Raw genomic sequence first — 56,667 nt, 5'->3', positions numbered from 1 at the left:
CGCAGCGCAGCTCATCTGCGCCTCGATGTCGAGTGCATCGAGGCTAAGGATGATCGACGCGCGATGTTCGCGGATGCGCGCCCCCATCGTTGCGATCTCGCGCTCATTATAATCGCCGGCATTGACCACGACGTGATTGTAAGCATCCGAAAGCGTGACAAAATCGCCTTCGGGGTCGATCACCACCTGCTGGACAAGCCCTGCGCTTTCCTCCAGCAGCCGGCGTAACAGGTGCGACTTTCCGGATCCCGAATTGCCCTGGACAAGCAGGCGCGTCGCAAGCAATTCCTGCACATTGACGTGCACCGGCCGCCCGGCGCCATCGGTTCCGATTTCGATGCTGCTGTTCACGCCGCCGCCCTACCGGCGCGCCCGCGGCTTGACAACCGACGGGTGGCGGCCTTCGGTTCGGATCGCTCCGCAAACGCGAGGACGACGAAGGCGATGGATTTTGACGACCAGCTCAGGCGCTATTTCGGGACAAGGGACCTCGCCGCCATCCATCCCGAAGCCCTCACCGCCGGGACCGAGCGGATGCGGGTGGACCTTGGTCTCGAGACAAACAGCGGCCGCCGCTTTGCGCTCTGGTCGCTGCTCTACATGCTCGGCGCCGCGCCGGATCTCGACATCGCATTCAAGGATGCGAGTGAACGCGATGCGGCGCGCGCGTTCATGGACATGATCGACCGCAGCGGGGAGGGGTAGGGCCTTGGCTCGCAGGGACAGCTGCGCGCCATGATCAGCGCGCGGCGCGCTAACCGGCTGGCGCGGCCGCGCTGCGGGCCCTGCTGGCTTGCCTGGCGCCGCGCACCGCTTCACCAACGAGGATCAACGTGGGCGCGCCGGCTGCAAGCGAGCGGACGGCGAGACCGAGGAGGTCGAGCCGGGTCACGACCTGCTGTTCGTTGGGGCAGCTGACGTTGCACGCGGCGATCACGGGCGTCGAGTGAGGCAAGCCTGCTGCGATCAGCTGCCGGGCGATTTCGGGCGCGGCATCGCGTCCCATGTAGAAAGCCAAGGTTGAGCTGTCAGCTGCGAGCGCATCCCAATCGAGGCCCAGTGCCGCGCCGCGGCGGCTGTGCGCGGTTACAAAGCGCACGCCTGGTGCAACCCCTCGCAGCGATAGCGATACCCCCGCCGACGCGGCCGCGGCGCTCGCAGCGGTGATGCCTGGACAAATGCGGACGCTGTGCCCCGCCGCGCTGAGCGCGCCGATCTCTTCGGCCGCGCGTCCGAAGATTGACGGATCGCCGCCTTTCAGCCGGACAACGCGCCGTCCTGCGCCCGCTGCAGCCACGAGCAGCGCGTCGATCGACTGCTGGTCCTTCGAGTGGCGCCCTGATCTTTTGCCAACACTCACTCGCTCGGCGTGCGGCGGAATCAAGGCGAGCACATCGGGGCTCACGAGCGCATCGTAGAAGACGATGTCGGCCGCTCCAATCAGCCGGACCGCCTTCATCGTCAGCAATTCGGGGTCGCCAGGGCCCGCGCCGACGAGCCATACCATGGCTGGAGCGAAATCATCATGCAGCATGGCTCTTCTCCTCGGCAATGATGCGCGCGAGCGCGGGACGGCACGAGCCGCAGTTGGTGCCGGCGCGCAGCGCCGCCCCGATTGCCGCGACGTCGGTGAGGCTTTGATCGCGGATCGCGGCGACGATTGTCGTCATCCCGACATCGAAGCAGACGCAGACGACCGGGCCCCGGTCAGCCTGCGCACCCGGCGCGCGCCCGGCGAGCAGCGTGGGCGCGACGGTGGGGGCGGCGAGCTGCGCGATCAGCCAGTCGCGTGGCGGGAGCTCGCCGCTCTGCGTGACGAACAAGGCGCCAGCAAGGCGCCCGTTCGCCACGATCGCGATGCGCCGCGTTCCGCGCGCAGCGTCCTGCGCCTCGATCCGTTCGCCGCGCGGCAGCAGCGCCTCGATACGCTGGAGGGCCTCATCGCCTGCGAGCTCCCAAAGGACCCCGGCGGGAACCGCCACACGCGTCGCCCAGAGACACGCCGGTCGATCAGCAAGCTCCTCGGCAAGGAGCAGAAAGCCGCACCATAACGGCTCGACCAGGGCGATGGACGCCGGCGTGCGCTTGAATCCCGGCTGGCCCGAGACCGGATCGACGAGCGGGCGGGGCAGCAGCCCGGTTCGTCCGCCGCTCGCGGTGCGATCGGTCCAGTGGATCGGTACGAAGAGTTCGCCGGCGCGCTGGCCTTCGCAATAGGCGACGCGGTAGAGGCTCTCACCCTGCGGGGTGTCGACCCGCGCCAGCGCCCCGTTGCTAAGCCCGTGCCGAGCTCCATCGGACGGGTGCATCTCGACCAGCGGCTCTTCGCGGTGGCGGGCCAGTTTTGGAGCGAGCCCCGTGCGCGTCATGCTGTGCCACTGGTCGCGGTAGCGCCCCGTGTTGAGCGTGAGCGGCCATTTGGCGAGGGGATCCGCAAGCGGCTTTTGCGCGACCGAAATGAGCCGCGCGCGGCCATCTTCGGTCGAAAAGCGTCCGTCTGCAAAGGGGCGGTCGCCGCCCCAGCGGAAAGGAAGCATCGCGTCATAGGCGGCGTTTCCGCCCTGCGCGGCGCCGGGCAGCGCAAAACGGCGCGCGCCCTCATTCTCATAGGTCGAAAGACGGCAATGCTCGCGCCAGATGTCGGCGGGCCGGTCGTAGGCGAAGGCGGTCTTCCAACCCATGCGCCGCGCGACTTCCTTGACGATCCACCAGTCGGGCCGCGCCTCGCCGGGGAGAGGAAAGAGCGCGCGCTGGCGGCTGATCGTGCGGTCCGAGTTGGTCACGGTTCCGTCTTTCTCACCCCACGCGGCGGCAGGAAGGCGGACGTGCGCAAAGGCGGTGGTGTCCGTCTTCTCGACTACATCGCTGACGACGACGAAGGGGCAGCCTCCGAGCGCTTCGCGCACGCGGTTGGCATCGGGCATCGAGACGGCGGGGTTGGTCGCCATGACCCAGAGCGCCTTGATCCGGCCCTCGCCAACTGCACGGAACATGTCGACGGCCTTGAGGCCCGGCTTCTCGGCCATGGTCGGCGCCGCCCAGAAGCGCTGGACGCTGGCACGGCTTTCTGCTGCGAAATCCCGGTGCGCAGCGAGCGTCGAGGCGAGCCCGCCGACCTCGCGCCCGCCCATCGCGTTTGGCTGGCCGGTGATCGAGAAAGGGGCGGCGCCAGGCTTGCCGATCCGGCCCGTCGCGAGGTGGAGGTTTGTGATCGCATTGACCTGGTCGGTGCCCGCGGTCGATTGGTTGATCCCCTGGCTGAACAGCGTGACGGTGCGCGGCGTCGCGGCAAAAAGCTCATAGAAATGCCTGAGATCGGCGGCGGCGACGTCGCAGATGCGCGCCGCCGACCACAGGTCATTTCCCTCTCCAAGCCGGTCCCAAAAGTCCGCCGGTACCGCAACATGCGCGCCGAGATAGGCCTCGTCGACGATGCCCGTCTCCCGGCAATATTGGAGAAGTCCGTTCATCAAGGCGACATCGCTGCCGGGACGGATCGCGAGGTGGAGGTCGGCTTCTTCGGCGGTTTCGGTGCGGCGCGGGTCGATGACGACAAGCTTCGCGCCCGCCTCGCAGCGTGCACGGATGCGCTGGTAGACGATCGGGTGACACCAGGCGGTGTTCGATCCCACCAGGACGAACAGATCGGCTGCATCCAGATCTTCGTAGGTCGCCGGGACGACGTCCTCCCCGAAGGCACGCATGTGGCCCGCGACCGCGCTCGACATGCACAGGCGCGAGTTGGTGTCGATGTTTGCGCTGCCGATGAAACCCTTCATCAGCTTGTTCGCGACATAATAATCCTCGGTCAGAAGCTGACCCGAGACGTAGAAAGCGACGCTGCCCGGCCCGTGGCGAGCAATGGTTTCCTTGAAGCGCCTGGCAACAAGATCGAGCGCCTTGTCCCAGCTCACACGGCGGCCTGCGATCATCGGATAAAGGAGGCGGCCTTGAAGCCCGACCGTTTCCCCCAGATGCGTGCCCTTGGAGCAGAGGCGCCCGCGGTTCGCAGGATGGTCGGGATCGCCGAGGATTTCGACGCTGCGCGCGCCGGTGACCGCCGCGCGGATGCCGCAGCCGACACCGCAATAGGCGCAGGTGGTGCGGATCGCCTTTGCCATCAAGCAGCCGCCCTCAGCGTGCTCGCGCGGCAAAGGAGGACGCGGCCGCCATCGATCTTGACGGGGACGGTCGGTGTGCACCCCTTGTCCTCGCCCAGCGCTTCTCCCGTCGCGAGGCTGATCCGCCAGTTGTGGAGCGGGCAGGCAACCGCCCCGCCGTGGACGATGCCCTGGCTGAGGCGCCCGTGCTTGTGCGGGCAGCGGTCGCGAAGCGCGAATATCTTGCCCTCCGCAGTGCGGAAGAGCGCGATATCATCGCCGCCTTCGACCTTTACGGTGCGGCTGCCGCGCACGGGGATCTGATCGACCCAGCCGATATCGAGCCATTCTGCGGTGGTCATGCCAATTCCTCCTGCGGTGTGAAGCGCGCCATCGGCGCATGATGTTCGGCCTCGGCGCCCTCAGCACGCTGCGCCCAGGGGTCGTCCTGCGAAAAGCTTTGCGAGACGAGGAAGCGGGCGCGCAGCGCTTCACGGCCGGCGTCGTCCTCGACAAGGCGCGCCTTGACATAATCAAGCCCGACACGCTCGATCCACGGCGCGGTGCGCTCGAGATAACGGGCTTCCTCGCGGTAGAGCTGGATGAAGGCGGCACAATAATCCATCGCTTCCTGTTCGCTCGCAACCTTGCACAGCAGGTCGGTCGCGCGCACATGGATGCCGCCGTTGCCGCCGACATGGAGCTCGTAGCCGCTGTCGACGCAGACAATCCCAAAATCCTTGATCGTCGCCTCGGCGCAGTTGCGGGGACAGCCCGAGACCGCGATCTTGAACTTGTGGGGCATCCAGCTGCCCCAGCTCATCCGCTCGATCTTGACGCCGAGCCCGGTTGAATCCTGTGTTCCAAAGCGGCACCATTCGGATCCTACACAGGTCTTCACCGTCCGCAGCGCCTTGCCATAGGCATGGCCCGAGACCATTCCGGCGGCATTGAGATCCGCCCAAACCGCGGGCAGATCCTCTTTCTTGATCCCGAAAATGTCGAGCCGTTGGCCGCCAGTCACCTTGACCATCGGGGCGCTGAATTTCTCGACCACATCGGCGATTGCGCGCAGCTCGGCGGGGCTCGTGATCCCGCCCCACATGCGCGGGACAACCGAGTAGGTGCCGTCCTTCTGGATATTGGCATGGAGGCGTTCGTTGACGAAGCGGCTCTGCTGGTCGTCCTGATACGCGCCGGGGAGCGCGCAGAGCAGATAATAGTTGAGTGCGGGACGGCAGGAGGCGCAGCCGTCGGGCGTCGCCCAGTGCAGCTTTTGCATGACCTCGGGGATCGAGCGCATGCCTTGCGCGATGATCTCGCGGCGGACATCGTCGTGGCCGAAGCTTGTGCATTTGCACAATGTTTTCGGGCCCGAGCGGACCTCATCGCCCAAGGTCAGCGCGAGCAGGGTTTCGACCAAACCGGTGCACGATCCGCAGCTTGCCGATGCCTTGCAACTGCTCCGCACCGCGTCGAGGCTATGTGCTCCCTTGGCAATGGACGAAACCACCTGACCCTTTGTCACGCCGTTGCAGCCGCAAATTTCCGCGTCATCGGAAAGCGCCGCAACGGCCGCCTTAGGGTCCGCCCGCCCACCTCCGAAGGCGAAGGCCTGGCCGAAGATCAATATGTCGCGAAGCGCCGAGACATCTTCCTGGGTCTTGAGAAGGTCGAAATACCAGTTCCCGTCGGCGGTGTCGCCGTAAAGCACGGCGCCCACGACGCGATCGTCGCGAAGGACCACGCGCTTGTAGATCCCGCGGCTGGCATCGCGCAGGACGATATCCTCGCAATCGTCGCCGCCTGAGAAATCGCCCGCTGAAAAGACGTCGATCCCCGAAACTTTCAGCTTGGTCGACGTCACCGAGCCGCGATAGCCTGTGGGCTTGTCGACAAGGCCGTCGGCAAGGCTCCGGCACATGTCCCAGAGCGGCGCAACGAGGCCGTAGACCTGACCGTCATGTTCGACGCATTCGCCCACCGCCAGAACCGCTGGATCGCTTGTCACCATATGGTCGTCAACCTGAATGCCGCGTCCCACGGCAAGGCCTGCGTCACGGGCGAGCTGGGTCGAAGGGCGGATGCCGACGGCCATCACGACGAGGTCGGCCGGGATCAGCGTTCCGTCCTTGAGCTTCACGCCTTCGACCTTCATCTCCCCGACGATCTCGGCGGTGTCGGCCCCGGTCAGGATCGTCTGGCCGCGCGCCTCCAGGGCCTGCTTGAGGAGCCACCCTGCCGCCTCGTCAAGCTGCCGCTCCATCAGCGTGGGCATCAGGTGAAGGACGGTGACCTTCATGCCCCGCAACGAGAGCCCGTGCGCCGCTTCGAGTCCAAGCAGCCCGCCCCCGATGACCACCGCCGCGCCGCCGCCCCTGTTCTTGCCGGCGTCGGCGGCTGCGAGCATTGCGTTGACATCGTCCATGTCGCGGAAGGCGATGACGCCGGGAAGATCCTTGCCTGGCACCGGAATGATGAAGGGGTTCGAGCCGGTCGCGATGAGCAGCCTGTCGTATCGTTCCACAAGCCCGCTGCGCGTCGTCACCGTCTTCGCCGAACGGTCGATCGCGACCACCGGATCGCCTGTAACGAGCGCGATGCCGTTCGACGCATACCAGTCGGCGTCGTTGATGATGATGTCGCCGAACTCCTTCTCCCCTGCGAGGACCGGGGAGAGCATGATGCGGTTATAATTGACCCGCGGCTCCGCGCCGAAAATCGTGATACGGAAGCGGGAAGGGTCGCGGGCGAGCAGCTCCTCGACCGCACGGCATCCCGCCATGCCGTTGCCGATCACCACGAGATGATCGCGCGTGTCGCTCTCGGCCGTGATTGGGCGATATTTCATCAGATTATCCAGTCCAGTTGGAGCCAAAATTTGTTCGTATCGGTGGCAAAGCCATCGGCGCGGTACCGTGCGAAGCGAAGCGAAGCGGTGGATCTGCCGAGCATCGCGCTCGCGAGCAGGTCTATCTCCTCGCCGTAGGAACGGTTCATCCGATCGCTGCGATAGTCGTGATAGATCGCCTGGAGCGTGACGGCCTTGAGGGGACCGATCGCTTCCCAGTTCCAGCCCGCGCTCGCGTAGAGGTCGCGCACACCATCGGGCGGCGTCACCAGAAATTTGTCCGCCCACCCCTGGAATTTGAAACCCGTTGCAAGCGGGGTCTGGAAACTGGTGAGCGCGGCGCCATCACCCGCGCCCATCACTTCATATCCGGCGCCCATCCGCGGCCCACCAAGGTCGACGCCGACGTCGATCAGATAATAATCAGCCGCGTATCGATTGGGATTTCGGTGCCAGTCCGACTGGCGCGCATAGGAAAATTGATAGGCGATTTTCGCCCGCCCAAGCTTTTGCCTTCCCTCGAGCCGGGCGCCATAGCTCTGGCTCGATAGTCGGAAATCCTGCACCGCCGGCTCGTCCTGATCCACAAGATAAGCAAAAGCAGTGAGCTTTCCGAGCGGCGTCGCGGCGCCAAGCGTGCCAAAGAGATTGTCGCCCGACACCGCCTGTTGCCGCGCACCGACGCCGTCGATGCCCCAGATCGTGCGGACGCTCCACGCATAGGCGATATGCGCCGTCACGCCTTGCACCGGCTCGATGTCGGCGCGCACGGCGTCAAAGCTCTGGCCGCTTTGGCGAAAGCCGACCGAACCGACGAAACGCTCATCATCGAATGCGAGCCTCTGGCGCCCTGCCGTGATTGCAAAGCGCTGCGCTGCATAGCGAAGCTGCGCGCGGCTAAGGGCGATGTTTTCAGGATCGGCAATCAGCGGGGACGCAGCGCTCTCCCCCAGGCCGCTGAAATAATCATCGATGATCGCGAGAATGGCCTGGCCCTCGATCAGCGCCGACCAGCGATCCGCGCTTGCCGCGGCCCCGGCCCGGACGCGCAGCGTCAGCGCGTCGGCTCCGCCGGAGAGACCCTGTTGATCGACGCTTTCATAGCGCAGACGAGTCTCGCCGAGCGGGGAAAGCTCGATGTCCTGTGCGCAGAGCGTGGCCGGCATCAGCGCCGGAAGAAGAAGGAGCGCGCGCGCCATGTCAGATCCGCACGCCCTCGGCCGCACTCCAGGTGGTGCGCCACTGCCTCTTGACGAACATCAGCGCGGCGAGGGCCCCCAAAGCGAGCCCCGCAAAGATGTAGAAACCAGGCGCAAAGCTGCCTGTCCATTGCTTGGCGAAACCGAGCGAGGAGGCAAGGTAGAAGCCGCCGACGCCTCCCGCCATGCCGACAAGCCCGGTCATCACGCCAATTTCCTCGGAAAAGCGCTGGGGAACGAGCTGGAAGACCGCGCCATTACCGGTGCCAAGTGCAAGCATCGCGATAACGAACAGTGCGAGCGCGGCGGGGAGGCTTTCCCCTTGGGGCACGCCCGCGAGCGCGAGCGCTGCCACCACATAGACAATCATGAGCGCACGCACGCCGCCGATCCGGTCGGCCAGCGCGCCGCCCAAGGGCCGCACGAGCGATCCTGCAAAGACGCAGCCCGCAGTGCAATAGCCCGCAATCACCGGGGTCAGGTGGAACTGGTCGGTAAAATAGATGGTCAGGGAGGCGGCGAGCCCGACGAATCCCCCGAACGTCACCGAATAAAAGCCCATCAGCCACCAGGCGTCGGCGGTCTTGAGCGGCTCGAAATAGTCGATCAGCTTCTTGGGCGCGGGGGTATTGGGTGCGTCCTTTGCCAGGAAGAGATAGGCGATGAAGACGATCGTGAGCGGGATGCAGGCAAGGCCGAGAACGGAATTCCAGCCGAACAGCGTTGCAAGACCGGGCGCAAAAAGCGCGGCGAGCACGGTTCCTGAATTGCCCATGCCGGCAAGCCCCATCGCTTTGCCCTGATGCTCGGGCGGGTACCATCGGCTTGCAAGAGGTAGCGCGATCGCAAAGCTCGCCCCTGCGAAGCCCAGGACAACGCCGAGCGCGAGCGTTCCTGCAAAGCTCGATACGCCCGTCAACCACGCGGCCATGAGCCCGGCGATGACGATTAGCTGGCTGATTGCGCCCGAGAGCTTGGGGCCGATGCGATCGACGAGCAGGCCGTTGCTGACGCGCAAAATCGCGCCCGCGAGCGTCGGGACGGCGACCATCAGCCCCTTTTGGGCTGGTGTAAGCCCCAGGTCCTCGGAGATTGCAGGCGCAAGCGGCCCGAGGATGACCCACACCATGAAGGCGAGGTCAAAATAGAGAAAGGCCGCGACCAATGTCGGCCAATGCCCGCTCGACCAGAAGCTCGATTCTTCCTTCGTCATCGTCCGTCCCTTTTGCGACGGGCAATAAAAAAGCCGCCAGGACGGCGGCCACATGCGGGCGCATCCTGACGGCTTCATTGCCTCTTGGAGTGCGGGAAAAGGCTCCCCGCCTGCCGCGCGGGCCAGCCCCCTCGTTGGAGCGGCGCCGCTGTGATCTCGGCCCGGCAGCCTTGCCGGGTGCCGTCAAATTGCCTGATTCGCCTTGCGCGCGCAAGCGGATATTTTGCAGTGCAACATTTTTGCTTCACGCCGCCCGGCAAAGCGCTCGGCCGCTAGGGAAGACCGGCAAGATATCCTGCAATATCCTCAGGGTCGAAGGCGCGGCGATCGAAGAAGCGATCGGCGCCGAGGAGCAGGCGGCCTTGCGTCGAGCCGGCGCCGATCGGGGCGTCGAGGCCGCCTTCGAGCTTTGAACTGGCGCCTGGCAGCGGCGCGCCCGAGCCCGCGAGTGCTGTCCGGTAGATGTCGGGACGAAAGACCTCTGCCGCGGTCGCGGCGTCGGCGGGCGAGAAGGCGACATTGTCCCAGCGCACCATTTGCGAATAGAGCCACGCCGCCTGGCTGCGCCAGGGGAAATTCGCAGCCTCGCGATATTGGAACATGAAATCGGGGTAGGCGACCGGCGCGCCGCCAGGAACGACGCGGATGCGGTCGGTGATGGCTCGTTCGATGGCGTCGGGCGGGGCGTCGAGATAGGCGGGGCGCGCGAGGATGGCGGCACTCTCGGCCGCGCTCGCTGGTTCGACGAAATGCGCGGCCGCCGCGTGGAGCGCGCGCAGCAGCGCCTCGACCGCATCGCGGCGCGCTTCGATCACGTCGCTGCGGACGGCGAGTACTTTTTCGACCCCGCGGCGCCAGATCTGCGCCGTTGCAAGCGCGATATGCCCGACGCCGCGATCGACCGCGATGGCGTTCCACGGCTCCCCGACGCAAATGCCGTCGACCTCGCCTGCAGCGAGCGCATCGGCGGCAAAGGGAGGGCTGGTCACGGCGATTTCGACGTCGTCGTCGGGCCGGATGCCGACCCCGGCAAGCCAGTAGCGAAGCATATAATTATGGCTCGAATAGCGATGGACGACGCCGAAGCGCAAAGGACGGCCCGCCGCCTTGCGGGCCGCTGCCGCCTCGCGCAGGGCCGCGCCGAGCGCTTCGGGATCGCCGAGACCATCGCCGAGCCCGACCTCCGCGGCAAGCGCGGTCGAAAAGGTCACCGCATTGCCGTTCAAGCCAAGCACGAAGGGGACCGCAAGCGGGACCGCGGGCCGGTCGCGGCCGAGCGCGGTGGCGATCGCAAGCGGCGCTATCATGTGCGCAGCGTCGGTATGGCCGTAGAGCAATCGGTCGCGAACCGTCGCCCAGGTCATGTCACGAATGAACTCGATCTCGACGCCTTCGCGCGCGGCAAAGCCCAGTTCATGGGCGAGGATCGGCAGCGCGGCGTCGACCAGCGGCAGAAAGCCGATGCGGAAGCGTTCGGCGCTCACTCCATATCTCCCAAAAGCGCGTCGCTGGTCACGATCGCCTCGGCGATTTCCGCGATCCGGCGGTTGGTCCGCATCGCCTGTCCGCGCAGCAGTGCATAGGCGGCAGGTTCGTCGATTCCCCGCCGTTTCATCAGAATTGCCTTGGCCCGGTCGATTGTCCCGCGCTCGGCGAGGGCGTTCTTCGCTTCGTCGAGCTCTCGCTGGAGCCGTGAAAAGGCCTGAAAGCGCCGCACCGCGAGATCGACGACCGGTTTGATCCGCTGTTTCGAGAGCCCATCCACGACATAGGCCGAGACGCCGGCGTCGATTGCGGCGCCTGTCGCTTCGGCATCGCTCTGATCGACGAACATTGCGATCGGGCGCGCGAGCGCACGTGACATGGCGAAGAAATCCTCAAGAAGATCCCGGCTCGGGTTTTCGAGGTTGATCAGGACGACTTCGGGGCGCGCGGCTTCGACCTGCGCGACGATCGGCCCCTCGGGGTCGATGAGAATGAGATCATCGAGGCCTGCTTCGCGCAGGCCGTCCGAAATGATCGCAGCGCGCGTTGTGCTGGTGTCGATGATCGCGATCCGCATGCCCCGCGCCATACGTTGCGCCGGCAGGCTTCGCCAGCCCCTTGCAGCGGAACCCAAAGAAGGGGCGATTTGCGGTCGATCTTGGGATAGAGGAGCGCCAGCGGGCAATCGGTCCGCATTCGATGCGAGGTGCAGGTGGAAGAGGGCAAACCCCGAAAGCTTGAGCGCGACTCGATCGCGCTGCCCGTGCAGCGCGTCGGCCTCAGCGAGCCCGGTGACGCGGCGCTGAACCGGGTGGTGCCGATCGAGGCGCCGGTGTCGATCGAGGTTTCGGGGATTGGATATGCCGTCATGATGGCGACACCGACCGATCTTCCGGATTTCGGGCTCGGCTTTGCCATGAGCGAGGGGCTCGTCGATGGCCCCGATCAGGTGGAAGGCATCGACGTGCATGCCATCGAGGGCGGGTGGGCGCTGCGTATTTGGCTGCCGCGCGAGCGTAGCGCGCGAGCGCTTGAGCGGGCGCGAAGGCGAGTGAGCGAGAGCAGCTGCGGCCTTTGCGGCATTGAAAATATTGAGGAGGTTCTGCGCCCGCTGCCGCCGGTCACGGCGCGCGTCGCGGTTGGCCGCGAAGCGCTCGCTGCCGCTCTGACAGCGCTTGGCGAGCATCAGCCGCTCGCCCGTGCGACGGGGGCGGTGCACGCGGCCGCCTTCTGCACGCCGGACGGTGCGATCCAGCTCGCGCGCGAGGACGTCGGGCGGCATAATGCGCTCGACAAGCTGATCGGGGCCCTTGCGCGCGCGGCTATCTCCCCCGCGAACGGCTTCATTCTACTCTCGGCGCGCTGCAGCTATGAGCTTGTCGAAAAGACGGTCCGCGCCGGCTGTCCGATGCTTGTCACCATCTCGGCGCCCACGAGTCTCGCAGCCGAGCGTGCAGCCGCTGCCGGGCTGACGCTGGTGACGCTCGCCCGGCCTGATTCGGCCCTGTTGGTAAGCGGGACGCTCGCCGGAGACTAAGTGCCCGGTATCTGGCTGAAAAAGGGGCTGAGCTAGGTCGCGGCGATGACCCGAACAGGGATCGACTTGGCGGCCGGCGTGCCGCTCACCGGGTCACAATGATCGAGCGGGAGGAGCGGATTGAGTTCAGGATAATAGCCCGCCACCGCGCCGCGCGACATCGGGTAGTCGATGACCGTCAAGCCTTCGACCCGCCGCACAATCGCGTCGTCACTGATCGTCTCGAGCGCAACGCGGGCGCCCGCCGCAAGCCCGCGGGCTTCCCGATCCGCCGCATTCATGAACAATATCATCCGGTCGCCCTTCACGCCCCGGTAGCGGTCGTTGTAGCTGTAGATGGTGGTGTTGAACTGATCGTGCGAGCGGACGGTTGCAAGCCGCAACATGGCCGGGTCTGCGATCTTGGCGTCGACCTCCAAGCCCGGAAGGACCATGAAATTTGCCTTTCCATTGGGGGTTGTCCACACCCGGCGTCGCGGTGGGATATCAAGGTGGAAGCCGCGCGGCACCTCGATCCGCTGCGCAAAGCCCTCATAGATCGCGGGATAGATCATTGCGATCTTGTCGCGAATGCGGCCATAATCGTCGATGTAGTCTTGCCAGTCGACCTTGCTTTCAGGAAGCGTTGCCATTGCCATTCGGCAGACGATCTCGACCTCGGGGAGCAGGTGCGGACTCGCAGGTTCGAGCACACCGCGCGAGGCGCTGACGTTCGACATCGAATCCTCGATCGTCACGAACTGCTCGCCCGCGGCGGTTTCGATGCGCTCGGAGCGCGCGATAACCGGGAGGATCAGCGCCTCCCTGCCGTGGACGAGATGGCCGCGGTTTAGCTTGGTCGCGATTCCGACGGTCAGGTCAAGCTTACGCATTGCGCCATAGGCGCGCTCGGTATCGGGGACGGCACGGACGAAATTGCCCCCGAGCCCGATGAACACTTTCGCGGTCCCCGCAAGCATCGCCTCGACGGCATCGATCGTGTGGTGGCCGTGCGCACGCGGCGGCTCGAAGCCGAAGATATCGCGCACCCGGTCGAGATAGGCCCCGCTCGGCTTTTCGTCGATACCGACCGTGCGATCGCCCTGAACGTTCGAGTGCCCTCGGATCGGGGAGATGCCCGCACCGGGGCGCCCGAAATTGCCCTTGAGCAGGAGGATATTTGCAACCTGCTGCACCAGCCGCGACCCGAGTTGATGCTGGGTCAGTCCCATTCCGTAGCAGATGATGGTGGCGCTTGAGCGCATGTAGATTTCGGCGCAGCGGCGGATCTGCTCTTCCGAAATTCCTGACACGGCGACAATCTCGGCCCAATTCTGTGCCTCGATATCCTGCTTCAGCTCCGCAAAGCCTTCGGTGTGATCGCGCAGGAAATCATGGTCGAATACGGTCTCACCCGCCGCCTCGCGCTCGAACATGACCTTCATCATGCCCTTGAGGAGCGCGAGGTCGCCGCCGACGCGGATATGAACAAACTCGCTCGCAATCTGCGTCGACCCGAAGGTCGCCATTTGCACCGCGTCCTGCGGTTCGGTGAAGCGGATCAGCGCGCGTTCGGGCATTGGATTCACCGCGACGATCGGAACGCCGCGCTTGCGCGCCTCGACAAGCAGGCTCATCATCCGGGGCGCGTTGGTGCCGGGGTTCTGCCCCATGATGAAGATCGCCTCGGCGTGTTCGAAATCCTCGAGTATCACCGTGCCCTTGCCGACGCCGATCGCAGGTGGCAGCCCACGGCTCGTGGGTTCGTGGCACATGTTCGAGCAATCGGGGAAATTGTTGGTGCCATATTCGCGCACGAAGATCGAATAAAGGAAGGCTGCCTCGTTCGGCGTACGCCCCGAGGTGTAGAATTCTGCCTGGTTCGGGTCGGAGAGCCCCCGCAGATGGCGGCCGATCGTCGCAAAGGCTTCATCCCAGCTCACCGGCAGATAATGGTCGCTCTTGGCGTCGTAGCGCATCGGTTCGGTCAGGCGGCCCTGCATTTCGAGCCAATAATCGGACTGCGCCATCAACTCGCTGACTGTGTGCCGCGCGAAGAAATCGCGCGTCACGCGAAACTTCGTCGCCTCATGTGCGAGCGCCTTGGCGCCATTTTCGCAGAATTCGAGCTTTTTGGTGCAGTCGGCGTCGGGAAAGGCGCAGCTTGGACATTTGAAACCGCCCGGCTGATTCATCGCCATCAGGGCGCGCGAGCCTTTGGTGACGACGCTTTGTTCGAGGAGCACCTTCGCGGTTGCGGCGGCAGCGCCCCAGCCGCCTGCGGGCCGTGTGTAGTTTCGGTATTTCAGCTTGCCGTCGGCCATCGTCCGCGCTCCTGTCGAGGCCGTCTCGCGCGGTCTCTACAACCGCGTCTATCGCCAATGAGGGGGGCGCTCAAGCGCGCAGCCTAGTCCCTCTCGTGGTTCCGCGCGGATTTGCGCGCGCGGCCGAGCGCTGTGATGATCCCGTGCATCATCCGGATATCATTATGCGACCAGCCCGTTTTCGTAAGCGCCGTACGCAGCGTGCGCAGCGTCGCCGTGGTCCGCTCAGGCGGGAAGAAATAGCCAGCAGCATCGAGGTCGCGGACAAGATGGTCGATAAGATCTTCAAGCTCGCCGTGCGGGGCCGGGGGATCGAGCGCTGCCTCGGGAGGGCTCGCGAGGGCCTGGCCTTTTGACCATTCATAGGCGAGCAGAATGACTGCCTGCGCGAGATTGAGCGAACCAAATTCCGGATTGATCGGTACGGTGACGATCTCGTGTGCGAGGGCGACGTCATCGCTTTCCAGACCCGAGCGTTCCGGTCCGAAAACAAAGGCCGACCGACTGGCGCGCGCATGAACCTGCCGGGCTGCCGCCTCAGGGGGAAGAACCGGCTTGGTGACCCCGCGCTTGCGCACCGTGGTCGCATAGATGTGGCCGCAATCGGCGACCGCCTCGGCGAGGCTCGCGAACAGCCTGGCGTCGGCGAGCACGCGGTCCGCTCCCGAGGCGGCGGGCCCCGCGTGGGGATTGGGCCAGCCATCGCGCGGCGCGACGAGGCGCAAGTCAGTCAGCCCGAAATTGAGCATCGCGCGCGCCGCCTTGCCGATATTTTCACCGAGCTGCGGACGGACGAGGACGATGACGGGGGGAGGGGCCTTGCTCACGAGCCGTTCTTGTGCGCCGCTTCGTTGATCGTTGCGGCGAACTCTTCAAAGTCCTTGGCCTCGGTGAAGTCGCGGTAGACGCTGGCGAAGCGGATGTAGGCGACGTTGTCGAAGCCCTTGAGCGCCTCCATCACCATCGCGCCTATCTGCGCCGCCTGCACCTCATTCTCGCCCGAGGTTTCGAGCTGGCGCTGGATGCCTGAGACGAGCCGTTCGATGCGTGCCCCATCGATCGGGCGTTTGCGGCATGCGATCTGGACACTGCGCATCAGCTTTTCGCGGTCGAAAGGTTCGCGGGTGCCCCCGGCCTTGAGCACTGCAACTTCACGCAATTGGATACGCTCGAATGTCGTGAAACGCGCGCCGCAATCCTCGCATTGGCGGCGGCGGCGGATCGCGGCGCCGTCCTCGGTCGGACGGCTGTCCTTCACCTGACTATCTTCATGGCCGCAATAGGGACAGCGCATGGATTAGCGCTTCACCCTGCCAAAGAGGGCGATTGCGGCCCCGGCGAAAAGGCCGACCGGCCAGCTCACGGCCGGAAGTAACCCACCCGCGATTGCCCCGATGACGGCGCCGGTCAGCACGGGGCGCGTCGAGGGATGGTCGGCTCCCTGCCTGCCCATCGCCTTGACCTCTTCGAGCGTTCGCTCGGCGAGCGTGGGTTCCTCGGGATGCTGCCGTGCCACCGGTTCAGTCCTGATAGATGGGGAAGCGCTCGCAGAGCGAGCGGACACGCCCGCGAACATTGGCCTCGACATCGGCGTCGCCATGCTCGCCCTTGTCGCGCAGGGCTTCGAGCACGTCGGCGACCATGTCGCCGATTTCCTCAAACTCCGCGATACCGAAACCGCGCGTCGTACCGGCAGGCGAGCCGACGCGGATGCCGCTGGTCTTGATCGGCGGCAGCGGGTCGAAAGGAATGCCGTTCTTGTTGCAGGTGATCGCGCTGCGCTCGAGCGCCTCGTCGGCGTCGCGGCCCGTGACGCCGAGCGGACGCAGATCGATGAGCGCGAGGTGGGTGTCGGTTCCTCCAGCGACGAGATCGGCGCCGCGTGCCTTCAGCCGGTTCGCAAGCGCCTGTGCATTGGCGATCGTCGCCTTTGCATAGCTCTTGAACTCGGGGCGCAGCGCTTCGCCGAATGCCACCGCCTTTGCCGCGATGACGTGCATCAGAGGACCGCCCTGGAGACCCGGGAATACCGCCGAGTTGATGCGCTTGGCGATCGCCTCGTCATTGGTCAGGATCATGCCGCCGCGCGGACCGCGCAGCGTCTTGTGGGTGGTCGTCGTGACGACATGGGCATGCTGCATCGGCGAGGGGTGCGCGCCGCCCGCGACGAGCCCTGCGAAATGCGCCATATCGACCATTAGTAACGCGCCGACATCGTCGGCAATGGCGCGGAAGCGCGCGAAATCAAGCGTCCTGGGATAGGCTGAACCGCCCGCGATGATGAGGGCAGGGCGATGCTCCTTCGCGAGCCGCTCTACCTGCTCGAAATCGACGAGATGGTCATCAGCGCGCACGCCATATTGGACCGCATTGAACCATTTGCCCGACATGGCGGGCGGCGCGCCGTGCGTCAGATGGCCGCCGGCATCGAGGCTCATTCCGAGGATCGTCGCCCCGGGCTTCGTCAGCGCGAGCATCACGGCGCCATTTGCCTGCGCACCCGAATGCGGCTGGACATTTGCGAAGTTGCAGTCGAACAATTTCCTGGCGCGATCGATCGCCAGCGTTTCAACCTCGTCCGAGGGCGCGCAGCCCTGGTAGTAGCGGCGGCCAGGATATCCCTCGGCATATTTGTTGGTGAACACCGACCCTTGCGCCTCGAGCACCGCCTTCGAGACGATATTTTCGCTCGCGATGAGCTCGATCTGATATTGTTCGCGGTCGAGCTCGTGTTTCATCGCTGCGGCGACTGCGGGGTCGACGCTGGCGACGCCATCGGTGAAATAGCCGGCCGATTTAATGGGCTTGTCGAGCGTTTCGGTGGTCATCGGCTGTTCTCCAGGACGGGCGGGTGGGAAAGTTTGTCGACGCGGCGCGAATGGCGCTCGCCCGCGAAATCGGTCGCGAGGAAAGCCGCGATGCACGCCTTCGCCATATCGATACCGGTCAGCCGCGCGCCGAGCGCGACGACATTGGCATCATTATGCTCGCGCGCAAGCTTGGCCGAGAGCGGCTCGGACACAAGGGCGCAGCGGCATGCCGGGTTGCGATTGACCGATATCGCGATGCCGATGCCCGAACCGCACAGCGCAATTCCGCGCTCCGCGCTGCCGTTTGCGACCGCGTCGGCAAGACGGTAGCCATAATCGGGATAGTCGACGCTCTCGGGGCCGTTGGTGCCGAGATCGGCAACCTCGTGCCCCTCGCCGCGCAGCCAATCGGCGAGCAGTGCCTTAAGCTCATAAGCGGCATGATCGGAGGCGATGGCGATGCGCATGGCGCGTCTCCTGCGGCGAAAGGGAATCGATGAGCGCGCTTTAGTGGAAGGATGAAAGATTGGCCATAAGCCAGGTGGCAAATTTCTGACCCGACAGTTAAAGCGGCGCCATGTCCGATACCGTCATGTCCTTGCTGATGCTCACCGGCGTCGTCCTGACCGGCGGCGCAGCCTATGTCCTTCGCATGGGGGACAAGCGCCGCGCGCTGCTCATGTTCGTCGCAGCGCTCGTGATGTTCGCCAACCTCGCCATCTGGCTGGTGCCGGCGAACTAGAGCCTGGGCGCCCCCGCCTTTGCAGGGGGGGCGACCACGGCCTCAGCGGATCGGCGAATCCGGCGCGAGCCGCATATCCAGATAGTTATCGAGCGACTTCATCAATTGCTCAAGTTCGTGCTCAAAGAAGTGGTTGGCACGCGGGATCTCGTCATGGTGGATGGTGATGCCCTTTTGCGTGCGGAGTTTGTCGACGAGCTTCTGCACTGCGGCGGGCGGCACGATCTCGTCCGAGCCGCCTGCGACGATGATGCCCGACGAGGGGCAGGGCGCAAGAAAGCTGAAGTCGTACATGTTCGCGGGCGGCGCGACCGACAGAAATCCTCGAATCTCGGGGCGGCGCATCAAGAGCTGCATGCCGATCCACGCGCCGAAGCTGAAGCCCGCGACCCAGGTTGTCTGTGCCTCGGGGTGGATCGACTGTACCCAGTCGAGCGCCGAGGCAGCGTCACTGAGTTCGCCGATCCCGTTATCAAAGGTGCCCTGACTGCGCCCGACGCCACGGAAATTGAAGCGCAAAACCGCAAAGCCGCGCGCCACGAAGCTTTTGTACATCGCCTGCGTAATGCGATCGTTCATCGTGCCGCCGCCCTGCGGATGAGGGTGCAGGATCAGTGCGACCGGCGCGCGCGGGCGCGGCGGGGGAGAGAATCGGCCTTCGATGCGGCCTTCTGGACCGGGAAAAATGACGTCGGGCATGGGCGCACCTTCTAAGTTTCTTGGGGCTTGCCAAAGTTCCCGGTGACGGGTTGGCGGAGCGGGAGCGGCGCCTATATAGAAAAAGGGTGGCAAGTTGCAACTTTTGCGAATCACTCGCAACAAGCGGTGGTTCTTGTCTCCTCATGCCCGAACCGGATCCGAGTCCCCCTTGTCACCGCTGATCGCCCGCAGAGGAGCTGCGCCACTCGACACGGGCAGGAATAGGGGGCAGAGGCTTGCGCGATGATCTATTTTGACTATCAAGCCACCACGCCGCTCGCGCCCGAAGCGCGCGAAGCAATGCTGCGCTGGTTGGGCGACGAAGGCGACAGCTTCGCGAACCCCTCGAGCACGCACAAGGCCGGGCGCGCCGCCGCGGCGGCGGTCGAGGTGGCCCGCGATCAGGTTGCAGCGCTGCTGCCGGCGGGAGGGCGCGTCTTCTTCACCTCGGGCGCAACCGAGGCGCTCAACTGGGCGCTGTTTCGCGGCGCAGAGGCGAAGCCGGGCGGGGTCGCGGGGCTCAGCATCGAACATGCCGCCTCGCTCCAATGCCTCGAGCGGCTCGATGCGGCAATCCTGCCCGTCGACAGTGCCGGCCTCGCTTTGCCGCCCAACGCGGCCTCGATCCCCGAGAACGGCATCGTCGCGGTCATGCTCGTCAACAACGAGGTCGGTACGATTCAGCCGGTGGCCGACTTCGCCGCCTCGGCACATGCGAGGAACAGCCTCCTACTTTGTGACGCAGTGCAGGGCTATGGCCGCGTGGCGATCCCCGATTCGGCTGATCTTATCGCGCTATCCGCGCACAAGATTCACGGGCCCAAGGGTATTGGCGCGCTCTGGGTCCGCGACGGCGTTGAGCTTGAACCCTTGATGGTCGGCGGCGCGCAGGAGCTGGGGATGCGCTCGGGCACCGTCTCGCCCGCGCTTTGTGCTGGTTTTGGCGCTGCGGCGGCACTTGCCGCCGAGCGGTTCGATGCCGATGCCGCGCATGTCGAGCGGCTGTGGTCGCTTGCACTGGACATGCTGCCTGAGTGGACAATCAATGGCGCGGCGAGCCCGCGCTATCACGGCAATCTCAATGTGCGACGCGAAGGGGTGAACGGCCTGCGCCTCATGTCCGACGCGCGAAACATTGCCTTTTCGCTTGGCAGCGCCTGCGGCAGCGGGTCGGGCAAGGTCAGCCATGTGCTGCGCGCGATGGGAGTGAGCGAAGCCGACGCGCGCGCCTCGATTCGGCTTGGCTGGGGACGCTATACGAGCGAGGACGAGCTTCGCGGCGGGCTCGCCGCGATCAAGGCGGCCGCGCGGCTGCAGGGGGTCCATTGATGCGCGTTACCTTTATCCACGCCGATGGCAAGGGGCGCACCGAGGCCGAAGCGAGCCCCGGCGAGGCTCTGCTCGACGTGGCGCAGGCGCATATGATGCCGCTTGAGGGAACATGCGAGGGGCAGATGGCCTGCTCAACCTGCCATGTCATTGTGGCGAAGGAAGATTTCGGGCGCCTGCCGCCCGCAACCGAGGAAGAAGAGGATATGCTCGACCTCGCGGCAGGGGTACGGCGCACCAGCCGGCTATCGTGCCAGATCGTCCTGACCGAGGATCTCGACGGGCTGACGGTGCACATCCCGGCCGAAAGCCGCAATATGCAGGGCCCGCGCTGACAGGATCAGGTGGCGCGTCCCTGCTGGAAGCCATTGTGTGTCATCGGATGTCAGCAAAAGACAATCTTGCCGATCGCGCTCCTGGTAAATCTATCACGAGGATGAATGGCTGACTGCCCGGGGCGCCCAAGCGGGTTGCATGACGGAATGGATGTTTCCTCTTGTCGCTCCGCCGCAAGGTCAAACTCGCTTGGCAGCGGCGCGGCAAGGCGCTTGAGCTTTCCGGGCGCGCCGCGCCGATTGAGCGGACTGTCGGCGCGCTGGCGCGAACGGCGAGCGCGCCAGCTTGCAATTCCTGCCTGGCCTCGCCATATGCGGCGCGGGAGTCGGGCGGACGCAGTCTTCGCCAACCCGGTCAGGTCCGGAAGGAAGCAGCCGCAGCGAATTCGCTGCGGGTCGTTCCGGCTCCCACCCATTTCCCCCTTCGACAAGATGGCGCGCCGCCCCTAAGACGGGGCCATGGAAGATTCCGCCGACGACGACACGCCGATGCTGGGTATGGACCTGCCGGAGACGCCTGCGCCCGCGGCGTCGAGCGGTCCTTACCGGGTCCTCGCGCGCAAATATCGCCCGCAGACCTTCGCCGAGCTGATCGGACAGGATGCGATGGTGAAAACGCTGGGCAACGCGATCGCGCGCGACCGGCTGGCACATGCCTTCTTGATGACCGGGGTGCGCGGGGTCGGCAAGACCTCGACCGCGCGGCTGATCGCCAAGGCATTGAACTGCATCGGTCCCGACGGTCTGGGCGGGCCGACAATCGACCCTTGCGGGGTGTGCGAGCCGTGCCGCGCGATCACCGAGGGGCGCCATATCGATGTAATCGAGATGGACGCCGCGTCCAACACAGGCGTCGACGATGTGCGCGAGATCATCGAGGCTGTGCGCTACGCCGCCGTCTCGGCGCGCTACAAGATCTACATCATCGACGAAGTGCACATGTTGTCGCGTAACGCGTTCAATGCCCTTTTGAAAACACTCGAAGAGCCACCACCGCACGTCAAGTTCCTGTTCGCGACGACCGAGGTAAACAAAGTGCCCGTGACGGTGCTTTCGCGGTGTCAGCGCTTCGATCTTCGCCGCATCACGCCGGACATGCTTTTTGCGCATTTCAGCGCGATCCTGCAAAAGGAAGGCGTCGAGGCCGAAGCCCCCGCAATCTGGCTCATCGCGAGCGCCGCCGAGGGATCGGTGCGCGATGGTCTTTCCATTCTCGACCAGGCTATCGCTCATGCCGACCTCGAGGGCGGCGGCACGATTACCGCCGATCAGGTGCGGGTGATGCTGGGCCTGTCCGACCGCTCGTCGATCGCGCAGTTGATGGCCGCGATACTGGAAGGCGAAGCCGGCGGAGCAATCGACCTCGCGCGCGCGCAATATGCCCTGGGGATCGAGCCTGTCGCGATGGTGCGGGGTCTGATGGACCTCGTCCACGCAATCACGCTCGCCAAAGTCTCGCGCCACGACGATCCGGCGCTCGCTGCTGCAGACCGCGAGCGGATCGGGGATTGGGCAGGAAAGCTCGGCTTCGCACCGCTTAGCCGGCTTTGGCAGCTCTTGCTCAAGGGGCATGAGGAGGTGCTGCGCGGCAACAATCCGCTTGAGCATCTCGAAATGCTGCTGCTGCGCGTGATCTATTCTGCGTCGATGCCGGATCCAGGCGAACTTGCAAAGCTGCTCGAATCAGGTGGCCTCGCAGCGCTTGCCCAAGTGGCGCCTGCGCCGCGGGCGGGACAGGAGCGGGCAGAATCGCCTGCCGCCGCCGAGACAGCTCATGCCGACGCGGCTCCCTCCGCATTGACGATAGCGCAAATCCATCGGCTACTGGAAAGTCAGGGAAATCATCGCCTTGCGGGGCTTGTCTATGATCATCTCAAGGTGATCGAACTCGAGCCTGGCCGGCTGATGTTCGCGCCCGCGCCAGCGCTTGGCGAGGCTTTTGCCCGCGAATTTGGCGACGCCCTGTTCCAGGCGACAGGAACGCGATGGCAGGTGGGCCCGGGCGAAGGCGTGGCGCGGCCGAGCCTCGGCGACGTCGAGCAGGCAAAGATTGCGGATAATGAAGCGCGCATCCGCGAGCTGCCCGTGGTGAAGGCCGCCCTGGCGGCTTTTCCCGACGCAAGGCTTGAACTGCCGGAAGACAATCGGCATAGGTCCAGCCCATGAAGTCGATCGAAGAAATGATGAAGGCGGCGCAGGAAGCCGCCGCTACGGTGCAGGCGCAGATGCAAGAGGCGCAGGCGAAACTTGATAGCGTCGAAGTCGAAGGCGTCTCGGGCGGGGGTCTTGTACGGATCGTCGCGAGCGCCAAAGGCCGCATCAAGTCGATCCGGATCGACGATAGCCTCATGGTCCCCTCCGAGAAGCAGATGCTGGAGGACCTGCTGGCCGCTGCGTTCAACGACGCGCGTGAAAAGGCCGATCAGGCAAGCAACGAGGAAATGGGCAAGATGACCAGTGGCTTGCCGCTCCCGCCCGGGTTCAAGCTGCCATTCTGAGCTTGCGACCGTTGTAGCGCCAATTCGACCGGAACGCTGGCTGCTCGGGCGAGGGGGAGTAAAGCCCCATTCAGCTTAGCGTCATTGAACCTGAAGCAAGTTACGCCATATTAGGCGGACAATCTTATGAACGGACGGCACGCCGGTTCGCGGCGCCGCCCAGGAGCCACAATGACGCAATCATTTCCTTTGTTGCCGCTGCGCGACATCGTCGTTTTTCCGCACATGATCGTGCCTCTGTTCGTGGGCCGCGACCGCTCGGTCGCAGCGCTCGAAGTGGCGATGGAAGCCGACAAAGAGATCTTCCTCGTTGCCCAGCTCGACCCCGGCGAAGACGACCCGCAGCGCGACGATCTGTACGACGTCGGGGTGATCGCCACCGTGCTGCAGCTCTTGAAGCTGCCCGACGGCACCGTGCGCGTGCTCGTCGAAGGCAAGGAGCGCGCGAAACTCGCCTCGCTTGCGGCCGAAGACAAGGCGGTGATGGCGCATGTGACGCCGATCGCAGACACAGCCGATGACAGCGTCGATACCGCGGCGCTGATGCGCTCGGTGGTCGAGCAGTTCGAAAATTATGCCAAGCTCAACAAGAAGATGCCCGCCGAAACCGCGGTGCAGCTCTCGCAGATTGACGATGCGTCCCGTCTTGCAGACTCGGTCGCGGGCAACCTCAACATCAAGGTCGCCGACAAACAGGCGCTGCTCGTCGAAGATGCGCCGGCGAAGCGGCTGGAGATGGTCTTTGCCTTCATGGAGGGCGAGCTTGGCGTTCTGCAGGTCGAGAAGAAGATTCGCGGCCGTGTGAAACGGCAGATGGAGAAGAGCCAGCGCGAATATTATCTGAACGAGCAGCTGAAGGCGATCCAGCGCGAGCTCGGCAACGACAATGGCGACGGCGGCGACGATCTTGCCGAACTTCAGGCGAAGATCGACAAGCTCAAATTGTCGAAGGAAGCGCGCGCCAAGGCCGAAAACGAGCTCAAGAAGCTGCGTGCGATGGCGCCGATGTCCGCTGAGGCGACCGTTGTGCGCAACTATCTCGACACGCTCATCGGGCTTCCATGGGGCAAGAAGTCGAAGCTCAAGAAGGATATCGCGACGGCCCAGGCTGTCCTCGACGACGACCATTATGCGCTCGAGAAGGTCAAGGACCGGATCGTCGAATATCTCGCGGTTCAGGCGCGCACCAACAAGCTGAAGGGGCCGATCCTCTGCCTCGTCGGCCCGCCGGGCGTCGGCAAGACTTCGCTTGGTCGCTCGATCGCGAAGGCGACGGGCCGCGAGTTCGTGCGTCAGTCGCTTGGAGGCGTGCGCGACGAGGCTGAAATCCGCGGCCACCGCCGCACCTATATCGGCTCCTTGCCGGGCAAGATCGTGACCAACCTCAAGAAGGCTGGCACGATGAACCCGCTGTTCCTGCTCGACGAGATCGACAAGCTCGGACAGGATTTTCGCGGCGACCCCGCCTCGGCGCTGCTCGAAGTGCTTGACCCTGAGCAAAACGCAAAATTTCAGGATCATTATCTCGAGATCGACGTCGATCTTTCCGACGTGATGTTTGTGACGACGGCCAACTCGCTCAACCTGCCGCAGCCCTTGCTCGACCGCATGGAGATCATCCGGCTTGAAGGCTATACCGAGGATGAGAAGGTCGAGATTGCAAAGCGCCACCTGATCGCAAAGCAGATCGAGGCGCACGGACTGAAGCCGGGCGAGTTCGAGCTCACCGAAGAGGGGCTGCGCGACCTCATACGCTATTATACTCGCGAGGCGGGCGTGCGGACGCTCGAGCGCGAGATTGCGCGCCTTGCGCGCAAGGCGCTGCGCAAGATTCTCGAAGGCAAGGCGCAGAGCGTGACAATCACACCTGAGAATCTTTCCGAATTCTCGGGCGTGCGCAAGTTCCGCCACGGCGTCGGGGACCGCGAGGATCAGGTCGGCGCGGTCACCGGGCTTGCCTGGACCGAAGTGGGCGGCGAGCTTTTGACGATCGAGGCGGTCACCGTGGCCGGCAAGGGCCAGGTACGCACGACCGGGAAGCTTGGCGAGGTCATGACCGAATCGGTGCAGGCGGCGCTCTCCTTCGTGAAGGCGCGCGCCCCGGCTTACGGCATCAAGCCGAGCCTTTTTGCGCGCAAGGATATCCATATCCACCTGCCCGAAGGCGCGGTTCCCAAGGATGGGCCATCGGCGGGCGTCGGCATGGTAACGGCGATGGTATCGACGTTGACCGGCATTGCCGTGCGCAAGGACGTCGCGATGACGGGCGAAGTCACGCTGCGCGGACGCGTGCTCGCGATCGGCGGCCTTAAGGAAAAGCTCCTGGCGGCGCTTCGCGGCGGAATCACGACGGTCCTGATTCCCGAGGAAAATGAAAAGGATCTGGTTGAGATTCCGGCGAATATCACGAGCCAGCTCAAGATCCTTCCGGTGTCTCACGTCGACCAGGTGCTTGCCGAGGCGCTGGTATCACCAGTGGAGCCCATCGAGTGGACGGAGGCCGACGAGCTGGCGGCGTCTCCGCCGCATGGTTCGGGGGCGGACCCCGAAACTGCGATTCGACACTGACCCTGAGGGCCCGGCGATCGCTGCCGGGCCGTCTTTTCACCGCAAAAACGTCATTTTATGACGTTTCCCGCCATTTTTTGCTTTGACAAGCCGGGGTCAAACAGCGTTAGTGGCGCGCCATGGCCCGGCCATGAATCACTTATCCAACCACACACAGGGGTTCCTTAGGCATGAACAAGCAAGACCTGATCGCCACCGTCGCGGACTCGAGCGGCCTCACCAAGGGTGACGCGAGCAAGGCGGTTGAAGCCGTTTTCGACGCGGTCACTGCGACCCTGAAGAAGGGCGGCGAAGTCCGTCTGGTCGGTTTCGGGACGTTCTCGGTCAGCAAGCGCAAGGCGTCGACCGGTCGCAACCCGCGCACCGGCGAAACGATGACCATTGCAGCATCGAACCAGCCGAAGTTCAAGGCCGGCAAGGCCCTCAAGGACGCCTGCAACTAAGTTGCCGATGTCTTCTGGCGAATGACATTCGGGCCGCGGTGTCGAACCGCGGCCCGATTTGCATCCGATTAAGGCTAGCGTGCAAATCGCCGTTGCATTCACCGCCGCAACGGCTATGGACGTCCCGCTTTCGGATGTCCGCCTTGATCGGAGCCGGGACGGGCGCGTAGCTCAGTGGTAGAGCACACCCTTCACACGGGTGGGGTCGCAAGTTCAATCCTTGCCGCGCCCACCATGATCCCGAAGGCCGAACGGCCGCCGAACGGATCATTCATCGCCTATTCAATGCGCTTGCCTTAGGACGGGGCCATGATCCGCGCTTTGACCATCCCGCTTGCGTTCGCGCTGCTCCTCGCCGCCGGGGCGCCTGCCGCCGCGCGCGGCGATCGTGACCGTGATCAGGCCCATCTGCGCGAGGCGGCGGCGCAAGGGCAGGTGATCCCGCTTGGGCGGCTGATCGCCGAAGTTCGCTCGCGCCCGCCCTACAATGACATGACGTATCTCGGCGGACCGCAGTTTGACGCGCGGCGCATGATCTATGCGCTGAAATTCATGGACGGCAGCCAGGTGGTCGTTGTCTATGTCGATGCGCGCACCGGGCGGATCGTGGGGCGCAGGCCCTGACGGGTCCGTTGCTCGCGACCCCACGCAACGACATTTTGCGATGATCGTTCCGACTTGATAGAGACAAAGAAACGGACCGGCGCGTCGCCGGCCGCGGTTGAAAGGCGCCTGAATGCGGATTTTGATTGTCGAGGACGAGCCCACTCTTGGGCCGCAGCTCAAGGCCACGCTTGAAGGCAACGGCTATGCGGTCGATCTCGCTACCGATGGCGAGGACGGCCATTTCCTGGGATCGACCGAGGATTATGACGCGGCGATTCTCGACCTCGGCCTGCCCGAGATCGACGGGCTGACCGTGCTCGATCGCTGGCGCAAGGAAAAGCGCAACTTTCCCGTGCTGGTCCTGACTGCTCGCGACAGCTGGTCGGACAAGGTGGCGGGGCTTGACGCAGGCGCCGACGATTATCTTGCAAAGCCCTTCCAGACCGAAGAACTCATTGCTCGCCTGCGCGCGCTCATTCGCCGTGCCTCGGGCAATGCGTCGAGTGAACTGATCGCCGGCAAGGTGCGCCTCGACACGCGCTCGGGCCGCGTCACTCTCGACGGGCAGCCGGTTAAACTCACCGCGCAGGAATATAAGCTCCTGTCCTATCTCTTGCATCACAAGGGCAAGGTGGTGTCGCGTACCGAGCTCATCGAGCATATTTATGATCAGGATTTCGATCGCGATTCAAACACGATCGAGGTGTTCGTGACCCGCATCCGCAAGAAGCTGGGCGCGGACATCATCACGACAATCCGCGGTCTCGGCTACCAGCTCGACGACCCGCAGAACTGACGCGGCGCGCATGGCCGATGCCCGCGTCGTCCCGGCGGTCGAGACGGACCCCGATGCGGCGGGAAAGCCGCAGGCGCTGAGGAGCCGGATCACCGGCTCGCTGGCGCGCCGGATGATTGCGATTGCGGCGCTTTGGATCTCGGTGCTTCTCCTCGGCGGCGGCTTTGCGCTCGACCGGGTGCTGACCGGGGCGATCACCCGCAATTTTGATTCAGGACTCGAATATGTGCTGATTGCGATGATTCGCTCGTCGGAAATTGGCCCCGACGGCGAGGTCCGCCTGATCCAGCCGCTGGGCGACCAGCGCTTTCTCGAACCCTATAGCGGCCTTTATTGGCAAATCAGTGGCGGGGGGCAGGAGCCCTATCCCTCGCGCTCGCTGTGGGAGCGCCGGCTCGCGACCTCCGACGCACACGATGACCAGCAACTTCACACATACGACAGCCATCAATTTCCCGGCGAGGAATTGCGCGTGCTCGAGCGCGACGTCGTGCTTCCGGGCAGCAAGACCAAGTGGCGGTTTCAGATCGCCCAGTCGCGCGAGACACTGGACCTTCAGATCCGCGCCGTGCGCGCAACGCTTATCCCGAGCCTCGGGCTGCTTGGACTGGGACTGATCGCGCTTGCGGCGCTCCAGACGTTCTACGGCCTCTGGCCACTGCGTCACATCCGGCGCGCGATTGCGGCTATGCGCGGCGGAGAGAACCGCCGTGTGATCGCGCCGCTGCCGCTTGAGGTGCAGCCAATGGTTGAGGAGCTTAATGCGCTGCTTGCGCACAATGAGAAGCAGGCGGAGGAAGCGCGGCTTCACGCAGGCAACCTCGCGCACGCGCTGAAGACGCCGCTCACCGTGCTCGTCAACAGTGCGACGAGTTCGGACAGCGAACTGGCCGAGACGGTCCGGCGCGAGGCGGCTACGATGCAGCGGCAGGTCGAGCATCACCTCGCGCGCGCCCGCGCAGTCGGGCGACGCGGCGCGGCGCAGGCACGGGCGAATGTATGGGAAAGCGTCGAGGGCGTGTCGCGCGCGGTCGCGGCGCTTTACCCCGAGGTGCGACTCGACGCCGCAGGCGACAAGAAGCTGATCGCCAGGGTCGAGCGGCAGGATCTCGACGAGCTTGTGGGCAATCTTCTTGAAAACGCCGCCAAATATGGGGGCGGCAGCATCTTCGTGACGATCCAGCGCGAAGACGGCATGGCCGAAATTCTTGTCGAGGACGACGGCCCCGGCATCTCACCCGTTGACCGCGTGCGCATCTTCGACCGCGGCGTGCGGCTCGATACGGGCAAGCCTGGCACCGGCCTTGGTCTTGCGATCGTCCGCGACGTCGCCGAAATTTACGGTGGCAGCATCGGGCTGGAGGAGAGCGAGGACCTCGGCGGACTGCTGGTGCGGCTGCGGCTTCCGGCGGTTTAGGGGAGGCGGCGGCTTTGCGCTTTCGCCGCGGCTGGCAGGCATGAAAAAGGGCGCAAAGAGCTTGCCTTGCGCCCTTTTATCAAAGCCCACTGGACCTAATTGGCCTGACGGTTTTCTGCTTCGCCTTCTTCGGCCGGAGCCGCGTCGGCGGTTTGCGGAGCCTCAGCGCCGGTCACCTGGGCAACGGCAGCCGCGAACTGTTCGGCGGTGTAGGCGGCGCTCAGACCGCTTGGCCCCATGTTGAAGGCGCTCCTGGGCAGCGCGACGTCGCCGCTCTCCGTCGTGACGACGACATTCTGGGCATTGAACGACTTCACCGCGCCTAGCACGGCTTTGCCTTCAAGGCCGCGCACCTCGGCGCCAGGCTTGAGCGCGGCGGCGACCGCGGCATCGTCCGCCGCTGAAGCCTGGCTCGCCTGCTGCATCGCAGCGGCAAATTGTTCGGCGGTGAAACTGCTTTGCAGCCCGCTCTGACCAACGAAAAAGGCGTTCCTGGGCACTTTGACGTCCCCTGAGGGGGTCGTCACCACGACGCCCGATGCGTCAGCAAGCTTGACGGTGCCCAGAACGGCTGATCCGTTAGCGCTGCGCACCTCGGCACCGGGCTTGAGTGCGGCTTCGAGCGCCTGCGCATTAGCGGCGGCCGCCTGATCGATTGCGGCGCTAAGCTGCTCCACGGTAATGGTGATTGCGGGCCCCTTCTTGCCCTTGGCAAAAGCGTTCTTGGGTAGGGTCACCGGCTTCTCGTTCAGTGTCACCACGACATTGTCGCCCGCCTCGCTCGCGATCGGACCAATCGCTGCGCCCTCGCTATCATATACGATTGTACCGGGGCTGAGGTCAGGGCCGCTCGTAGCAGCAGCAGGCGCGTCCTGCGCCTTCGCGGGCGCAGCAGCGGCCATCGCCGTACTGAGGAATAGGGTCGTCACTAAAGCAGCGATCTTTCGCATCGCGTCGTCTCTCCTTGAGAATGAATGTTGCACTTAGGGTCTCAACGCGTAGGAGCAGTTCATGGCCACGCAATTGCTGCCGAACCGTGGCCCGAGCGGGACGAGTCGTTTCAAATTGGCGCAAATCCTGCTTCCTCGTCCGCGCGAATGAAAGGGGAGGCGGTAGCGCTTCCTTCGCTCTTGGAGCCGAGCCTTGCGTTGACAGCGCTGCTCCCCTCACCTATATGACGGTCACACCCTTCCGTCCGGGACGGGCCCGATCTTGCGCAGCGGGTTCCACGAATAGGGCGTCGGGGATTTCGAGATGCGTTGAGAAGCTGCGGTAAACCGGCAACGGTTAGTCGCGGCCTTTTTGCGTCTTTATCGCGCTCGCGATTTGATTTTTTTAAGGCGAGACAATCACATATGGCGACCAAGGCGAAGTCGGTGGGCACGGCCCTCGAAGCAACCGCTAGCAAGCGTATCCGCAAGCTGTTCGGCAATATCCACGAAGCCGTGGAAATGCCCAACCTCATCGAGGTGCAGCGCGAATCCTATGAGCAGTTCCTGCGCTCCGACCCGTCTGTTGGCTATGTGTCGGGTCTCGAAAAGACGCTCCGCAGCGTTTTCCCGATCCGCGACTTCGCCGGCACCGCCGAACTCGACTTCGTTCACTATGAACTCGAAGACCCGAAATATGACGTCGAGGAGTGCCGCCAGCGCGGTATCACCTATGCGGCGCCGATGAAGGTCACGCTGCGCCTGATCGTCTTCGAAGTCGACAGCGAAACCGACACCCGCTCGGTGCTCGATATCAAGGAGCAGGATGTCTACATGGGCGACATGCCGCTCATGACCGAGAACGGCACCTTCTTCGTCAACGGGACCGAGCGCGTTATTGTGTCGCAGATGCACCGTTCGCCGGGTGTGCTCTTCGACCATGACCGCGGCAAGACTCACTCGTCGGGCAAGTTCTTGTTCGCCGCGCGCGTCATCCCCTATCGTGGTTCGTGGCTCGACTTCGAATTCGATGCCAAGGACATCGTCAATGTGCGCATCGACCGCAAGCGCAAGTTGCCGGTTACGAGCCTTCTTTATGCGCTCGGCATGTCGGGCGAGGAAATCCTCAATCATTTCTACGACCGCCTCGTCTTCGAGCGCGCCGAGAACGGCTGGAAGGTGCCCTTCGTCGTCGAAAACTGGCGCGGCTCGAAGCCCGCTTTCGACGTGGTCGACGCCAAGACCGGCGAGGTCGTCTTCGCGGCCGGGCACAAGATCAGCCCGCGCCTTGCGAACAAGGCCGCGAAGGATGGGCTCGACACGCTCCTCATCCCGACCGAGGAAATCTTCGGCCGCTACTCGGCCTATGACCTCATCAACGAAGCGACCGGCGAGATCTACATCGAGGCCGGCGACGAGGTGACCGCCGAAAATCTCGAGAAGCTCGATGCTGCGGGCATCGACAAGCTCGTGCTGCTCGACATCGACCACAACAACACCGGTCCCTGGATCCGCAACACGCTGAAGGCTGACAAGGCCGAGGACCGCGACCAGGCGCTAAGCGACATCTATCGCGTGATGCGCCCTGGCGAGCCACCGACGCGCGAAACCGCCGAAGCGCTGTTCGCGGGTCTCTTCTTCGACCCCGAGCGTTACGACCTTTCGGCCGTGGGCCGCGTCAAGCTCAACATGCGCCTTGGTCTCGATGCCGAGGACACGGTGACCACGCTTCGCGCCGAGGATATCCTCGCCGTGGTCAAGGAGCTGGTGAACCTCAAGGACGGCAAGGGCGAGATCGACGACATCGACAACCTCGGCAACCGCCGCGTCCGTTCGGTCGGCGAGCTTCTCGAAAACCAGTATCGCGTCGGCCTGCTGCGCATGGAGCGCGCGGTGAAGGAGCGCATGAGCTCGGTCGACGTGTCGACGGTCATGCCGAATGACCTTATCAACGCGAAGCCTGCGGTTGCCGCGGTGCGCGAATTCTTCGGTTCATCGCAGCTCTCGCAGTTCATGGACCAGACCAATCCGCTCTCGGAAGTGACCCACAAGCGCCGCGTCTCGGCGCTCGGGCCGGGCGGCCTGACCCGCGAGCGCGCCGGCTTCGAGGTCCGCGACGTTCACCCGACGCACTATGGCCGTATCTGTCCGATCGAGACGCCGGAAGGCCCGAACATCGGTCTGATCAACAGCCTCGCGACCTTCGCGCGCGTCAACAAATATGGCTTCATTGAAACGCCGTACCGCAAGGTCATCGACGGCAAGGTGACCAACGAGGTCGTCTATCTGTCGGCGATGGAGGAGCAGAAGCACACTGTCGCGCAGGCGAACGCCGACCTCAACCCGGACGGCAGCTTCATCGACGAGCTGATCTCGGCGCGTGAAGCGGGCGAATTCCTGATGGCGCCCCGCGAGCAGATCACGCTGATGGACGTGTCGCCCAAGCAGCTTGTTTCGGTTGCGGCCTCGCTGATCCCGTTCCTCGAGAACGACGACGCCAACCGCGCGCTCATGGGATCGAACATGCAGCGTCAGGCGGTCCCGCTGCTTCGCGCCGAGGCCCCGGTCGTCGGCACGGGCATGGAAGGCACTGTCGCGCGCGATTCGGGCGCGGCGATCGTGGCGCGCCGCGGCGGCGTGATCGACCAGGTCGACGCGACCCGTATCGTGATCCGCGCGACCGACATGGTCGAGCCGGGCAAGTCGGGCGTCGACATCTATCGTCTGCAGAAGTTCCAGCGCTCGAACCAGAATACCTGCATCAACCAGCGTCCGCTGGTAAAGGTGGGCGACGTGGTCCGCGCGGGCGATATCATCGCCGACGGTCCGTCGACCGAGCTTGGCGAACTGGCGCTCGGCAAGAATGTGCTCGTCGCGTTCATGCCCTGGAACGGCTACAATTATGAGGACTCGATCCTCATCTCCGAGCGTATCGTGAAGGACGACGTCTTCACCTCGATCCACATCGAGGAATTCGAAGTCACTGCGCGCGACACGCGCCTTGGCCCTGAGGACATCACCCGCGACATTCCGAACGTCGGCGAGGAGGCACTGCGCAACCTCGACGAGGCGGGCATCGTCTATATCGGTGCCGAAGTCGGCCCCGGCGACATTCTCGCCGGCAAGATCACACCCAAGGGTGAATCGCCGATGACGCCGGAAGAAAAGCTGCTTCGCGCGATCTTCGGTGAAAAGGCAAGCGACGTGCGCGACACCTCGCTCCGCCTGCCGCCGGGCGTCTCGGGTACCGTCGTCGAGGTTCGCGTCTTCAACCGTCACGGCATCGACAAGGACGAGCGCGCAATCGCGATCGAACGCGAGGAGATCGAGCGTCTGAAGCAGGACGCCGACGACGAGCGCGCGATCCTCAACCGCGCGACCTTCTCGAGCCTGAAGGACCTGCTGATCGGTCAGACCACCAGCGCCGTCCCCAAGGGCCTGAAGAAGGGCGACGTGGTCACCGAGGAAATGCTGACTGGCCTCGACCGTGCCGACTGGTGGAAGCTCGCCGTTGTCGAAGACAAGGCCCAGACCGCGCTTGAGGCGATCAAGGCGCAGTATGACGACGCGATCAAGCGGATCAACGCGAAATATGAAGACCGCGTCGAGAAGCTGCAGCGGGGCGACGAGCTCGCGCCCGGCGTGCTCAAGATGGTCAAGGTCTTCGTCGCGGTGAAGCGCAAGCTGCAGCCCGGCGACAAGATGGCGGGCCGTCACGGCAACAAGGGCGTCATCAGCCGCATCCTGCCGAACGAGGACATGCCGTTCCTCGAAGACGGGACGCCGGTCGACATCGTGCTCAATCCGCTCGGCGTGCCCTCGCGCATGAACGTCGGGCAGATCCTCGAGACGCACCTTGGCTGGGCCTCGCGCGGGCTTGGGCGGCAGGTCACGCAGGCGCTCGAGGATTGGCGCGATGCCAACCCCGACGCGACCGGCGGCCAGATGCCCGAAGCGGTGCGCGAGACGCTCGAGCGCGTCTATGGCACCGAATATGTGGACGACATCCGCTCGCGCGATGCCGACAACATCGTCGAACTCGCGTCGAACCTCAAGGTTGGCGTGCCCTTCGCCACGCCGGTGTTCGACGGCGCCAAGGAAGCCGATGTGTCGAACATGCTGACGCTGGCGGGTCTCGATTCGTCGGGCCAGTCGGACCTTTATGACGGCCGCACCGGCGACAAGTTCGACCGCAAGGTAACCGTGGGCTACATCTACATGCTGAAGCTCCACCACCTTGTTGACGACAAGATCCACGCGCGCTCGATCGGGCCCTACAGCCTCGTCACCCAGCAGCCGCTGGGCGGTAAGGCGCAGTTCGGTGGCCAGCGCTTCGGGGAAATGGAGGTCTGGGCGCTCCAGGCCTATGGCGCGGCCTACACGCTGCAGGAAATGCTGACGGTGAAATCCGACGATGTGATCGGCCGCACCAAGGTGTATGAAGCCATCGTCAAGGGCGACGATACGTTCGAGGCCGGCATTCCCGAAAGCTTCAACGTGCTCGTCAAGGAAATGCGCTCGCTGGGCCTCAACGTCGAGCTCTCGTCCTATTCTGACGAAGACCCTGACGAAGGTCCCGAAGCCCTTCCCGAAGCCGCCGAATAAGATTTTTCCTCACCCCTCTCGCCTCTGCGCGAGAGGGGAAGATGGAGCAGATATATGAACCAGCTTACCAACTTCATGAACCCGGTCGCGAAGCCGGAAACCTTCGACATGATCAAGATCGGCATCGCGAGCCCCGAGCGCATCCGTTCCTGGTCGTTCGGCGAGATCAAGAAGCCCGAGACGATCAACTACCGCACGTTCAAGCCCGAGCGTGACGGCCTGTTCTGCGCCCGCATCTTCGGCCCGATCAAGGATTATGAGTGCCTGTGCGGCAAGTATAAGCGCATGAAATACAAGGGCATCGTCTGCGAGAAGTGCGGTGTTGAAGTCACGGTGACCAAGGTCCGCCGCGAGCGCATGGGCCATATCGAACTCGCCGCGCCGGTTGCGCACATCTGGTTCTTGAAGTCGCTGCCCTCGCGCATCGGCCTGCTGCTCGACATGCAGCTCAAGCAGCTGGAGCGCGTCCTCTATTTCGAAGCCTATATCGTTCTCGAGCCCGGCCTTACCGCGCTGGAGAAGTTCCAGCTTCTGACCGAAGATGAACTGCTCGACGCGCAAGATGAGTATGGCGAAGACGCTTTCTCCGCCGGCATCGGTGCTGAGGCGATCCGCGTTCTCCTCGAGAATCTTGACCTTGAACAGGAACGTGTCGACCTCATGGAAGAGCTCGCCACGACCAAGTCGGAGCTCAAGCCCAAGAAGATCATCAAGCGCCTGAAGGTCGTCGAGAGCTTCATCGAATCGGGCAATCGTCCCGAATGGATGATCCTCGAAGTCGTACCCGTGATCCCGCCCGAACTGCGCCCGCTGGTGCCGCTCGACGGCGGCCGCTTCGCAACGTCGGATCTCAACGACCTCTATCGCCGCGTCATCAACCGCAACAATCGCCTGAAGCGGCTGATGGAACTGCGCGCGCCGGACATCATCGTTCGCAACGAGAAGCGCATGCTGCAGGAGGCGGTCGATGCGCTGTTCGACAACGGTCGTCGCGGCCGCACCATCACGGGCGCCAACAAGCGTCCGCTGAAGAGCCTTTCGGACATGCTGAAGGGCAAGCAGGGGCGCTTCCGTCAGAACCTGCTCGGCAAGCGCGTCGACTATTCGGGTCGCTCGGTGATCGTGACCGGTCCCGAGCTCAAGCTGCACCAGTGCGGCCTGCCGAAGAAGATGGCACTCGAACTGTTCAAGCCGTTCATCTACGCGCGCCTCGACGCCAAGGGGCTCTCGATGACCCTCAAGCAGGCGAAGAAGTGGGTCGAAAAGGAGCGCAAGGAAGTCTGGGATATCCTCGACGAGGTGATCCGCGAGCATCCGGTCCTATTGAACCGCGCCCCGACGCTCCACCGCCTCGGCATCCAGGCGTTCGAGCCGGTGCTGATCGAGGGCAAGGCGATCCAGCTTCACCCGCTGGTTTGCGCTGCGTTCAACGCCGACTTTGACGGCGACCAGATGGCAGTCCACGTGCCGCTGAGCCTCGAAGCTCAGCTCGAAGCCCGCGTTCTGATGATGTCGACCAACAACATCCTCAGCCCCGCGAACGGCAAGCCGATCATCGTGCCGTCGCAGGACATGGTGCTTGGTCTTTACTATCTCTCGCTCGAGCGCGAAGGCGAACCGGGCGAGGGCATGCTGCTTGCCGACATGGCCGAGGTGCATCAGGCGCTCTACACGGGTGCGGTTACGCTGCACTCGAAGATCATCAGCCGCGTCCCGCAGACCGACGAGGATGGCAATGAGTATCTGAAGCGGTTCGAGACCACCCCGGGCCGCATGCTGATCGGCGAATGCCTGCCGAAGTCGCACACCGTGCCCTTCGACGTCGTCAACCGCCTTCTCACCAAGAAGGAAATCGGCGACGTGATCGACCAGGTCTATCGCCACACCGGTCAGAAAGAGACGGTCTTGTTTGCCGACGCCATCATGGCGCTGGGCTTCCGCCACGCGTTCAAGGCAGGCATCTCCTTCGGCAAGGATGACATGATCATCCCGGCGACGAAGGAAAAGCTGGTCGACGAAACCCGCGCGCTGGTGAAGGACTTCGAGCAGCAGTATCAGGACGGCCTGATCACTCAGCAGGAAAAGTACAACAAGGCGATCGACGCATGGTCGCAGTGCGGCGATAAGGTCGCGAACGCGATGATGGAGGAAATTCGCGCAACGCCGAAGCTCGACGACGGCCGTCTTGCTCCGATCAACTCCATCTACATGATGGCGCACTCGGGTGCTCGTGGCTCGCAGGCCCAGATGAAACAGCTCGCCGGCATGCGCGGCCTGATGGCCAAGCCGTCGGGCGAGATCATCGAGACGCCCATCATCTCGAACTTCAAGGAAGGCCTCACCGTCCTTGAATATTTCAACTCGACCCACGGCGCGCGTAAGGGTCTGGCTGACACGGCACTCAAGACGGCGAACTCGGGTTACCTCACCCGCCGTCTCGTGGACGTGTCGCAGGACTGCGTCGTGATCGAGGATGACTGCGGCACCGAGCGCGGCATGGAAATGCGCGCGATCGTGCAGGGCGGTTCGACGATCGCCTCGCTCGGCGAGCGTATCCTTGGCCGTACGACGCTCGAAGACGTCGCCGACAAGGATGGCAATGTCATCGCGCCGGTGGGCACATTGCTCGACGAGGCGATGGTCACGAAGATCGAGGAAGCCGAAGTCCAGGCGGTCAAGATCCGCAGCCCGCTCGTCTGCGAAGCGACGATGGGGGTCTGCGCCAAATGCTATGGCCGCGATCTGGCACGCGGCACGCCGGTGAACATCGGCGAGGCAGTGGGCGTTATCGCCGCGCAGTCAATCGGTGAGCCCGGCACGCAGCTGACGATGCGGACTTTCCACATCGGCGGCGCGGCGCAGGTCAACGAGCAGTCGAACCTCGAGGCCATCTCGGACGGCACGATCGAATATCGCGACATGGCGACGATCGTCGACCAGCGCGGCCGCCGTCTGGCGTTGTCGCGTTCGGGCGAAATCGCGGTCATCGACAGCGAGGGCCGCGAGCGTGCGACCCACAAGCTGCCCTATGGTGCGCAGATCATGCACAAGGACGGCGAGAAGGTGAAGAAGGGCGACCGGATCGCCGAATGGGATCCGTTCACCATGCCGCTGATCACGGAAAAGAACGGTGTCGTGAAGTATCAGGACCTGATCGATTCCAAGACGCTGATCGAACAGGTCGACGAAGCGACCGGCATCGCGCAGCGTGTCGTGATCGAATATCGCGCCGCTGGCCGCGGCAAGAAGGAAGACCTTCAGCCGCGCCTCACCCTGCTCGACGACGCCTCGGGCGAAGCGGCGCGCTATCTGCTCGCGGTCGGCACGATGCTGTCGGTCGAAGACGGCCAGGAAGTGAAGGCCGGCGACGTTCTTGCCCGTGTGACCCGCGAGGCGTCGAAGACGCGCGACATCACCGGCGGTCTGCCGCGCGTTGCCGAGCTTTTCGAAGCGCGAATTCCGAAGGACAACAGCGTTATCGCGAAGATCAGCGGCCGGATCGAATTCGTCAAGGATTACAAGGCGAAGCGCAAGATCGCGATCGTTCCCGAAGAAGGCGATTCGATCGAGTATCTGATCCCCAAGTCGAAGGTTCTGGAAGTGCAGGAAGGCGACTATGTGAAGCGCGGCGACGCGCTGATCTCGGGCTCGCCGAACCCGCACGACATTCTCGACGTCATGGGCGTCGAGGCGCTGGCCGAATATCTCGTCGCGGAAATCCAGGAAGTCTATCGACTGCAGGGCGTGAAGATCAACGACAAGCACATCGAGGTGATCGTTCGCCAGATGCTGCAGAAGGTCGAGATCACCGACGGCGGCGACACCACGCTGCTGCCGGGCGAACAGCTCGATTATCTGGAGATGATGGAGTATAACGCCAAGCTGCCGAAGAATGCGAGGCCCGCCGAAGGACGCCCGGTTCTCCTCGGTATCACCAAGGCGAGCCTGCAGACGCGCAGCTTCGTATCGGCCGCGTCCTTCCAGGAGACGACCCGCGTGCTCACCGAAGCGTCGGTGCAGGGCAAGGTCGACTCGCTGATGGGCCTTAAGGAAAATGTCATCGTCGGCCGCCTCATCCCGGCGGGCACCGGCGCTGCCATGAACCGTGTCCGCGTCACCGCCTCGTCAAAGGATGCCGCGCTTCGCGCCGCCATGCGCGCCGCGAACCAGGAACATCTGATCGCGCCGCAGACTGCGGCCGAGGAGCATGAGGCTGAACTGGCTCAGGGCCCCGAAGCTGCGATGGGCGACGACCCGCTTGGCGCGGTGCAGGGCGAGGATTTCACGACCGATGACGTGATCGTCGAAGAGCGCCCCGAGGGTGAAGGCGAGGAATAAGCCCCTCGCTTCTACGCTGACGAAAGAACAAGCCCCGCCGGTCCCTGGCCTGGCGGGGCTTTTTCATGTCCGAAATCTCTCCAGCTCTCTTCCGGCAATTGCCGTCTCGGTCTCTTCCCCCGGCCGCATGCGAGGTCATATTCTCCGGCTGCCTTTCGGTTTGAAGATTTCCGGCACTTTTTGGCGCGAGCCGACGGATCCAGGGCCATCAAGCCTTCGCGCGGCGATTCGCCGGTGGCGAGGGGCGATGATGCCCAAGCGACGGCATTTTCGAGGCGGCCTTCACGCTGCCCGATTGCAGGGAAGGTGCCGGGCGCCTTCACCGGGCGGCGGTCGGCAGATATTCGCGGCCCGATCGGCGCGCTTGGCTGAGCAGCATGGCCGCTGTGCTTGCTGAAGAGCGCGCTGGATCTGCTTGCCGGATTTGAAACTGCAAAAGTCGCGATGGCCGGGGCGAGGGTTTCTTGGCAAGCGAGGCCGATATTGGCCGCGACTTGATGTTTACTGCTGCCTCTGCTCTTATGCCCTCGTCACGACATGGGGGGCATGGATGGTGATCGCCAGAATTGTTCGAGACGCCCGATCTGGCCTTGGACGCTTGATACCGGGGGCCGCCCTGGGGCTCGCTGGGGCTCTCGCGACCTCGGCAGGGGCCGTTCCGCTGACCAGTTTCAAGGATCAGGGCATCGACCATCTTTTTGGCAGCTATGCCCCGGGCGGGGACTGCGCGAAGCAGCCAAGCGTCACCCTCGACGAAAAGGGCATGACATTCCGCGCCCTCGGGCAGGAACGAAGGCCGCCTCGCGTCGATTATGCGGTGAGCTTCTGGGGACAGCATTATGATGGCATCATGGCCGTCTTCTACCCATTTCCGCTGAGCGACAGTGATTTGGGGCGCGTCCAAATGTATGTGAACGATGACGAGCGGCGCGGCGTCATCCGGTTCGAGGCTGACTTGCCGCGCGGGAAGGCGGCGGAGCCCTTTCACGCCGCCTTTACGAATGGCGGTCTCTTCACGCTCTGCGAGGGCAGCGCCCCTGCCAAGGCTTCCCTCCCGGCGCAACCGGCTTCCTCGGCCCCTGTGCAGGGTGTAGCGGCAGATTGGACCAATCTTGCTGGCCTCGTCGGCAAATTTCCCGGAAGCTATGCCAAGGACAATATCGATATCTTCGATCGAGGCGCGATTGCGGCGGCGCTCAAAGCGCTGATGGGTCCCAAAATGGAGGTCCTTCAGGCCAATCTTTCGGTCGTGGCGCCGCTCGGGCGCGCCGGCAACATCTATTATCTGACCGGCAACGCTCAGCACCAGGGCGGGTTAGAGCAGGCCTATGTGCTTATCGATCCCTCCCGCCGGGCGGTCGAAGTGGGGCTCTGGGAAAGGGGTAAGCTGACAGTCTATTCGCCTGGCAGGGGGGGGCGGTTGCCTCGCCCGTCTCCAGTCAGGACCATGCTCGACAATAGCCCGCCGGAAACGGCCGTTCCGTTGCCCGGCACACCCTGGGAAGTCGTGCCGGTCGCGGGACGCGCGCCGCTCGCCTATGTGAGCGCCGCCGCCTCACCGACGATCGAATCGCTCGGGCTTTATTGCGAGGGCGGCAAGCCGTTCATGGTCTTGCTGCTCAACAAGCCGCTTTCCGGCAACGCAATGACCATGTCCTGGAATTTTTCGGGCAGGCTCGTGCATGTTCCGGTGCGGCGAGCCAATTCTCAGGGCCTGCAATGGATCGGCGGCATTGCGGGATTGCAGCTCATCCCGCTGCTCATGCAGCAGCGCGGGACCGTGATGCTGCGGATCAACGGACGGCACGAAGGCGAAGCTTCGCTCGCCGGCGCGCCCGCCGTCCTGCGCGGCAGCCTGCGAGGATGCGCTGCAGTCTGAGCGGGTCTGCTTCTTTCCCTGTTCCATTCCCTCGGTGCTTGCTCCGGGGAGAGGCTCTACTCAGTTCCTGCGACCGGCGTGACGCTCGATGAGCGCTGCGAGGATGAAGGAATTATCGCATTTTGGCCGATGGCGTGATGAAAAGAGCCCGCCGGAGCGATCCGGCGGGGCGTCGTTGCTTTATGCGGTCAGCTTCGTGCGCGGGCCATCGCCGAATGATCCGCAGCCGCGCCGACTGAGACCGGACCTTCTTAAGCCGCAGTCACCGCGAGGCCGCGCTGTACACCCGGCCGCGCGAGGCCAGCGTCGAGCCACCGCTGGACGTGGGCAAACCGGTCGAACCCGACAATGTCGCGCGCTTCATAAAAGCCGATCAGATTGCGGATCCAGCCGAGCAGCGAGATGTCGGCGATGCTGTAATCATCGCCCATTACCCATGCCCGCTCCGCGAGCCGCGCATCGAGGACCCCGAGCAGGCGCGCGGATTCGGCCGCATAGCGGTCACGCGGGCGCTTGTCTTCATAGTCCTTGCCGGCGAATTTGTGGAAGAAGCCAAGCTGCCCGAACATCGGTCCGACGCCGCCCATCTGCCACATCAGCCATTGAATTGTTTCATAACGCGCGTTCGGATCGGGGGCGAGGAATTGTCCTGTCTTGTCGGCAAGATAGATCAGGATCGCGCCTGATTCGAACAGGGCGAGCGGCGTGCCATTCGGCCCATCGGGATCGTAGATTGCGGGAATCTTGCCATTGGGATTGAGCGCGAGGAAAGCAGGATCGTGGCTTTCATTTGCCATGATGTCGATCCGGTGCGGCTCATAGGCGATGCCCGTTTCCTCGAGCATGATGCCGACTTTTACCCCATTGGGGGTCGGCGCCGAAAAGAGCTGGAGGCGATCGGGATGCTCTGCCGGCCAGCGCGCAAATATGGGATGCGTCATGCCTCTTTCTCCCGCTTCACTTTCTCGTGATGGCGGATCACCTCGTCGATGATGAAGCGCAGGAATTTCTCGCTGAATTCGGGGTCGAGGTCCGCCTCGCGCGCGAGCCGGCGCAGGCGTTCGATCTGCCGCGCCTCGCGGTCGGGGTCGGCGGGGGGGAGGTCCATCGTCGCCTTGAGCTCGCCAACGGCCTTCGTCACTTTGAAGCGTTCGGCAAGCATATAGACGAGCGCGGCATCGATATTGTCGATGCTCTGGCGGAAACGGCTCAACTGGTCGTCCATCGGGCGGGCGGCTCCTCTCATTCGCGGCACGCTTGGCACTGCAAAGGGGGCGCTGGCAAGCCGAAAGTCGTTGCAAATTGCCCCCCACGCGGCCAAGGGAGCGCTCGCCATGACTGCGGAAATCCATCAGCTCCACGGGGATCGCCCGCCCTCGCTCGACCCGATGATGGCGCTCGTCGCCGCCGACATGAACGAGGTGAATGCGGTCATTCTCGACCGCATGCAGTCGGAAGTTCCGCTGATCCCTGAGCTCGCAGGGCATCTGATCGCCGGCGGCGGCAAGCGCATGCGCCCGATGCTGACGCTCGCCTGCGGGCAATTGCTCGACTATCCGGGACACCGGCACTGCAAGCTCGCCGCCGCGGTCGAATTCATCCACACCGCGACGCTGCTTCACGACGATGTCGTCGACAAGTCGGACCTGCGCCGCGGGCGGCAGACCGCGAACATGATCTGGGGCAACAGCGCCTCGGTGCTCGTCGGCGACTTCCTGTTCAGCCGCGCGTTTGAGGTGATGGTCGAAGACGGATCGCTGAAGGTGCTCAAGATCCTCTCGCGCGCGTCGGCGGTGATTGCCGAGGGCGAGGTCAACCAGCTCTCCGCGCAGCGCCGGATCGAAACGAGCGAGGACCAGTATCTTGCGATCATCAACGCCAAGACCGCCGAACTCTTTGCCGCGGCGTGCAAGATAGCGGCGGTGGTTGCCGAACGGGACGAGGCGACCGAGGCGTCGCTCGACGCTTATGGCCGTAATCTCGGTATCGCTTTCCAGCTCGTCGACGATGCGATCGACTATGTGTCCGACGCTGAAACGATGGGGAAGGGCGTCGGCGACGATTTTCGCGACGGCAAGGTGACGCTGCCTGTCATCCTTGCCTATGCCCGAGGGAGCGCGGAGGAACGCGAATTCTGGAAGCAGGCGATCATTGGCCATCGCGTCTCTGACGCGGATCTCGGCGAGGCGAAGGCGCTGCTGCTGAAGCATGATGCCATCGCCGACACCCTCGCGCGGGCGCGTCACTATGGCCAGCGCGCAGTCGATGCGATCGGCGGCTTCCGCGCGAGCCAGGCGAAGGCGGCGTTGACCGAAGCCGTCGCCTTCGCGGTCGCCCGCGCCTATTGAGGAAGCGATGGCCGCCGCGCGCCAGCCGCTTCCTGTCGATGCCGTTCTGCCCGATATTCTCGCGGCGCTGACGCTTAAGCCCAATCTCGTAGTCGTTGCGCCCCCGGGGACGGGCAAGACTACGCGCGTTGCCCCCGCGATGCTCGACCAGCCATGGTGCAAGGGCGCGGTGTGGCTCCTCTCGCCCCGCCGCCTCGCGGCGCGCGCGGCGGCCGAACGCATTGCCGAGGAATGGGGCGAAGCGGTGGGGGGGCTCGTTGGCTATGCGACCCGGCTCGATAGCAGGCAGTCGGGTGCAACGCGCCTCCTGGTGATGACGCCGGGGCTCTTTCGCACCCGCATTCTTGGCGACCCCGAACTTGCCGGCGTGAGCGCGGTGCTGTTCGACGAGGTGCACGAGCGCAGCCTTGACGGTGACTTTGCGCTGGCGCTCGCCATTGACGCGCAGCAGGGCCTGCGTGACGATCTGCGTCTCGTGGCGATGTCGGCAACGCTCGATGGCGCGCGTTTCCGAGCGCTTCTCGGTGATGCGCCCCTCGTGAAGAGCGACGGCAAGAGCTGGCCGCTCGAGATCCGTCACATCGGCCGCCGTGCCGAAGACCGTCTCGAGGCGAGCGTCCTTGCAGCTGTGCGTCAGGCGCTCGCCGACGAAGGTCAGGGTGACATGCTTGCGTTCCTGCCCGGCGCCGCCGATATCGAGCGCGCGGCGGCCTTGGTCGAGGAGGCGCGCCTCCCCCTGGCCGTCCACCGCCTCCACGGACAGATCGATCCTGCCGTGCAACGCAGGGCGCTCGTCCGCGACCCCGACGGCCGACGCAAGCTGATCCTCGCGACGAGCATCGCCGAGACCAGCCTCACCATCGACGGGGTGCGGATTGTCATCGACGCCGGCCTCTCGCGCCGCCCGCGCTTTGACAAGGCGGCGGGGATCGCGCGGCTCGTTACCGAACGCGCGAGCCAGGCGTCGGCAACCCAGCGGGCAGGCCGCGCGGCGCGGCAGGGGCCGGGGGTCGCTTATCGCTTGTGGGAGGCCCCGGCGACCGCGGGCATGCCGCCCTTCGACCCGCCCGAGATTCACGAGAATGACCTGATGCCCCTCGTGCTCGACTGCGCGAGCTGGGGGATCGTTGATCCGCGCCAGCTTGGATGGCTTGACCCGCCGTCGCCTGCCGCGATCGCCGAGGCGAAGGCGCGGCTGATCGCGATCGGTGCGCTCGGCGAGGATGGCCGGATCACCGCCCACGGCAAAACCCTCGCCGCGGTGCCGCTGCCCGTGCCGCTTGCACACATGCTGCTCGACGCCGCCGCGTCAGGGGAGGCAGAGCTTGCAGCCCGGCTCTGCGTGTTGCTCACCGAGCCCGGGCTGGGCGGGCGCGGGATTGATGTCGAGGCGCGCCTGCAGCGCTGGCGCGGCGCGAAAGGGGAGCGCAGCGAAGGCGCGCGGCGGCTCGCACGGAGGCTGGCGGGCCTCGGGGAACGGCTGGCGGTGGGCAGTGATCCCTTGCCCTCGCGTTCGATCGGCGGCTGGATCGCGACCGCCTGGCCTGAGCGTGTCGCCCGCGCGCGGTCGGGTCAGCGGGGCGAATATCTCAGCGTTGGCGGCCGCGCCTATCGGCTCGACCCCGCCGAGCCGCTCGCGAACTGCGAATGGCTCGCCATCGCCGACGCGCAGGGGCATGCGGCAGGGGTCCGCATTCTCGCAGGCGCGCCGATCGGCGCGAGCGAAGTCGAGGCGCTGTTCGCCGACCGGATCGTCGCCCACGCGGCGAGCCGCTACGATCCGGTCAGCGACCGCGTGGACCATCGCCGCGAACGGCGCCTGGGTGCAATCACCCTTGCGAGCGGCAAGGCGGGGCGCAGCGAAGGGGCGCAAGATGATGTTGGGGTGCGCCTCGCCGTCGTGCGCGACAAGGGGCTGGGCGCGATCGGCTGGGGCCCCGTGTCGCAGGCGCTTCGCCAGCGCGCATCTTTTGCGGGGCTCGATATTCTTTCCCCGGGAGCGCTTGCCGACAGCCTCGACCTCTGGCTCGCCCCGCTCCTCACGGAGAGCCGAGGACTGCGTGACATTGCCGATCGCAGGCTTGTTGACGCGCTGATGAGCCTCCTCGACTGGCCGGCGCGCCAATTGCTCGAAAAGCGCGCGCCCGCCGAATATGCGACGCCTGCAGGGAGCCGCCACCCGATCGACTATGCCGCCGAGGGCGGGCCGACGGTGAGCGTGCGGGTGCAGGAATTGTTCGGGCTTGCGCGGCACCCGAGCGTCGGCGAGCCGCCGGTGCCGCTCATTCTTGCGCTAACCTCGCCAGCTCACCGCCCGATCCAGACGACGCGCGATATCGAAGGCTTCTGGAGCGGAAGCTGGCACGATGTGGCGCGCGAGATGCGCGGCCGCTATCCGAAGCATAGCTGGCCCGATGACCCGGCAAGCGCGCGGCCAACCCTCCTCACCAAGGCCGCGCAGGCACGGCGTGATGCGCAATAGCCCCTTTCCGCATGGGCTTGGAACGGCTAAGGCGACGGCATCGACAGCACTTACGAGGACGAGCGATGAAAGCGCGGATTTTCCAGAAGCCCAAGAATGCGATGCAGTCGGGCCGCGCCGGAACGCAGCGCTGGATTCTGGAATTCGCGCCCGCCGAGCCGCGTAAGCCTGACCCGCTGATGGGCTGGGCAGGCAGCGGCGACACGCGCCGGCAGATCCGCCTCGGTTTTGCGACCCGCGAGGCGGCGCTCGCCTATGCCGAGCGCAACGGGATTGAAGCCGAAGTCGTGCCGGCCCCAACAAGGACCCTCAAGATCCAGGCTTACGCCGACAATTTCCGCTAAATGTTCAGGCGTCGACGTCGGGCTGCAGGAGCTTGTGGAGATGCACGACGACATATTTCATTTCGGCGTCGTCGACGGTGCGCTGCGCGGCCGCGCGCCATGCCTTTTCGGCTGACTTGTAATCGGGAAACAGCCCGACGACGTCGAGCGCGCCGAGGTCGATGAAATCGAGGCCTTGCGGATCGCTGACGCGTCCGCCGAAAACGAGATGCAATTTGCTCATGATGCTGTCCTTGGCGCAGTGCGCGAGGGAGGAATGGGGCGCCCCCTAACAGCGCTGCGCCGTTGCGGCAAGCAGATCAATCGTCCTTGCTGCGCGACTTGGGCAGCAGCGAGCCGAGCAACGCGCCGATAGCGGCGGCCCCGGCGACGAGTGCGATCGGCTGCTTTTCCGCAACATCCTTGAGCTTGCTGCTCGCGCGCTTCGCCTGCGTCCTGCCCTTTTCATAGGCCTGGCCGGCCGCCTCGCGGGCAGCGTCGGCCTGCTCGCGGCCCCTTGCAGCAAGCTCGCTCGTCGCCTCGCGCGCGCGATCATAGCCGCCCTGAAGCCGGGCGCGGGCCGCCTCCGCGGTTGCCTTCGCACTGTCAGCGGTCTTCTCCGCAAACTCGCTTGCTCTTGCGCGTGTGTCGCGCGCGGTTTCACTGAGGGGCTTCATCTTCTTCCTCCACGGGGCTTTCGGCTTCATCGGCCGTCTGGTTTTCTGGGGGCGGGGACTGCAAATGGGCGAATGCGCCGTCGGCGAGGTCGCGCAGTTTTCGGCCGAGGCGCGGAACATGCTCCTTGATCGGCTCACGAAACAGCCAGGCGATCCCGGCCGCAGCGGCAAGGGAGATCGGAAGACGATTCTCGCGGAACTGTTCACGCACCAAATGCGCTGCGTCGTCGACCTTTTCACCGACGCGATATTTCCCGCGGTCGAGAAGCGATCTGGGCTTTAGCGCATCGCCGGCAATGTTGAGCTTTCGTCGCAGCTCGGCGCGCTGAATCATCGAGCGGCGAGCAGCGTTGATGAGACCGGCGCGCGAGGGCCGCATCATTCCTCTCCTTGTGCGAGCAGATCATCGCGAAACGCCGCCTTGACGTCGTCGAAGCGAATCCGCGCGCGCCAAATTGCGAGGCCTGCGACAAGCAGCAGCAGTGCCACCACGATGAGCGTCGCGAGAAGCGGGCCGATATTCTGCGCCAAGACGAGGATGGCGCCAAATGCGAGCGCCAGCAATGCAACCAAGAGCGCGCAGGCGGCAATGAAACCCCACGCCGATGACCACAGCGTCCCATGATAGGCAAGCGCGCCGCGCGCCTTGAAAAGCGCGACTTCCGCTTCCGCTGCCGCGCGAAGATCATCGACGACGTCGCCGACGATCTTGTCGAGCGGCACCGGCGGCGGCGTGACGGGGCGCCCATCGGGCGCATAGCCGTGGCTCACGCCATCGAAGCCATGCTCGGACGGCGGCGGGGTGTCGGGTGCAGGGGACAAGGGATCAGCCGTTGTTCGGTCCGCCCTTCAGCATGCGGGCGAGCACGAAGCCGAGCACGGCGGCGGCGCCAACGGCGACCGCCGGGCTTTTCTTGACAAAGTCGCGCGTGGACGCGGCAAGTTCGTCAAGATCCTTCTGGTCGAGCGTAGAGGCCAGGCCTGCCACGGTCGAGGCAGCGGAGCGGGCATAGTCGCCATATTGCTTGCCGAATTTGCTGTCGACGGTGCCGGCGCTGTCCTCGAGCATCTTGGCAAGGCTACCGACGGCTTCGGCAGCCTTGTCCTTGCCCCGGCTCGCCGCATCGCGCGCTTTCGCAGAAGCCTGGCCAGCCAGCGTCGATGCTTCGCCTTTCAACGAGGCGGCCTTCTTCGAGGCTTCGGATTTGATGGTGTCGCGCGTCGCGGCGAGCTGGTCGCGGATCGGGCGCTCTTTCGCAGCTTTGACGGTAGCGGGCTTGACGGCGGGAGCCGCCTTGGTCGCGCCCGCCTTGGCAGGCGCCTTGGGGCGGGGTGCAGCGGCTTTCTTCGTGGCGGGAGTTGCGGCCTTTGCCATCATCTTGTCCTCTTCTCGTTCCGGGCATCACGCCTGCCGGTCGTGCGCACCCCTTTTTGGTCCTGTCAGAATATATAGCAAGGCGCGTCCAATGGTTCCATAGCGCCGCAAAATTCCTATGCGTCTTGCGCTCTCATGCCGCCACCGATAACAGGCACGCGCCCATTCACCCGGGCCGTTCGCGGCCCTCAGCAGGACCTTTTTTGCATGACCGCCATCATCGACATTCACGGCCGCGAAATCCTCGATAGCCGCGGTAATCCCACGGTCGAGGTCGATGTGCTTCTCGAGGACGGCAGCTTCGGCCGCGCGGCGGTTCCCTCAGGCGCTTCGACCGGCGCGCATGAGGCGGTCGAACTGCGCGATGGCGACAAGGCCCGCTATCTCGGCAAGGGGGTGACCAAAGCGGTCGATGCCGTGAACACCGAGATCGCCGATGCGCTGATCGGCCTTGATGCGGAGGATCAGCGCGAGATCGATACGGCGATGATCGACCTTGACCGTACGCCGAACAAAGGCCGCCTCGGCGCCAACGCCATCCTCGGCGTGAGCCTGGCCGCCGCAAAGGCCGCGGCCGACGCGCGCGGGCTGCCGCTCTATCGCTATGTCGGCGGCGTCTCTGCGCGCACCCTTCCCGTGCCGATGATGAACATCATCAATGGCGGTGAACATGCCGACAATCCGATCGACGTTCAGGAATTCATGATCATGCCTGTCGGCGCCGGCAGCATCGCCGAAGCGGTGCGGTGGGGAAGCGAAATATTTCACACGCTCAAAAAGGGCCTGTCGGCAAAGGGACTCGCGACCGCGGTCGGCGACGAAGGCGGATTTGCGCCGAACCTCGCCTCGACCCGCGACGCCCTCGACTTCATCGCCGCATCGATCGATCAGGCGGGGTTCAAGCTCGGCAGCGATGTGGTCCTGGCCCTCGACTGCGCGGCGACCGAATTCTTCCGTGACGGCAAATATGAGATCAGCGGGGAAAAGCTTTCGCTATCCCCTGAACAAATGGCTGAATATCTCGCCGCGCTCGTCAAGGACTATCCGATCAAGTCGATCGAAGACGGGATGAGCGAGGATGATTTTGCGGGCTGGAAGGCGCTGACAGACCTCATCGGCGACAAGTGCCAGCTCGTCGGCGATGATCTCTTCGTCACCAACCCGGCGCGCCTCGAGGACGGCATCAAGACCGGCCTTGCCAACTCGCTGCTCGTCAAGGTCAACCAGATCGGGACGCTGAGCGAAACCCTCGACGCCGTCGATATGGCGCACCGCGCGCGTTACACCGCGGTGATGTCGCACCGTTCGGGCGAGACCGAGGATGCCACCATCGCCGACCTTGCGGTTGCGACCAACTGCGGCCAGATCAAGACCGGCAGCCTTGCGCGTTCGGACCGGCTGGCGAAATATAACCAGCTGATCCGTATCGAGGAAGAGCTGGGCGACATGGCGCGCTATCCGGGGCTGGCGATTTTCGGCTGAACGCGGAGCGAGCGTGCGGGGGTTGCGAACGCCTCCCCGATGTTTAGGACTGAGCCCTCGCGAAGCAAGCGGGGGGTTTGCCGTTGAAGAAAGGGACATCAACCGCCCCGCGCTCGCGGCTGTTCCTGGGGCTCGCATGGGTCGGGGCGGCGGCCGCGCTGGTGGGGTTCGCCAAGACGTTCTTTCTGCCGCTGCTCACCGGCGCCTTTCGGGCGCATCCTGCCATTTATGCTCACGCGGCTCTGCTTTTTGGCTGGGTCGCCTTTTTTCTGGCCCAGGCCCTGCACATCCATCGGCAAAGGGTGGAACGGCACCGACGGTTGGGCGGGGCCGGGGCGGCGCTCGCTGCAGGCGTCGTGGTATCGACCATTGCCGTCGCGACGCTGGCGGCGCGCCGGACGGCGGCGGCAGGTGATCTGGCTGCGGCGCAAGGCGAATTGCTTGTCGTGCAGATCGAGATGGCCGTCTTTGCAGCTCTTGTCGCGGCGGCGCTCCATTTTCGTCGACGGCCCGAATTTCACAAGCGGCTCATGCTGCTGGCCTTCATCGGTTCGCTCGGCCCCGCCTGGTTTCGCTTCCGCCATTATTTTCCGGAAGTCGGCAATCCGCTTTTTCTCTATTCGGTGCTGCTCGCCGACTCGCTGATCCTGGTTGCGATGCTCGCTGACGCGCTGCGATATGGACGCCCGCATCGCATTTATGTGCAGGTCGGCGGTGCGATGGTAGCGCTGCACCTCGTGGAGGTCTTCGCTTTCGCCTCGTCGCCCTTTCGAGCGGTTGCCGCGGCGGTTGCAGGCCCGATGCTCTGAAAACCGCCGCATCCCGCTTGACGCCGCGAATCAACTCTGATTCAAGGCGCTGATGACGCAGCGCCACAAATTCCGCAAATCGGTAGATCGGGCCATCGGTCCGACGATCGCGGTGATCGCGGTGGCGGCGATGATCGGTTATATTATCTTCGGTCCGACCGGCCTCTACGCCTGGGGCGATTATAGTCAGTCGGTCGAGAAGAAGCGCGTCGTGCTGAGCGAATTGACCAAGAAGCAGAACGAGCTCCAGAACCGCGTCAACCTGCTCGACCGCCGCCGCGTCGACCCGGATCTCGCCGACGAATATGTGCGAGAAAAGCTAGGCGTGATGCACCCCGACGAAATCGCAATCCCGATGGAGGGGGCTAAGAGGCCCTGAGGACAGGCCAGCTCCGGCGCGGGGTCCCCTGCCGGTCGCGCACGATTGCACGAAATGCAATCGTGCCGCGGGAACAATGGCCGAATACAGCGGTTTCGATTGCAGAAATTGCATACGTAGAGCGCCGTCCTCTGGCGGTCCCGGCGAAAGTTGCCAAATGGGGCGGGGCGCTCCTATAGGGAGCCTTGCCGTAACGGCTAAACGCAAAGGAAATCGCCTTGGCCAAAGCACCCGCGCGCAACGCCGCCGCGCAAAAAAAAATGTCCGCCTCCACCCCCGCTCCCACGCCGAACCGCGAGAAGCCCCGCGACCCTGCGCCCTATGAGGCGTCGCCCGAGGAACTCGAAAAATTCTATCGCGAGATGCTGCTGATCCGCCGCTTCGAGGAGAAGGCCGGCCAGCTCTATGGTCTGGGCCTGATCGGCGGCTTCTGTCACCTTTATATCGGCCAGGAAGCTGTCGCAGTGGGCCTGCAGTCGGCGCTCGACGGCGACAAGGACAGTGTGATCACCGGCTACCGCGATCACGGCCATATGCTCGCCTATGGCATCGACCCCAAGGTCATCATGGCCGAGCTGACGGGGCGCCAGGCCGGCATCTCGAAGGGCAAGGGCGGCTCGATGCACATGTTCAGCGTCGAGCATAAATTCTATGGCGGACACGGCATTGTCGGCGCGCAGGTTCCGCTTGGCACCGGCCTTGCCTTTGCCCACAAATATCGCGGCGACGGCGGCGTGGCCATGGCCTATTTCGGCGACGGCGCGGCGAATCAGGGCCAGGTCTATGAGAGCTTCAACATGGCTGAGCTCTGGAAACTGCCGATCATTTTCGTGATCGAGAACAACCAATATGCGATGGGCACCTCGGTCAATCGCTCATCGGCCGAAGATCAGCTCTATCGCCGCGGCGAGAGCTTCCGCATTCCCGGCATGCAGGTCGACGGCATGGACGTGCTCGCGGTGCGCGGCGCGGCGGAAGCTGCACTCGACTGGGTGCGCGCGGGCAAGGGGCCGATCCTCCTTGAGCTCAAGACCTATCGCTATCGCGGTCACTCGATGTCCGACCCCGCAAAATATCGCAGCCGCGAGGAAGTCCAGGCGGTGCGCGACAAGAGCGACGCGATCGAACATCTCAAAAAGCTGATGCAGGACGCTGGCATCGGCGAAGACAAGTTCAAGGAGATCGACAAGGAGATCCGCCAGATTGTGAGCGACGCGGCGGACTTTGCCGAAAGCGCGCCCGAGCCCGACCTTTCCGAACTCTATACCGACGTGCTGGTGGAGCAATATTGAAATGCCGATCGAATTGAAGATGCCGGCGCTGTCGCCGACGATGGAAGAGGGCACGCTCGCCAAGTGGCTCGTCAAGGAAGGCGATACGGTGAAGTCGGGCGACATTCTCGCAGAGATCGAGACCGACAAGGCGACAATGGAGTTTGAAGCCGTTGACGAGGGCACCATCGCCTCGATCCTGGTTCCCGAGGGCACCGACAGCGTCAAGGTGGGAACCGTGATCGCGACGATCGCGGGCGAGGGCGAGGATGCCGCCGCGCCTGCGGCAGCGCCGGCTCCCGCTCCCGCTCCGGCTGCAGACGTCGAGGCAGCAGAGCCCGCTCCGACGCCGCCACCCGCTCCTGTCGCCGAGAAGCCTGTGGCAAGTGAACGGGCGTCCGATCCGGACATCCCGCAAGGCACCGCCATGCAGCGCCTGACCGTGCGCGAAGCGCTGCGCGACGCCATGGCCGAGGAAATGCGCAAGGATGAGCGCATCTTCGTGATGGGCGAAGAGGTCGCCGAATATCAGGGTGCCTACAAGGTCACCCAGGGCCTGCTCGACGAGTTCGGCGCCAAGCGGGTCGTCGACACGCCGATCACCGAATATGGCTTTGCCGGCCTCGGCACCGGCGCTGCGATGGGCGGTCTTCGGCCGATCATCGAGTTCATGACCTTCAACTTCGCGATGCAGGCGATCGACCACATCATCAACTCGGCAGCGAAGACCAACTACATGTCGGGCGGCCAGATGCGCTGTCCGATCGTATTTCGCGGTCCCAATGGCGCTGCGAGCCGCGTCGCGGCGCAGCACAGTCAGAATTATGCGCCCTGGTATGCGAGCGTTCCGGGTCTCATTGTGATCGCGCCCTATGATGCGGCCGATGCAAAGGGCCTGCTGAAGGCCGCGATACGCAGCGAAGATCCTGTCGTCTTTCTCGAGAACGAGCTTCTTTACGGCCGCAGTTTCGATGTCCCCGAGGTTGAGGATTTCGTGCTGCCGATCGGCAAGGCCCGAATTATGCGCGAAGGCCGCGACGTCACAATCGTTAGCTACTCGATCGGCGTCGGGCTCGCGCTCGAAGCTGCCGACACGCTGGCCGCCGAGGGGATCGAGGCTGAGGTCATCGATCTTCGGACTCTGCGTCCGCTCGACACGGCGACCGTTCTGGCGAGCCTGAAGAAGACGAATCGCCTCGTCATCGTCGAGGAAGGCTGGCCGGTCTGCTCGATCGCCAGCGAACTCGCGATGGTCGCGATGGAGCAAGGTTTCGACGACCTCGATGCCCCGGTAACGCGTGTCTGCAACGAGAACGTGCCGCTGCCTTACGCTGCCAATCTTGAAAAGGCGGCGCTCGTCGACACCTCGCGTGTGATCGCGGCGGCCAAGGCTGTGTGCAACCGGAGCTGATTTTCAGCGCCGCACCCAAATCCGCTCGCACCGAGCTTGCCGAGAAGAACCGGCTTTTCGGCAAGCTCGGGGCGCGCCCGTTTTAATCGCGTGCGTTTCGTTATAACGCAGGGCGAAGATGACAGCTCAAGCTGAACCCCTTGAAAGCCGCTACCCGGACCTTCGCGATCCGCGCGTGATGGTCGCGGCGCCGCGCGCGCGGCGCGCGGCGCTCGCTGGGCTGTGGGCGCTTGCCGAGCGGCTCACCAAGCTGCTTCGGGATGCGCGCGAGCCGATGATCGGGCAGATCAAGCTGGCTTGGTGGCGTGACATGATGGCGATGCTGGCAAGCGATCCCGCCGCACTGCCGAAGGGCGAGCCGCTGCTCGCCGAGTTGCAGGCGACCTGGGCCGGAAAGGGCGAGCTCGCCGCGCTTGTCGATGCTGCCGAAGCCGCGCTCCTGGCCGACGGCGCCCCGGCACGCCTGGATTGCGCGCGAGTTTTCGGGGCGGAGCTGTTCCGCCTTTCGGGCGGCGCGGAGGCGGCGGGAAGCCGATGGGGCCTCGTCTGGGGTGCGGTGCTCCAGGAGGAGGAAAGCGCAGCGCGCGACCTGTTCGCGGCCGCCTGCGACGAGCCCGCCTTGCCGCGTGCGGCATTTGCAGGAATGCGCGCCTTGCTGATGCTCGATCGCTGGGCAGGGGCGATCGCGGCGAGCGCAGGCGAGCGCCATTGGCGCCGCGAAGGGTTGCTGCTGCTGCGCATCGGGCTCATCGGCCGCTGATCGAATAATCTCTGCCAGGGCTGGAAATAGGGTCCGCCAACCTCTATCTTGCGGCGAAACACAGGGTCGCAGGGGACATTCTATGTTCAACGGGCTGGTCGCCTATCTCGATTCGATCAAGGCGCGCGACCCTGCGCCGCGGTCGCGCTGGGAAATCCTCCTCTACCCGGGGCTGCTCGCGGTCGGCATGCACCGCGTTGCGCACTGGCTGTTCGAGGCGGACCTGTTTTTCCTCGCGCGTTTTGTCAATCATCTTGCGCGCTGGCTCACCGGGATCGACATACATCCAGGCGCGAAGATCGGCCGCCACCTCTTCATCGACCATGGCTTCGGGGTCGTCATCGGCGAAACCGCAGAGATCGGCGATAATGTCTCCATCTACCAGGACGTGACGCTCGGCGGTACAGACCCTGCCAATGGCATCGGCGGCAAGCGTCACCCGACGCTCGCCGACGACGTGATCGTGGGCTCCGGCGCGCAGATCCTGGGACCCGTCACCGTTCACGCGCGCGCGCGCATCGGCGCCAATGCGGTGGTGACCAAGGACGTGCCGGAAGGCGCGGTGATGGTCGGCATCCCCGCGCGCTCCACTCTGGTCGACGCTGCTGAATATGCGCGCGAGTTCGTGCCTTATGGCACGCCGTGCAGCGAGACCTTCGATCCCGCGACGCAGAAGATCGAGATCCTTCAGTGCCAGCTTGAGCAGCTGCAAAAGCAGCTCGCAGCGCTGATCGCCGAGCGCGATGCCGAGGGCAATGACACATCGCGGCGGAAAGGGAGCCGGACGCGCGCCTGATGGGGACGGTGACACCTCTGTCGCCCACGCTCCGCGCGGCACCGCTTCAGACGGGCTTCGACCGGCACGAGTTGACCCGTATTCTCGATCTTTACGGACGCATGGTCGCGGCAGGAAAGTGGCGCGACTACGCGATGGATTTCCAGCGCGAGGTCGCGATCTTTTCTGCCTTTCGGCGGACCTCCGAGCGCCCCGAGTATCGCATCGAAAAGCGCCCCGCCTTGCGAAGCCGTCAGGGCATGTGGTCCCTGGTCTCCGAGGGCGGGGCGATCCTGAAGCGCGGGGACGAGCTATCGAATGTGCTCGCCCCCGTTGAACGCAAGCTTATGAAGCTGGTTGCGGGCTGACCGTCGCTGGTAGCTGGCTCGCAAGATTGGCGGGCAGCATCCCGACCACCGCGGCACGCGCATTCTGCCAGAAAGCCGAAAGCAGCAGCAGCGCCGAACCGATCACGAAGGCGGTCAGTGCGACGTTGAGCTCGACCGCGCCGAAGGTCTGGAAGAGCTGGGTCAGCGCGAAGAGCACATAGGCGAGCGCGGAGACGAGCAGCGCTCGCCGATCGATCGCGAGCGCGATCAGCCCGAACAGCACATAGATGGCCACGACCATCACCGCCGCGCCGCTTGAGATATTGTCGCCCTGCGTCACGCCAAGCAGATGGAAGATCGGATGCGCGACCATCGGCGCCGCAAGCAGATGAAGCCAGAAGGCAACGTCGCTACGGCGCGTCTGCCGCGCCCGGTCGCTACGGTCCCACCACATGGCGAGCGCGAAAACGCCGAGCCCGGCGACGAGCACCAGCGCCATCACAAGCGTCTGCGAATTTTGTGGGACACCGGTGAGCGAGAGGATCAGAGCCACCGCAGTCGCCGCAAGAGCAGCCGTTCCCGCCGCGACGGTGATCGGCACCATGAAGCGCTTCCAGTGCAGCCAGGTCGCGCCCGCGGTGACGAGCGCGATGCCGCCGCCAAGCAGGGTAGCGACTGTCTCGCCCGGGTTCTTGCCGAAGAGGGCTTCGCCATGTTCAACGAGGAAGCCGATCATGGTCGCGGCGACCCCGCCGGCAAAGGCGAGCATCAGCACGATGCTCGGAAGCGCCATGCGACGCTTGCGCGTGAAATATTCGGCGAGAAACCATGCCGACGCCGCGACAAACGCGCCCGCGAGCGCTTTGTGGATCGACTCTCCGATCCATGCGACGGCGACGAGGAGGATCACCGCGGCGATGCTGACAAAGATATCGTTGAATCCGGTGATGAGGCGGAAATGCTCCTCATCGGCACCGGGGGCGGCGCGAACCGACGCGATGTGCGACCGGAAAGCCGCGGCGGCCTCCGGCGTCAACACTCTTGCATCGACCGCAGCCTGCAGGTCGCTTTCGCTATACATCGGGGTCGTCCTTCTAGACCGATCCCCTTGCCCCGCTCGGAGTATGTCATAGCTGTATTGCTGATGCAATACGATAAGTCAGACAAGACGTGCGCCGGTGTCAGGGTCAGCCGCGCCACATTGGCCCCAGCACGGTAATCGATCGCGGCTGCCGCTCGAGCTTATTTCATACTCGTGGGTCCCCCAAGCAGGATCGCCGCCCCGGCGTTCCTGCTTGGCAGAGGACCCACCCGCTTTAGCCGAGCGCCTGCAGCGCCTTCATCACGATCATCGACTGTTCGCTGCCCGATTGCGGGACGATCTCGCCGGTGCGGTCGGTGATCTTGTCCCACGCCGCGGCAATGCCTTCGGGGGTGCGCTCGTCGTCGGGGAGCGCGACGCCAGGCGTCGCAGTGACATAGGCCGCGTGATAGGCCCCCGCGCCTGCGCCGACGATCATGTTCGTGGGGGCATCCTCGCTGACGAGAAAGAGCGCCGCGGGCA

The 56,667-nt window shown here is 64.5% G+C and carries 52 protein-coding genes, 1 tRNA gene and 1 other RNA gene (2 of these 54 running past the window's edge); 28 read left to right on the top strand and 26 right to left on the bottom strand.

Going from position 1 to position 56,667, the window contains the following annotated elements; all coding sequences use genetic code 11:
- On the bottom strand, positions 1–351 hold the beginning of the coding sequence (locus B5X69_RS00550) for a helicase HerA domain-containing protein (RefSeq protein ID WP_079636688.1). 1,110 nt of this gene lie to the left of the window's left edge; only the first 351 of its 1,461 coding nucleotides appear in the window; it begins with the start codon at positions 349–351; its stop codon lies off the left edge, out of view.
- A 93-nt stretch (positions 352–444) separates the two neighbouring features.
- Between B5X69_RS00550 and B5X69_RS00545 the strand changes: the two genes are divergently transcribed.
- On the top strand, positions 445–705 hold the full coding sequence (locus tag B5X69_RS00545; RefSeq protein WP_079636923.1) for a hypothetical protein: 261 nt from the start codon (positions 445–447) through the stop codon (positions 703–705).
- 49 nt (positions 706–754) lie between these two features.
- Here the strand turns inward: B5X69_RS00545 and cobA are convergent, their stop codons facing one another.
- From cobA to B5X69_RS00505, 8 genes are all read right to left on the bottom strand, one after another.
- Entirely contained in the window at positions 755–1,534 is a 780-nt protein-coding gene (gene cobA, locus B5X69_RS00540) for a uroporphyrinogen-III C-methyltransferase (protein ID WP_079636686.1), read from the bottom strand.
- The gene (locus B5X69_RS00535; protein WP_079636684.1) at positions 1,524–4,121 is read right to left on the bottom strand and encodes a nitrate reductase; all 2,598 of its coding nucleotides are present in this window, start codon (positions 4,119–4,121) and stop codon (positions 1,524–1,526) included. Before B5X69_RS00535 ends, cobA begins: the two co-directional genes overlap by 11 nt.
- Entirely contained in the window at positions 4,121–4,462 is a 342-nt protein-coding gene (nirD, locus tag B5X69_RS00530; RefSeq protein WP_079636682.1) for a nitrite reductase small subunit NirD, read from the bottom strand. The genes B5X69_RS00535 and nirD overlap by 1 nt, the downstream gene beginning before the upstream one ends.
- Complete coding sequence (nirB, locus tag B5X69_RS00525; RefSeq protein WP_079636681.1) at positions 4,459–6,951, bottom strand: nitrite reductase large subunit NirB; 2,493 nt, start codon at positions 6,949–6,951, stop codon at positions 4,459–4,461. The genes nirD and nirB overlap by 4 nt, the downstream gene beginning before the upstream one ends.
- Complete coding sequence (locus B5X69_RS00520; protein ID WP_079636679.1) at positions 6,951–8,150, bottom strand: alginate export family protein; 1,200 nt, start codon at positions 8,148–8,150, stop codon at positions 6,951–6,953. The genes nirB and B5X69_RS00520 overlap by 1 nt, the downstream gene beginning before the upstream one ends.
- Position 8,151: 1 nt before the next feature.
- Positions 8,152–9,363, bottom strand: coding sequence for a nitrate/nitrite transporter (locus B5X69_RS00515; protein WP_079636677.1), 1,212 nt, complete (start codon positions 9,361–9,363; stop codon positions 8,152–8,154).
- Between the two features lie 272 nt (positions 9,364–9,635).
- Complete coding sequence (locus tag B5X69_RS00510) at positions 9,636–10,847, bottom strand: ABC transporter substrate-binding protein (RefSeq protein ID WP_079636675.1); 1,212 nt, start codon at positions 10,845–10,847, stop codon at positions 9,636–9,638.
- Complete coding sequence (locus B5X69_RS00505; RefSeq protein ID WP_079636922.1) at positions 10,844–11,425, bottom strand: ANTAR domain-containing response regulator; 582 nt, start codon at positions 11,423–11,425, stop codon at positions 10,844–10,846. Before B5X69_RS00505 ends, B5X69_RS00510 begins: the two co-directional genes overlap by 4 nt.
- 135 nt (positions 11,426–11,560) lie before the next feature.
- On the opposite strand from B5X69_RS00505, the gene fdhD reads away from it, so the two are divergent.
- Positions 11,561–12,385, top strand: a complete 825-nt coding sequence (gene fdhD, locus B5X69_RS00500) for a formate dehydrogenase accessory sulfurtransferase FdhD (RefSeq protein ID WP_245798483.1) — start codon at positions 11,561–11,563, stop codon at positions 12,383–12,385.
- Between the two features lie 32 nt (positions 12,386–12,417).
- On the opposite strand, the gene B5X69_RS00495 is transcribed toward fdhD, so the two are convergent.
- The 6 genes from B5X69_RS00495 to rpiB all read right to left on the bottom strand — a co-directional run bounded on the left by B5X69_RS00495 (position 12,418) and on the right by rpiB (position 17,965).
- Entirely contained in the window at positions 12,418–14,688 is a 2,271-nt protein-coding gene (locus B5X69_RS00495; protein ID WP_079636673.1) for an FdhF/YdeP family oxidoreductase, read from the bottom strand.
- An 83-nt stretch (positions 14,689–14,771) separates the two neighbouring features.
- Positions 14,772–15,515 (bottom strand): RNA methyltransferase, encoded by a 744-nt coding sequence (locus B5X69_RS00490; RefSeq protein ID WP_079636671.1) that lies wholly within the window; start codon positions 15,513–15,515, stop codon positions 14,772–14,774.
- Entirely contained in the window at positions 15,512–15,982 is a 471-nt protein-coding gene (nrdR, locus tag B5X69_RS00485) for a transcriptional regulator NrdR (protein ID WP_053553650.1), read from the bottom strand. Before nrdR ends, B5X69_RS00490 begins: the two co-directional genes overlap by 4 nt.
- A 3-nt stretch (positions 15,983–15,985) precedes the next feature.
- Positions 15,986–16,204, bottom strand: a complete 219-nt coding sequence (locus B5X69_RS00480; protein WP_079636669.1) for a hypothetical protein — start codon at positions 16,202–16,204, stop codon at positions 15,986–15,988.
- 4 nt (positions 16,205–16,208) lie between these two features.
- Positions 16,209–17,516, bottom strand: a complete 1,308-nt coding sequence (gene glyA / locus B5X69_RS00475) for a serine hydroxymethyltransferase (RefSeq protein ID WP_079636668.1) — start codon at positions 17,514–17,516, stop codon at positions 16,209–16,211.
- On the bottom strand, positions 17,513–17,965 hold the full coding sequence (gene rpiB / locus B5X69_RS00470; protein WP_079636666.1) for a ribose 5-phosphate isomerase B: 453 nt from the start codon (positions 17,963–17,965) through the stop codon (positions 17,513–17,515). The genes glyA and rpiB overlap by 4 nt, the downstream gene beginning before the upstream one ends.
- A 110-nt stretch (positions 17,966–18,075) precedes the next feature.
- On the opposite strand from rpiB, the gene B5X69_RS21255 reads away from it, so the two are divergent.
- Positions 18,076–18,240 carry a hypothetical protein gene (locus B5X69_RS21255; RefSeq protein WP_176141462.1) on the top strand — a complete coding sequence of 55 codons (165 nt, stop codon included), beginning with the start codon at positions 18,076–18,078 and terminating at the stop codon, positions 18,238–18,240.
- A gap of 42 nt (positions 18,241–18,282) precedes the next feature.
- On the opposite strand, the gene B5X69_RS00465 is transcribed toward B5X69_RS21255, so the two are convergent.
- Complete coding sequence (locus B5X69_RS00465; protein WP_079636664.1) at positions 18,283–18,939, bottom strand: alpha/beta hydrolase; 657 nt, start codon at positions 18,937–18,939, stop codon at positions 18,283–18,285.
- A 243-nt stretch (positions 18,940–19,182) separates the two neighbouring features.
- Between B5X69_RS00465 and B5X69_RS00460 the strand changes: the two genes are divergently transcribed.
- From B5X69_RS00460 to B5X69_RS00410, 11 genes are all read left to right on the top strand, one after another.
- A complete protein-coding gene (locus tag B5X69_RS00460) occupies positions 19,183–20,268 on the top strand; it encodes a cysteine desulfurase family protein (RefSeq protein WP_079636662.1) in 1,086 nt (361 codons plus the stop codon).
- The gene (locus tag B5X69_RS00455) at positions 20,268–20,603 is read left to right on the top strand and encodes a 2Fe-2S iron-sulfur cluster-binding protein (protein ID WP_176141461.1); all 336 of its coding nucleotides are present in this window, start codon (positions 20,268–20,270) and stop codon (positions 20,601–20,603) included. The genes B5X69_RS00460 and B5X69_RS00455 overlap by 1 nt, the downstream gene beginning before the upstream one ends.
- 318 nt (positions 20,604–20,921) lie before the next feature.
- Positions 20,922–21,019: signal recognition particle sRNA small type (gene ffs / locus B5X69_RS00450), an RNA gene on the top strand.
- 43 nt (positions 21,020–21,062) lie between these two features.
- Positions 21,063–22,769: a DNA polymerase III subunit gamma/tau gene (locus B5X69_RS00445; protein WP_079636656.1), complete on the top strand. Its 1,707-nt coding sequence runs from the start codon at positions 21,063–21,065 to the stop codon at positions 22,767–22,769.
- Positions 22,766–23,101 carry a YbaB/EbfC family nucleoid-associated protein gene (locus B5X69_RS00440; RefSeq protein WP_079636655.1) on the top strand — a complete coding sequence of 112 codons (336 nt, stop codon included), beginning with the start codon at positions 22,766–22,768 and terminating at the stop codon, positions 23,099–23,101. The genes B5X69_RS00445 and B5X69_RS00440 overlap by 4 nt, the downstream gene beginning before the upstream one ends.
- 171 nt (positions 23,102–23,272) lie before the next feature.
- The gene (gene lon, locus B5X69_RS00435; protein WP_079636654.1) at positions 23,273–25,669 is read left to right on the top strand and encodes an endopeptidase La; all 2,397 of its coding nucleotides are present in this window, start codon (positions 23,273–23,275) and stop codon (positions 25,667–25,669) included.
- Between the two features lie 170 nt (positions 25,670–25,839).
- On the top strand, positions 25,840–26,112 hold the full coding sequence (locus tag B5X69_RS00430) for an HU family DNA-binding protein (RefSeq protein WP_053553659.1): 273 nt from the start codon (positions 25,840–25,842) through the stop codon (positions 26,110–26,112).
- Between the two features lie 160 nt (positions 26,113–26,272).
- Positions 26,273–26,347 (top strand) — tRNA-Val (locus B5X69_RS00425).
- 74 nt (positions 26,348–26,421) lie between these two features.
- Entirely contained in the window at positions 26,422–26,736 is a 315-nt protein-coding gene (locus B5X69_RS00420; RefSeq protein WP_079636653.1) for a hypothetical protein, read from the top strand.
- Between the two features lie 112 nt (positions 26,737–26,848).
- Positions 26,849–27,514 carry a response regulator transcription factor gene (locus B5X69_RS00415; RefSeq protein ID WP_079636651.1) on the top strand — a complete coding sequence of 222 codons (666 nt, stop codon included), beginning with the start codon at positions 26,849–26,851 and terminating at the stop codon, positions 27,512–27,514.
- Between the two features lie 112 nt (positions 27,515–27,626).
- Entirely contained in the window at positions 27,627–28,931 is a 1,305-nt protein-coding gene (locus B5X69_RS00410) for a sensor histidine kinase (RefSeq protein ID WP_079636920.1), read from the top strand.
- A 95-nt stretch (positions 28,932–29,026) separates the two neighbouring features.
- Here B5X69_RS00410 and B5X69_RS00405 read toward each other — a convergent pair whose 3' ends face one another.
- Positions 29,027–29,860 (bottom strand): hypothetical protein, encoded by an 834-nt coding sequence (locus B5X69_RS00405; protein WP_176141460.1) that lies wholly within the window; start codon positions 29,858–29,860, stop codon positions 29,027–29,029.
- Between the two features lie 426 nt (positions 29,861–30,286).
- On the opposite strand from B5X69_RS00405, the gene rpoB reads away from it, so the two are divergent.
- The 3 genes from rpoB (at position 30,287) to B5X69_RS00390 (ending at position 40,682) form a co-directional block, all read left to right on the top strand.
- The gene (gene rpoB / locus B5X69_RS00400; RefSeq protein WP_079636649.1) at positions 30,287–34,465 is read left to right on the top strand and encodes a DNA-directed RNA polymerase subunit beta; all 4,179 of its coding nucleotides are present in this window, start codon (positions 30,287–30,289) and stop codon (positions 34,463–34,465) included.
- A 54-nt stretch (positions 34,466–34,519) separates the two neighbouring features.
- Positions 34,520–38,803, top strand: coding sequence for a DNA-directed RNA polymerase subunit beta' (gene rpoC / locus B5X69_RS00395; protein ID WP_079636648.1), 4,284 nt, complete (start codon positions 34,520–34,522; stop codon positions 38,801–38,803).
- 550 nt (positions 38,804–39,353) lie between these two features.
- Positions 39,354–40,682 (top strand): hypothetical protein, encoded by a 1,329-nt coding sequence (locus B5X69_RS00390; protein ID WP_079636647.1) that lies wholly within the window; start codon positions 39,354–39,356, stop codon positions 40,680–40,682.
- A gap of 251 nt (positions 40,683–40,933) precedes the next feature.
- Here B5X69_RS00390 and B5X69_RS00385 read toward each other — a convergent pair whose 3' ends face one another.
- Together B5X69_RS00385 and B5X69_RS00380 are read right to left on the bottom strand one after the other, a co-directional pair.
- Positions 40,934–41,623: a glutathione S-transferase N-terminal domain-containing protein gene (locus tag B5X69_RS00385; RefSeq protein ID WP_079636646.1), complete on the bottom strand. Its 690-nt coding sequence runs from the start codon at positions 41,621–41,623 to the stop codon at positions 40,934–40,936.
- Positions 41,620–41,907: a chorismate mutase gene (locus B5X69_RS00380; protein WP_079636645.1), complete on the bottom strand. Its 288-nt coding sequence runs from the start codon at positions 41,905–41,907 to the stop codon at positions 41,620–41,622. Before B5X69_RS00380 ends, B5X69_RS00385 begins: the two co-directional genes overlap by 4 nt.
- A gap of 109 nt (positions 41,908–42,016) precedes the next feature.
- Here B5X69_RS00380 and B5X69_RS00375 point away from each other — a divergent pair, with 109 nt between their 5' ends.
- The 3 genes from B5X69_RS00375 (at position 42,017) to B5X69_RS00365 (ending at position 45,856) form a co-directional block, all read left to right on the top strand.
- Positions 42,017–43,030 (top strand): polyprenyl synthetase family protein, encoded by a 1,014-nt coding sequence (locus B5X69_RS00375; protein ID WP_079636644.1) that lies wholly within the window; start codon positions 42,017–42,019, stop codon positions 43,028–43,030.
- A 7-nt stretch (positions 43,031–43,037) separates the two neighbouring features.
- The gene (hrpB, locus tag B5X69_RS00370; RefSeq protein WP_079636643.1) at positions 43,038–45,512 is read left to right on the top strand and encodes an ATP-dependent helicase HrpB; all 2,475 of its coding nucleotides are present in this window, start codon (positions 43,038–43,040) and stop codon (positions 45,510–45,512) included.
- 65 nt (positions 45,513–45,577) lie between these two features.
- The gene (locus B5X69_RS00365) at positions 45,578–45,856 is read left to right on the top strand and encodes an ETC complex I subunit (protein ID WP_079636642.1); all 279 of its coding nucleotides are present in this window, start codon (positions 45,578–45,580) and stop codon (positions 45,854–45,856) included.
- A gap of 4 nt (positions 45,857–45,860) precedes the next feature.
- Here B5X69_RS00365 and B5X69_RS00360 read toward each other — a convergent pair whose 3' ends face one another.
- The 5 genes from B5X69_RS00360 to B5X69_RS00340 form a co-directional block, all read right to left on the bottom strand.
- Positions 45,861–46,079 carry a DUF4170 domain-containing protein gene (locus B5X69_RS00360; RefSeq protein WP_079636641.1) on the bottom strand — a complete coding sequence of 73 codons (219 nt, stop codon included), beginning with the start codon at positions 46,077–46,079 and terminating at the stop codon, positions 45,861–45,863.
- A gap of 76 nt (positions 46,080–46,155) precedes the next feature.
- Entirely contained in the window at positions 46,156–46,512 is a 357-nt protein-coding gene (locus B5X69_RS00355) for a hypothetical protein (RefSeq protein WP_079636639.1), read from the bottom strand.
- A complete protein-coding gene (locus B5X69_RS00350) occupies positions 46,496–46,891 on the bottom strand; it encodes a hypothetical protein (RefSeq protein WP_079636919.1) in 396 nt (131 codons plus the stop codon). Before B5X69_RS00350 ends, B5X69_RS00355 begins: the two co-directional genes overlap by 17 nt.
- On the bottom strand, positions 46,891–47,334 hold the full coding sequence (locus B5X69_RS00345) for a phage holin family protein (RefSeq protein ID WP_079636638.1): 444 nt from the start codon (positions 47,332–47,334) through the stop codon (positions 46,891–46,893). The genes B5X69_RS00350 and B5X69_RS00345 overlap by 1 nt, the downstream gene beginning before the upstream one ends.
- A gap of 4 nt (positions 47,335–47,338) precedes the next feature.
- A complete protein-coding gene (locus B5X69_RS00340; RefSeq protein WP_079636637.1) occupies positions 47,339–47,887 on the bottom strand; it encodes a hypothetical protein in 549 nt (182 codons plus the stop codon).
- A 207-nt stretch (positions 47,888–48,094) separates the two neighbouring features.
- Between B5X69_RS00340 and eno the strand changes: the two genes are divergently transcribed.
- From eno to B5X69_RS00300, 8 genes are all read left to right on the top strand, one after another.
- A complete protein-coding gene (eno, locus tag B5X69_RS00335) occupies positions 48,095–49,369 on the top strand; it encodes a phosphopyruvate hydratase (protein WP_079636635.1) in 1,275 nt (424 codons plus the stop codon).
- Positions 49,370–49,452: 83 nt separating this feature from the next.
- Positions 49,453–50,178, top strand: a complete 726-nt coding sequence (locus B5X69_RS00330; protein WP_079636634.1) for a hypothetical protein — start codon at positions 49,453–49,455, stop codon at positions 50,176–50,178.
- 52 nt (positions 50,179–50,230) lie between these two features.
- Positions 50,231–50,557 (top strand): FtsB family cell division protein, encoded by a 327-nt coding sequence (locus B5X69_RS00325; RefSeq protein ID WP_079636633.1) that lies wholly within the window; start codon positions 50,231–50,233, stop codon positions 50,555–50,557.
- Between the two features lie 218 nt (positions 50,558–50,775).
- Positions 50,776–51,849: a pyruvate dehydrogenase (acetyl-transferring) E1 component subunit alpha gene (gene pdhA / locus B5X69_RS00320; RefSeq protein WP_079636632.1), complete on the top strand. Its 1,074-nt coding sequence runs from the start codon at positions 50,776–50,778 to the stop codon at positions 51,847–51,849.
- A gap of 1 nt (position 51,850) precedes the next feature.
- Positions 51,851–53,239 (top strand): pyruvate dehydrogenase complex E1 component subunit beta, encoded by a 1,389-nt coding sequence (locus tag B5X69_RS00315; protein WP_079636631.1) that lies wholly within the window; start codon positions 51,851–51,853, stop codon positions 53,237–53,239.
- A 118-nt stretch (positions 53,240–53,357) separates the two neighbouring features.
- Positions 53,358–53,999, top strand: a complete 642-nt coding sequence (locus B5X69_RS00310; RefSeq protein WP_079636630.1) for a hypothetical protein — start codon at positions 53,358–53,360, stop codon at positions 53,997–53,999.
- 82 nt (positions 54,000–54,081) lie between these two features.
- Complete coding sequence (cysE, locus tag B5X69_RS00305) at positions 54,082–54,795, top strand: serine O-acetyltransferase (protein ID WP_053553680.1); 714 nt, start codon at positions 54,082–54,084, stop codon at positions 54,793–54,795.
- Positions 54,795–55,142, top strand: coding sequence for a DUF2794 domain-containing protein (locus B5X69_RS00300; RefSeq protein ID WP_079636628.1), 348 nt, complete (start codon positions 54,795–54,797; stop codon positions 55,140–55,142). The genes cysE and B5X69_RS00300 overlap by 1 nt, the downstream gene beginning before the upstream one ends.
- Here the strand turns inward: B5X69_RS00300 and B5X69_RS00295 are convergent.
- Together B5X69_RS00295 and B5X69_RS00290 are read right to left on the bottom strand one after the other, a co-directional pair.
- Positions 55,120–56,184, bottom strand: coding sequence for a hypothetical protein (locus tag B5X69_RS00295; protein WP_079636626.1), 1,065 nt, complete (start codon positions 56,182–56,184; stop codon positions 55,120–55,122). The two genes, B5X69_RS00300 and B5X69_RS00295, sit on opposite strands and share 23 nt — an antisense overlap.
- A 235-nt stretch (positions 56,185–56,419) precedes the next feature.
- A protein-coding gene (locus B5X69_RS00290) for an SDR family oxidoreductase (RefSeq protein WP_079636625.1) crosses the window boundary here: on the bottom strand, positions 56,420–56,667 show its final stretch. The gene runs 655 nt beyond the window's last position; the window shows 248 of its 903 coding nt (coding positions 656–903); its start codon lies beyond the right edge, outside the window; the stop codon is at positions 56,420–56,422.

The sequence above is a fragment of the Sphingopyxis flava genome, assembly GCF_900168005.1.
Taxonomy (GTDB): Bacteria; Pseudomonadota; Alphaproteobacteria; order Sphingomonadales; family Sphingomonadaceae; genus Sphingopyxis; species Sphingopyxis flava.
Note: the sequence above shows the minus strand (reverse complement) of the source record. Positions and strands in the feature narration are given on the sequence as shown.

Excerpts from the sequence above, each read along its gene's own strand:
- B5X69_RS00385 (WP_079636646.1), bottom strand. The coding sequence starts at position 41,623 with ATGACGCATCCCATATTTGCGCGCTGGCCGGCAGAGCATCCCGATCGC.
- B5X69_RS00300 (WP_079636628.1), top strand. The coding sequence starts at position 54,795 with ATGGGGACGGTGACACCTCTGTCGCCCACGCTCCGCGCGGCACCGCTT.
- B5X69_RS00355 (WP_079636639.1), bottom strand. The coding sequence starts at position 46,512 with ATGAAGCCCCTCAGTGAAACCGCGCGCGACACACGCGCAAGAGCAAGC.
- B5X69_RS00390 (WP_079636647.1), top strand. The coding sequence starts at position 39,354 with ATGGTGATCGCCAGAATTGTTCGAGACGCCCGATCTGGCCTTGGACGC.
- B5X69_RS21255 (WP_176141462.1), top strand. The coding sequence starts at position 18,076 with ATGTCCGATACCGTCATGTCCTTGCTGATGCTCACCGGCGTCGTCCTG.
- B5X69_RS00495 (WP_079636673.1), bottom strand. The coding sequence starts at position 14,688 with ATGGCCGACGGCAAGCTGAAATACCGAAACTACACACGGCCCGCAGGC.
- B5X69_RS00340 (WP_079636637.1), bottom strand. The coding sequence starts at position 47,887 with ATGGCAAAGGCCGCAACTCCCGCCACGAAGAAAGCCGCTGCACCCCGC.
- cysE (WP_053553680.1), top strand. The coding sequence starts at position 54,082 with ATGTTCAACGGGCTGGTCGCCTATCTCGATTCGATCAAGGCGCGCGAC.
- nirB (WP_079636681.1), bottom strand. The coding sequence starts at position 6,951 with ATGAAATATCGCCCAATCACGGCCGAGAGCGACACGCGCGATCATCTC.
- B5X69_RS00520 (WP_079636679.1), bottom strand. The coding sequence starts at position 8,150 with ATGGCGCGCGCGCTCCTTCTTCTTCCGGCGCTGATGCCGGCCACGCTC.
- B5X69_RS00455 (WP_176141461.1), top strand. The coding sequence starts at position 20,268 with ATGCGCGTTACCTTTATCCACGCCGATGGCAAGGGGCGCACCGAGGCC.
- B5X69_RS00325 (WP_079636633.1), top strand. The coding sequence starts at position 50,231 with ATGACGCAGCGCCACAAATTCCGCAAATCGGTAGATCGGGCCATCGGT.
- B5X69_RS00505 (WP_079636922.1), bottom strand. The coding sequence starts at position 11,425 with ATGCGGATCGCGATCATCGACACCAGCACAACGCGCGCTGCGATCATT.
- B5X69_RS00430 (WP_053553659.1), top strand. The coding sequence starts at position 25,840 with ATGAACAAGCAAGACCTGATCGCCACCGTCGCGGACTCGAGCGGCCTC.
- B5X69_RS00440 (WP_079636655.1), top strand. The coding sequence starts at position 22,766 with ATGAAGTCGATCGAAGAAATGATGAAGGCGGCGCAGGAAGCCGCCGCT.
- eno (WP_079636635.1), top strand. The coding sequence starts at position 48,095 with ATGACCGCCATCATCGACATTCACGGCCGCGAAATCCTCGATAGCCGC.
- B5X69_RS00410 (WP_079636920.1), top strand. The coding sequence starts at position 27,627 with ATGATTGCGATTGCGGCGCTTTGGATCTCGGTGCTTCTCCTCGGCGGC.
- B5X69_RS00365 (WP_079636642.1), top strand. The coding sequence starts at position 45,578 with ATGAAAGCGCGGATTTTCCAGAAGCCCAAGAATGCGATGCAGTCGGGC.
- B5X69_RS00350 (WP_079636919.1), bottom strand. The coding sequence starts at position 46,891 with ATGCGGCCCTCGCGCGCCGGTCTCATCAACGCTGCTCGCCGCTCGATG.
- rpoC (WP_079636648.1), top strand. The coding sequence starts at position 34,520 with ATGAACCAGCTTACCAACTTCATGAACCCGGTCGCGAAGCCGGAAACC.
- cobA (WP_079636686.1), bottom strand. The coding sequence starts at position 1,534 with ATGCTGCATGATGATTTCGCTCCAGCCATGGTATGGCTCGTCGGCGCG.
- B5X69_RS00535 (WP_079636684.1), bottom strand. The coding sequence starts at position 4,121 with ATGGCAAAGGCGATCCGCACCACCTGCGCCTATTGCGGTGTCGGCTGC.
- hrpB (WP_079636643.1), top strand. The coding sequence starts at position 43,038 with ATGGCCGCCGCGCGCCAGCCGCTTCCTGTCGATGCCGTTCTGCCCGAT.
- B5X69_RS00310 (WP_079636630.1), top strand. The coding sequence starts at position 53,358 with ATGACAGCTCAAGCTGAACCCCTTGAAAGCCGCTACCCGGACCTTCGC.
- B5X69_RS00420 (WP_079636653.1), top strand. The coding sequence starts at position 26,422 with ATGATCCGCGCTTTGACCATCCCGCTTGCGTTCGCGCTGCTCCTCGCC.
- lon (WP_079636654.1), top strand. The coding sequence starts at position 23,273 with ATGACGCAATCATTTCCTTTGTTGCCGCTGCGCGACATCGTCGTTTTT.
- B5X69_RS00375 (WP_079636644.1), top strand. The coding sequence starts at position 42,017 with ATGACTGCGGAAATCCATCAGCTCCACGGGGATCGCCCGCCCTCGCTC.
- rpoB (WP_079636649.1), top strand. The coding sequence starts at position 30,287 with ATGGCGACCAAGGCGAAGTCGGTGGGCACGGCCCTCGAAGCAACCGCT.
- glyA (WP_079636668.1), bottom strand. The coding sequence starts at position 17,516 with ATGACCACCGAAACGCTCGACAAGCCCATTAAATCGGCCGGCTATTTC.
- B5X69_RS00465 (WP_079636664.1), bottom strand. The coding sequence starts at position 18,939 with ATGCCCGACGTCATTTTTCCCGGTCCAGAAGGCCGCATCGAAGGCCGA.
- B5X69_RS00415 (WP_079636651.1), top strand. The coding sequence starts at position 26,849 with ATGCGGATTTTGATTGTCGAGGACGAGCCCACTCTTGGGCCGCAGCTC.
- B5X69_RS00295 (WP_079636626.1), bottom strand. The coding sequence starts at position 56,184 with ATGTATAGCGAAAGCGACCTGCAGGCTGCGGTCGATGCAAGAGTGTTG.
- nirD (WP_079636682.1), bottom strand. The coding sequence starts at position 4,462 with ATGACCACCGCAGAATGGCTCGATATCGGCTGGGTCGATCAGATCCCC.
- nrdR (WP_053553650.1), bottom strand. The coding sequence starts at position 15,982 with ATGCGCTGTCCCTATTGCGGCCATGAAGATAGTCAGGTGAAGGACAGC.
- rpiB (WP_079636666.1), bottom strand. The coding sequence starts at position 17,965 with ATGCGCATCGCCATCGCCTCCGATCATGCCGCTTATGAGCTTAAGGCA.
- B5X69_RS00515 (WP_079636677.1), bottom strand. The coding sequence starts at position 9,363 with ATGACGAAGGAAGAATCGAGCTTCTGGTCGAGCGGGCATTGGCCGACA.
- B5X69_RS00460 (WP_079636662.1), top strand. The coding sequence starts at position 19,183 with ATGATCTATTTTGACTATCAAGCCACCACGCCGCTCGCGCCCGAAGCG.
- B5X69_RS00380 (WP_079636645.1), bottom strand. The coding sequence starts at position 41,907 with ATGGACGACCAGTTGAGCCGTTTCCGCCAGAGCATCGACAATATCGAT.
- B5X69_RS00445 (WP_079636656.1), top strand. The coding sequence starts at position 21,063 with ATGGAAGATTCCGCCGACGACGACACGCCGATGCTGGGTATGGACCTG.
- B5X69_RS00360 (WP_079636641.1), bottom strand. The coding sequence starts at position 46,079 with ATGAGCAAATTGCATCTCGTTTTCGGCGGACGCGTCAGCGATCCGCAA.
- B5X69_RS00315 (WP_079636631.1), top strand. The coding sequence starts at position 51,851 with ATGCCGATCGAATTGAAGATGCCGGCGCTGTCGCCGACGATGGAAGAG.
- B5X69_RS00545 (WP_079636923.1), top strand. The coding sequence starts at position 445 with ATGGATTTTGACGACCAGCTCAGGCGCTATTTCGGGACAAGGGACCTC.